Annotated in this window: 51 protein-coding genes and 2 pseudogenes (1 of these 53 cut by a window edge); 32 read left to right on the top strand and 21 right to left on the bottom strand. The window is 62.4% G+C overall.

The genetic code is table 11. The features are described from left to right. From QN224_RS10945 to QN224_RS10920, 6 genes are all read right to left on the bottom strand, one after another. Positions 1-24, bottom strand: part of the annotated coding region (locus tag QN224_RS10945) for a hydroxymethylglutaryl-CoA lyase (RefSeq protein ID WP_283976665.1) (this coding region is incomplete at its 3' end). Its footprint begins 568 nt before the window's first position; 24 of its 592 annotated nt are in view. Continuing rightward, positions 21-2006: an acetyl/propionyl/methylcrotonyl-CoA carboxylase subunit alpha gene (locus QN224_RS10940; protein WP_283976664.1), complete on the bottom strand. Its 1986-nt coding sequence runs from the start codon at positions 2004-2006 to the stop codon at positions 21-23. The genes QN224_RS10940 and QN224_RS10945, both read right to left, overlap by 4 nt. A gap of 17 nt (positions 2007-2023) precedes the next feature. Next, positions 2024-2407: a RidA family protein gene (locus QN224_RS10935; RefSeq protein WP_269285960.1), complete on the bottom strand. Its 384-nt coding sequence runs from the start codon at positions 2405-2407 to the stop codon at positions 2024-2026. A gap of 10 nt (positions 2408-2417) precedes the next feature. Further along, the gene (locus QN224_RS10930; protein ID WP_283976663.1) at positions 2418-4025 is read right to left on the bottom strand and encodes a carboxyl transferase domain-containing protein; all 1608 of its coding nucleotides are present in this window, start codon (positions 4023-4025) and stop codon (positions 2418-2420) included. 56 nt (positions 4026-4081) lie between these two features. Beyond that, a complete protein-coding gene (locus tag QN224_RS10925; protein WP_283976662.1) occupies positions 4082-5245 on the bottom strand; it encodes an isovaleryl-CoA dehydrogenase in 1164 nt (387 codons plus the stop codon). A gap of 377 nt (positions 5246-5622) precedes the next feature. After that, entirely contained in the window at positions 5623-6162 is a 540-nt protein-coding gene (locus QN224_RS10920; RefSeq protein ID WP_283976927.1) for a gluconokinase, read from the bottom strand. Between the two features lie 187 nt (positions 6163-6349). Here QN224_RS10920 and QN224_RS10915 point away from each other — a divergent pair, with 187 nt between their 5' ends. The 9 genes from QN224_RS10915 (at position 6350) to QN224_RS10875 (ending at position 13644) form a co-directional block, all read left to right on the top strand. Further along, entirely contained in the window at positions 6350-6802 is a 453-nt protein-coding gene (locus QN224_RS10915) for an Lrp/AsnC family transcriptional regulator (RefSeq protein ID WP_283976661.1), read from the top strand. A gap of 1 nt (position 6803) precedes the next feature. Beyond that, positions 6804-7427, top strand: a complete 624-nt coding sequence (locus QN224_RS10910) for a LysE family transporter (protein ID WP_283976660.1) — start codon at positions 6804-6806, stop codon at positions 7425-7427. Between the two features lie 150 nt (positions 7428-7577). Then, positions 7578-8543, top strand: coding sequence for a hypothetical protein (locus tag QN224_RS10905; RefSeq protein ID WP_173512189.1), 966 nt, complete (start codon positions 7578-7580; stop codon positions 8541-8543). Positions 8544-8702: 159 nt separating this feature from the next. Then, on the top strand, positions 8703-9161 hold the full coding sequence (locus QN224_RS10900; RefSeq protein ID WP_173512188.1) for a helix-turn-helix domain-containing protein: 459 nt from the start codon (positions 8703-8705) through the stop codon (positions 9159-9161). Between the two features lie 30 nt (positions 9162-9191). Next, positions 9192-11057 (top strand): SARP family transcriptional regulator, encoded by a 1866-nt coding sequence (locus QN224_RS10895; RefSeq protein ID WP_283976659.1) that lies wholly within the window; start codon positions 9192-9194, stop codon positions 11055-11057. Positions 11058-11092: 35 nt separating this feature from the next. Further along, positions 11093-11311 (top strand): hypothetical protein, encoded by a 219-nt coding sequence (locus QN224_RS10890; protein ID WP_173512186.1) that lies wholly within the window; start codon positions 11093-11095, stop codon positions 11309-11311. 66 nt (positions 11312-11377) lie between these two features. Continuing rightward, entirely contained in the window at positions 11378-12571 is a 1194-nt protein-coding gene (locus QN224_RS10885) for a YcaO-like family protein (RefSeq protein WP_283976658.1), read from the top strand. After that, on the top strand, positions 12568-13287 hold the full coding sequence (locus tag QN224_RS10880) for a TfuA-like protein (protein WP_283976657.1): 720 nt from the start codon (positions 12568-12570) through the stop codon (positions 13285-13287). The genes QN224_RS10885 and QN224_RS10880 overlap by 4 nt, the downstream gene beginning before the upstream one ends. Before the next feature lie 120 nt (positions 13288-13407). Next, the gene (locus tag QN224_RS10875) at positions 13408-13644 is read left to right on the top strand and encodes a hypothetical protein (protein WP_173512183.1); all 237 of its coding nucleotides are present in this window, start codon (positions 13408-13410) and stop codon (positions 13642-13644) included. Between the two features lie 203 nt (positions 13645-13847). Here QN224_RS10875 and QN224_RS10870 read toward each other — a convergent pair whose 3' ends face one another. Continuing rightward, on the bottom strand, positions 13848-14804 hold the full coding sequence (locus tag QN224_RS10870; protein WP_283976656.1) for a S1C family serine protease: 957 nt from the start codon (positions 14802-14804) through the stop codon (positions 13848-13850). A 223-nt stretch (positions 14805-15027) separates the two neighbouring features. On the opposite strand from QN224_RS10870, the gene QN224_RS10865 reads away from it, so the two are divergent. The 11 genes from QN224_RS10865 (at position 15028) to QN224_RS10815 (ending at position 31193) form a co-directional block, all read left to right on the top strand. Next, positions 15028-15621, top strand: coding sequence for an ANTAR domain-containing response regulator (locus QN224_RS10865; protein ID WP_283976655.1), 594 nt, complete (start codon positions 15028-15030; stop codon positions 15619-15621). Continuing rightward, complete coding sequence (locus QN224_RS10860; RefSeq protein WP_283976654.1) at positions 15622-16842, top strand: CmpA/NrtA family ABC transporter substrate-binding protein; 1221 nt, start codon at positions 15622-15624, stop codon at positions 16840-16842. Positions 16843-17192: 350 nt separating this feature from the next. Continuing rightward, positions 17193-18593, top strand: a complete 1401-nt coding sequence (locus tag QN224_RS10855) for a CmpA/NrtA family ABC transporter substrate-binding protein (RefSeq protein ID WP_173512179.1) — start codon at positions 17193-17195, stop codon at positions 18591-18593. A 72-nt stretch (positions 18594-18665) separates the two neighbouring features. After that, a complete protein-coding gene (locus QN224_RS10850) occupies positions 18666-19739 on the top strand; it encodes an ABC transporter permease (protein WP_283976653.1) in 1074 nt (357 codons plus the stop codon). Positions 19740-19748: 9 nt separating this feature from the next. Further along, positions 19749-21512 carry a nitrate ABC transporter ATP-binding protein gene (locus QN224_RS10845; RefSeq protein WP_283976652.1) on the top strand — a complete coding sequence of 588 codons (1764 nt, stop codon included), beginning with the start codon at positions 19749-19751 and terminating at the stop codon, positions 21510-21512. Positions 21513-21516: 4 nt separating this feature from the next. Then, positions 21517-23964, top strand: coding sequence for a nitrite reductase large subunit NirB (nirB, locus tag QN224_RS10840; protein WP_283976651.1), 2448 nt, complete (start codon positions 21517-21519; stop codon positions 23962-23964). Beyond that, the gene (gene nirD / locus QN224_RS10835; RefSeq protein ID WP_269285980.1) at positions 23961-24314 is read left to right on the top strand and encodes a nitrite reductase small subunit NirD; all 354 of its coding nucleotides are present in this window, start codon (positions 23961-23963) and stop codon (positions 24312-24314) included. Before nirB ends, nirD begins: the two co-directional genes overlap by 4 nt. Positions 24315-24343: 29 nt before the next feature. Beyond that, positions 24344-25189, top strand: a complete 846-nt coding sequence (locus QN224_RS10830) for a formate/nitrite transporter family protein (protein WP_283976650.1) — start codon at positions 24344-24346, stop codon at positions 25187-25189. Between the two features lie 65 nt (positions 25190-25254). Continuing rightward, on the top strand, positions 25255-26988 hold the full coding sequence (locus QN224_RS10825; protein ID WP_283976649.1) for a bifunctional protein-serine/threonine kinase/phosphatase: 1734 nt from the start codon (positions 25255-25257) through the stop codon (positions 26986-26988). A gap of 349 nt (positions 26989-27337) precedes the next feature. Continuing rightward, on the top strand, positions 27338-30010 hold the full coding sequence (locus QN224_RS10820) for a nitrate reductase (RefSeq protein WP_283976648.1): 2673 nt from the start codon (positions 27338-27340) through the stop codon (positions 30008-30010). After that, positions 29982-31193, top strand: a complete 1212-nt coding sequence (locus QN224_RS10815; protein ID WP_283976647.1) for a siroheme synthase — start codon at positions 29982-29984, stop codon at positions 31191-31193. The genes QN224_RS10820 and QN224_RS10815 overlap by 29 nt, the downstream gene beginning before the upstream one ends. Positions 31194-31297: 104 nt before the next feature. Here the strand turns inward: QN224_RS10815 and QN224_RS10810 are convergent, their stop codons facing one another. The 4 genes from QN224_RS10810 to QN224_RS10795 form a co-directional block, all read right to left on the bottom strand. Beyond that, positions 31298-32560, bottom strand: coding sequence for a HAMP domain-containing sensor histidine kinase (locus QN224_RS10810; RefSeq protein WP_283976646.1), 1263 nt, complete (start codon positions 32558-32560; stop codon positions 31298-31300). 226 nt (positions 32561-32786) lie between these two features. Further along, a complete protein-coding gene (locus QN224_RS10805; protein WP_283976645.1) occupies positions 32787-33485 on the bottom strand; it encodes a response regulator transcription factor in 699 nt (232 codons plus the stop codon). Between the two features lie 119 nt (positions 33486-33604). Continuing rightward, positions 33605-34153: a Spy/CpxP family protein refolding chaperone gene (locus QN224_RS10800; protein WP_283976644.1), complete on the bottom strand. Its 549-nt coding sequence runs from the start codon at positions 34151-34153 to the stop codon at positions 33605-33607. Between the two features lie 313 nt (positions 34154-34466). Then, the gene (locus QN224_RS10795; protein ID WP_283976643.1) at positions 34467-35420 is read right to left on the bottom strand and encodes a GlxA family transcriptional regulator; all 954 of its coding nucleotides are present in this window, start codon (positions 35418-35420) and stop codon (positions 34467-34469) included. A gap of 96 nt (positions 35421-35516) precedes the next feature. Here QN224_RS10795 and QN224_RS10790 point away from each other — a divergent pair, with 96 nt between their 5' ends. From QN224_RS10790 to QN224_RS10775, 4 genes are read left to right on the top strand one after another with little or no spacing between them, the layout of a single operon-like run. Further along, entirely contained in the window at positions 35517-36767 is a 1251-nt protein-coding gene (locus tag QN224_RS10790; RefSeq protein ID WP_283976642.1) for a sarcosine oxidase subunit beta family protein, read from the top strand. A 27-nt stretch (positions 36768-36794) separates the two neighbouring features. After that, positions 36795-37073, top strand: a complete 279-nt coding sequence (locus QN224_RS10785) for a sarcosine oxidase subunit delta (protein ID WP_283976641.1) — start codon at positions 36795-36797, stop codon at positions 37071-37073. Next, positions 37070-40033, top strand: coding sequence for a sarcosine oxidase subunit alpha family protein (locus tag QN224_RS10780; protein WP_283976640.1), 2964 nt, complete (start codon positions 37070-37072; stop codon positions 40031-40033). Before QN224_RS10785 ends, QN224_RS10780 begins: the two co-directional genes overlap by 4 nt. After that, positions 40026-40562 (top strand): sarcosine oxidase subunit gamma family protein, encoded by a 537-nt coding sequence (locus QN224_RS10775; protein ID WP_173512163.1) that lies wholly within the window; start codon positions 40026-40028, stop codon positions 40560-40562. Before QN224_RS10780 ends, QN224_RS10775 begins: the two co-directional genes overlap by 8 nt. Before the next feature lie 101 nt (positions 40563-40663). Here the strand turns inward: QN224_RS10775 and QN224_RS10770 are convergent. Next, positions 40664-42728: pseudogene (locus QN224_RS10770) on the bottom strand (NAD-binding protein). A gap of 281 nt (positions 42729-43009) precedes the next feature. Here QN224_RS10770 and QN224_RS10765 point away from each other — a divergent pair. After that, positions 43010-43627, top strand: a complete 618-nt coding sequence (locus QN224_RS10765) for a TetR family transcriptional regulator C-terminal domain-containing protein (protein ID WP_173512161.1) — start codon at positions 43010-43012, stop codon at positions 43625-43627. Between the two features lie 47 nt (positions 43628-43674). Here QN224_RS10765 and QN224_RS10760 read toward each other — a convergent pair whose 3' ends face one another. Continuing rightward, positions 43675-45585: an adenylate/guanylate cyclase domain-containing protein gene (locus QN224_RS10760; protein WP_283976639.1), complete on the bottom strand. Its 1911-nt coding sequence runs from the start codon at positions 45583-45585 to the stop codon at positions 43675-43677. 432 nt (positions 45586-46017) lie between these two features. Between QN224_RS10760 and QN224_RS10755 the strand changes: the two genes are divergently transcribed. After that, entirely contained in the window at positions 46018-46212 is a 195-nt protein-coding gene (locus tag QN224_RS10755) for a hypothetical protein (protein WP_283976638.1), read from the top strand. A 339-nt stretch (positions 46213-46551) separates the two neighbouring features. On the opposite strand, the gene QN224_RS10750 is transcribed toward QN224_RS10755, so the two are convergent. Both QN224_RS10750 and QN224_RS10745 read right to left on the bottom strand, forming a co-directional pair. Beyond that, positions 46552-46992 (bottom strand): DUF421 domain-containing protein, encoded by a 441-nt coding sequence (locus QN224_RS10750; RefSeq protein WP_173512158.1) that lies wholly within the window; start codon positions 46990-46992, stop codon positions 46552-46554. Positions 46993-47105: 113 nt separating this feature from the next. Then, positions 47106-47612 carry a hypothetical protein gene (locus QN224_RS10745; protein ID WP_283976637.1) on the bottom strand — a complete coding sequence of 169 codons (507 nt, stop codon included), beginning with the start codon at positions 47610-47612 and terminating at the stop codon, positions 47106-47108. Between the two features lie 266 nt (positions 47613-47878). Here QN224_RS10745 and QN224_RS10740 point away from each other — a divergent pair, with 266 nt between their 5' ends. Both QN224_RS10740 and QN224_RS10735 read left to right on the top strand, forming a co-directional pair. Continuing rightward, positions 47879-48040, top strand: a complete 162-nt coding sequence (locus QN224_RS10740) for a Thivi_2564 family membrane protein (protein WP_173512156.1) — start codon at positions 47879-47881, stop codon at positions 48038-48040. Between the two features lie 121 nt (positions 48041-48161). After that, entirely contained in the window at positions 48162-48425 is a 264-nt protein-coding gene (locus QN224_RS10735; RefSeq protein WP_173512503.1) for a hypothetical protein, read from the top strand. Positions 48426-48446: 21 nt separating this feature from the next. Here the strand turns inward: QN224_RS10735 and QN224_RS10730 are convergent, their stop codons facing one another. Next, on the bottom strand, positions 48447-48725 hold the full coding sequence (locus QN224_RS10730; protein WP_173512155.1) for a hypothetical protein: 279 nt from the start codon (positions 48723-48725) through the stop codon (positions 48447-48449). A 560-nt stretch (positions 48726-49285) separates the two neighbouring features. Continuing rightward, on the bottom strand, positions 49286-49525 hold the full coding sequence (locus QN224_RS10725; RefSeq protein ID WP_173512154.1) for a DUF982 domain-containing protein: 240 nt from the start codon (positions 49523-49525) through the stop codon (positions 49286-49288). Between the two features lie 500 nt (positions 49526-50025). Between QN224_RS10725 and QN224_RS10720 the strand changes: the two genes are divergently transcribed. Next, positions 50026-51126, top strand: a complete 1101-nt coding sequence (locus QN224_RS10720; protein ID WP_283976636.1) for a glycosyltransferase family 4 protein — start codon at positions 50026-50028, stop codon at positions 51124-51126. Positions 51127-51151: 25 nt separating this feature from the next. Beyond that, complete coding sequence (locus QN224_RS10715; protein ID WP_283976635.1) at positions 51152-53356, top strand: amylo-alpha-1,6-glucosidase; 2205 nt, start codon at positions 51152-51154, stop codon at positions 53354-53356. 66 nt (positions 53357-53422) lie between these two features. Here QN224_RS10715 and QN224_RS10710 read toward each other — a convergent pair whose 3' ends face one another. From QN224_RS10710 to QN224_RS10700, 3 genes and pseudogenes are all read right to left on the bottom strand, one after another. Beyond that, entirely contained in the window at positions 53423-54202 is a 780-nt protein-coding gene (locus tag QN224_RS10710) for an ATP-dependent Clp protease proteolytic subunit (protein ID WP_283976634.1), read from the bottom strand. Further along, positions 54189-55496 carry a hypothetical protein gene (locus tag QN224_RS10705; protein ID WP_283976633.1) on the bottom strand — a complete coding sequence of 436 codons (1308 nt, stop codon included), beginning with the start codon at positions 55494-55496 and terminating at the stop codon, positions 54189-54191. The genes QN224_RS10710 and QN224_RS10705 overlap by 14 nt, the downstream gene beginning before the upstream one ends. A 139-nt stretch (positions 55497-55635) precedes the next feature. Continuing rightward, positions 55636-55782, bottom strand: a pseudogene (locus tag QN224_RS10700) (IMP dehydrogenase); the annotation flags it as partial. Between the two features lie 91 nt (positions 55783-55873). On the opposite strand from QN224_RS10700, the gene QN224_RS10695 reads away from it, so the two are divergent. Then, entirely contained in the window at positions 55874-56770 is an 897-nt protein-coding gene (locus QN224_RS10695) for a LysR family transcriptional regulator (protein ID WP_283976632.1), read from the top strand. Positions 56771-56844: 74 nt separating this feature from the next. On the opposite strand, the gene QN224_RS10690 is transcribed toward QN224_RS10695, so the two are convergent. Then, the gene (locus QN224_RS10690; protein ID WP_173512148.1) at positions 56845-57321 is read right to left on the bottom strand and encodes an NUDIX domain-containing protein; all 477 of its coding nucleotides are present in this window, start codon (positions 57319-57321) and stop codon (positions 56845-56847) included. A 166-nt stretch (positions 57322-57487) separates the two neighbouring features. On the opposite strand from QN224_RS10690, the gene QN224_RS10685 reads away from it, so the two are divergent. Further along, positions 57488-57671: alcohol dehydrogenase catalytic domain-containing protein (locus QN224_RS10685; protein WP_283976926.1), on the top strand; the 184-nt coding region annotated here is incomplete at its 3' end.

Below are 57671 nucleotides of genomic sequence, written 5' to 3'. Positions count from 1 at the left end.
GTGTTCGCTTGCGGGCGTTGTCACTCTGCGGCCTCCTCACTGAGCGTCACAAGGACAGTTCCTTCGCTGACCTGCGTGCCCTCGGCCACATGCACGCTCGCGACTGTCCCCTGCCGCGAGGCCGAAAGCGTGAGTTCCATCTTCATGGCCTCCATCACCACCAGCGGCTGGCCCTTGGCGACCGCCTCGCCGGCGCCGACACGGACCATCTTGACGAGGCCCGGCATCGGCGCGACGAGTTCGTCATCCGCGATTTCCCCGCTGTGTCCACCGGACAACGCGTCGGGCAGATGGAACACCAAGTTCCGGCCGTTGAGAAACAATGTGAGCGTCTCGCCCTGCCGCAGGAAACGAAGCGTTTGCCTCTGTCCGGCCACTTCGAGGCGCGCACCGTTTTCGAAGCGCTCGAGGACAAGGACCGGCAAGGTGCTCTTGCCGGCACGTACAGCGAACTGATCACGGCCGCGCAATGCGAGCGTCACGGCCGCACGCCCGTTCGCATGATCGATGGAAACCGTCCGGTGCGCGTCGCCCCAGATCTGCCAATAGCCGAGCGACGTCCAGGGATCGTTGGACGAAATCGGCTGGAGCACGCCGGTCGAGACAATTGCCGCAAGCGCCAGCGCTTCATCGTCGGGATCGCTCGGCGCCGCCAGCCGCTCGACCGCCCGGTCGATCAGTCCCGTGTCCGGCCGGCCGGCGCGGAAATCCGGTTCGTCCGTCAGCCTGATCAGAAAATCGAGATTGGTAACCGTTCCGCCGATCCGGACCTCTTTCAGCGCCGCCTGCAGCCGGGCGAGCGCTGCGGACCGTGTCCCGCCATGCACGATCAGCTTGGCGATCAGCGGATCGTAGAAGGGCGTTATCGCGTCCCCCTGCGTGACGCCGGAGTCGATGCGCGCATTGTCCGGAAAGCTTAGCTGCGCCAGCCGGCCGGTCGCCGGCAGGAAGCCGCGGGCCGGATCCTCGGCATAGATGCGCGCCTCGAAAGACCAACCGTCTATGCTGATGTCTCCCTGCTTTTTCGGCAGCCGCTCGCCGGCCGCGACACGCAGTTGCCATTCGACGAGATCGAGCCCCGTAACCGCCTCAGTGACCGGATGCTCGACCTGCAGCCGCGTGTTCATTTCCATGAAATAGAAATGATCCGGCCACAGGCCGTTCGTCACGTCGGCGATGAACTCGACTGTTCCGGCGCCGACATAGCCGATCGCGTGCGCAGCCTTGACGGCGGCGTCTCCCATGGCGCGGCGCACTTCCGCGGTCATGCCCGGTGCCGGCGCCTCCTCGATTACCTTCTGGTGCCGTCGCTGCAACGAGCAGTCGCGTTCGAAGAGGTGAACGACATTGCCGTGCCGATCCCCGAAAATCTGGACCTCGATGTGACGGGGCCTCGTCAGATATTTCTCAATCAGGACCCCGCCGTCACCGAAGGAGGCGTGCGCTTCTCGCTGCGCGGATTCCAGTGCCGAAGCGAAATCCTCCCGCCGCTCGACGCGGCGCATGCCCTTTCCGCCGCCGCCGGCGCGCGCCTTGATCAGCACCGGATAGCCGATTTCCGCGGCCTGGGCCGCCAGGAATTCGGGATCCTGCCGGTCGCCGTGATAGCCCGGCACGACGGGCACGCCTGACTGCTCCATCAGCGCCTTGGCCGCGTCTTTCAGCCCCATGGCCCGGATCGCTTCCGGTGGCGGCCCCACGAAAACGATGTCTGCGGCATCAACCGCCTCGGCGAAATCGGCGTTCTCCGACAGGAAGCCATAGCCCGGATGGATAGCGTCAGCCCCGACGGCCCTCGCGGCCTCGATGACGCGATCGATCGCGAGATAGCTTTCGGCGGCGTTCGCCGGGCCGATCCGTATGGCCTCGTCGGCGAGCGTCACATGAAGCGCGTCGCCGTCCGCATCGGAATAGACGGCAACGGTGCGTATGCCGAGCCGCCGGGCGGTGCGAATGATGCGGCAGGCGATCTCGCCGCGATTGGCAATCAGGAGTTTGGTAAACATGCCCCTCGGTTCCGCTTCTATTGCGCCGCCACCACTTCGACTTCCAGGAGCCAGGCGGAATCGAAGATTCCGGCAATCACGACCGTCATCGCCGGCGCCAGCGAGCCTAGATAGTCATTGCGGATCTCACGGTTCGCCAGGACATGGTTTCTGTCGGCGAGATAGGTCGTCACCTTGACGATATTGGTCTTGGTCATGCCGGCCGCCTTGAGCTGGGCATCGACATTCAGCCAGACCTGGCGTGCCTGCGCCTCGAAGCCTTCCGGCAGTACGTCATCGGAGGTCATGGGAATCTGGCCGCTGACGAAGAGCAGCCGTTGAAAATTCTCGAGGCTGACGGCTTGCGAATAGCCGCCACGCGGCTGCGGTGCGTTGATCGCGTTGATATTGTCGCGTTTCATGGCGGGCCTCCTACATCCTGAACAATCCGAAACGTGTGTCCTCGATCGGGGCGTTGAGCGCGGCCGACAGCGACAGCCCGAGCACGTCGCGGCTTTTTCGCGGATCGACCACGCCGTCGTCCCAGAGCCGGGCCGAGGCATAGAGCGGATGGCTTTGCCGCTCGAAAAGATCGAGCACCGGCTGCCGGAAGCGCGCTTCCTCCTCCTCGCTCCAAGGCGTCCCGGCTCGACGCATGGCTTCGCCGCGCACGGTCGAGAGCACGCCGGCCGCCTGTTCGCCGCCCATTACCGATATGCGGCTGTTCGGCCAGGTCCAGAGGAAGCGCGGTGAAAAGGCCCGCCCGCACATGCCGTAGTTGCCGGCGCCGAACGATCCGCCGACCAACATAGTGACCTTCGGCACCTTCACCGTCGCCACTGCCGTCACGAGCTTGGCGCCGTGCTTGGCGATGCCCTCGGTTTCATATTTGCGGCCGACCATGAAGCCGGTGATGTTCTGTAGAAAAACCAGCGGGATCTTGCGCTGGGCGCAGAGCTCGACGAAATGGCTCCCTTTCAGCGCCGACTCCGAAAACAGCACCCCGTTGTTGGCGACGATGCCGACCGGTATGCCATGAATGTGGGCGAAGCCGCAGATGAGCGTGGTTCCGAAGCGGGCCTTGAATTCGTCGAAACGCGACCCGTCGACGATCCGAGCGATCACCTCGCGAATTTCATAGGGCGTCCTGAGATCGGCGGGCACGATGCCGGCGATTTCCTCCGGATCGTAGAGCGGTGGCTCAGGCGTACGAAGCTCCACCGACGACGGTTTCTCGCGGTTCAATGCCGATACCGCGCGTCGCGCTAGCGCCAGCGCATGGGCGTCGTCACGCGCTAGGTGATCGGCGACGCCCGACAGCCGTGTGTGCACGTCGGCGCCGCCGAGATCCTCGGCCGAGACCACTTCACCGGTCGCCGCGCGCACGAGCGGAGGACCGGCCAGAAAGATCGTGCCCTGCCCCTCGACGATGATCGCCTCGTCGGACATGGCCGGCACATAGGCGCCGCCCGCCGTGCAGGATCCCATAACGACGGCGATCTGCGGGATGCCGGCAGCCGACATGTTCGCCTGGTTGTAGAAGATGCGACCGAAATGCTCGCGGTCGGGAAAAACCTCGTCCTGGTTCGGCAGGTTGGCGCCGCCGGAATCGACCAGATAGACACAGGGAAGCCGGTTTTCGGCGGCAATTTCCTGCGCTCTCAGATGCTTCTTGACCGTAATCGGGTAATATGTGCCGCCTTTGACCGTCGGGTCGTTGCAGACGATCATGCATTCGCGCCCGGCAACCCGGCCGATGCCGGCGATCAGGCCTGCACCCGGCGCGTCGCCATTGTACATGCCGTGCGCAGCGGTGGCGCCGACCTCCAGAAAGGGCGTGCCCGGATCGATGAGGGACGCGACCCGGTCGCGCGGCAGCAGCTTTCCGCGGCCGACATGCCGTTCCCGCGCCGCCTCGCCGCCACCGTTGACGGCGAGCCGCACCGCCTCTTCGATCGGCGCGATGGCGTCCGTCATGGCTGCACGGTTGGTCTTATAAACGTCGGAGGATGTCGAGATATGCGATCTCAGGATTGTCATGAAGCCCTCAAGGACGGGGTTTGACCTGCACGCGAAAGACGGCTGCCGCCGTTCGGCTATTTCGTTTCCGCAAACAGTTCGCGCCCGATCAGCATGCGGCGGATCTCGCTGGTGCCGGCGCCGATCTCGTAGAGCTTGGCGTCGCGCAACAGGCGGCCGGCCGGATAGTCGTTGGTGTAGCCGTTGCCGCCAAGCGCCTGGATCGCCTCAAGCGCCAATGCGGTCGCCTTTTCCGCCGCATAGAGGATACAGCCGGCAGCATCCTTGCGCGCGGTTTCGCCCCGATCGCACGCTGCCGCCACCGCATACACATAAGCGCGCGCCGCGTTCATCGTCACATACATGTCGGCAAGCTTTCCCTGCATCAACTGGAACTCGCCGATCGGCTGGCCGAACTGTTTGCGTTCATGGAGATAGGGGACGACAACATCGAGGCAAGCCGCCATGATCCCGAGCGGGCCTGCCGAAAGCACCACCCGCTCGTAGTCAAGGCCGGACATCAGCACGTTGACGCCGCTGCCGACCTCGCCGAGCACGTTTGCTTCCGGTACCTCGCAATCCCTGAAGATGAGCTCTGAGGTGTTGGAGCCGCGCATGCCGAGCTTGTCGAGCTTCTCGCCGGTCGAGAAGCCTGCGAACCCCCTTTCCACGAGAAAGGCGGTGATGCCGCGCGGGCCGGCGGCCGGATCGGTCTTGGCATAGACCACCAGCACATCAGCGTCCGGGCCATTGGTGATCCACATCTTGTTGCCGTTCAGCACGTAACGGTCGCCGCGCTTGTCGGCCCTGAGCGCCATCGAGACCACGTCGGAGCCGGCGCCCGGTTCGGACATGGCGAGCGCGCCGACATGTTCGCCGGAAATCAGCTTCGGCAGATATTTGGCTTTTTGGGCAGGCGTGCCGTTGCGGTTGATCTGGTTGACGCAAAGATTGGAGTGGGCGCCGTAGCTTAAGCCCACCGAGGCGGATGCGCGGCTGATTTCCTCCATGGCGACGCAGTGGGCGAGATAGCCCATGCCGGCACCGCCATAGGCCTCGTCGGCGGTGATGCCGAGCACACCGAGTTCTCCCATTTCCCGCCAGAGCTGCGCTGGAAAGGCATTGTTCCGGTCAGTCTCTTCCGCAAGCGGCGCGATCCGCTCGCTCGCAAATCGGCGTACGCTGTCGCGCAATGCGTCGATGTCATCGCCAAGGGCGAAACTCAGTCCACCTTGATACATGTCTTCCTCTCCTCCGCATGCCCCTGCCTACGATCTCCTCATCGCCAGCAGAAACAGACCTCGCAGGCACTTCCGAAGCACGACCACAACAGCGCCGCGCGTCGCTTCAGACGCGCAAAGGTCACTGTGCAATTCTCATCGCTGCATCGTAACGCCGCACGACCATTGCCGCGAACGATAACATCGCGCTTGGCTAATTTCCTTCCAAAGAGCCGGGCAGCCAAGCACGATTTGAAAAGGGGAAGGCTCACATACGGCAGATCGATGCTTCGTGGTCGGCGCGAGCCTCGCTCATCCGGCGGCCGCGATTTGAGGGTTCTTCTGCCTCGACGGACATCGACCGAAGTGGAACAGGCATCAACCTACGGCGCGCGCGATTACATCTTGCCGAGGGCGGCAAGCGCCTCCTCGACGATCGCATCCAGCGGTTGGTCGATGTTGATCGTCACCGTGTTCGCCTCTCCCGTCGGATCCTCCAGGGTCGCAAGCTGAGTCTTCAACAAGGACGTCGGCATGAAATGACCGGTGCGATGCTGCATCCGCTCCGCCAATACCGCCTCGGCTCCATGAAGATGAACGAAGGCCAGCCGCTTCGGCGTGCCCTCTCGCAGCTTCTCCCGGTAACTGAGTTTTAGCGCTGAGCAGGCAACGACGACCGGCCCGGGGGTTTCCGCCAGCAAACGGCCGATCGCCTCAAGCCATGGCCAGCGGTCATGGTCCGTCAGCGGAATGCCTTCGGACATCTTCCTGATGTTCTCGGGCGGATGCAGGGCGTCCCCCTCGATGAATGGATAGCCGTAGGCTTCCGCGATGCGTTCGCCCACGGACGATTTTCCGCTGCCCGACACGCCCATAACGACGATCGAGCTGGGAAATCGGCGCCCCGGCCTGCTGGGTCTGTGCCTGTTCTCGATCATGATCATGGACCTGATGCCCCTGTTCTGCCGGCGAGAGATTGTGCTCTCGGTCATAGCTCCCTCCCTCCCTGCGGACAAGCGGCGTAGCGCTCGGCGACAAACGCATGCCGCGCAGCCCATCTCCGCAGCTGCGCACTACACTGCAAGAACGCTTGAATTTCGCTTATTTTCCGTGTATTTTTCTCTTATGGACGATCTTGACAGAAAAATCATTGGAATCCTCGCCTCTGACGCGCGATCGTCGCTGACCGACATCGGCGCGGCGATCGACCTCTCCCCCTCGGCAGTCAACGAGCGCATCCGCCGCCTCGTCGCCAGTGGCACGATCCGCCGCTTTACGCTCGACGTGGATCATCGCGCCCTCGGTCTCGACGTTCTCGCCTTTGTCTGGATCGCCCTTTCGGCCGATGCCGATGAAACCGAATTCCGCGCATTCATGGTGGCGCACCCGGCTGTCGCGGAGTGCCATCACGTGACGGGCTCATGGTCCTATTGCGTCAAGATCCGCATGCCGACGCTCGGCGACATCGAACCGTTTCTCGCTGAACTTAAGGCACGGCGATATCTCGCCCGCAGCGAGACAGTCATCGCGCTTTCGACCGTCGCCGATAACCTCTTCACAGAACCGGAGGTCCGATAGCATGTCCGTGCTGCTTTTCGGAAAAGGCCTCCTGCTCGGCCTCGCAATTGCCGCGCCGCTCGGGCCGATCGGCGCGCTTTGCATCAGCCGCACGCTTCAGCGCGGCTTTTGGGCCGGCGTCGCCGGCGGCCTCGGGACAGCGCTCGCGGATGCGGCCTACGCGATGCTGGCGGCGGTGGGTTTCGCGGCATTCGCTGCCGCGTTGTCCGTAATCGCGACACCGCTCAGCCTCGTGGGTGGTCTGTTCATGATCTGGCTTGGCTGGCGCGGGCTTGCCCCGAAACCACTTGCCGCAGTCGCTGAAATCAATGCACGCGATCTCGTTCACACGACGACCGCTACCTTCTTCCTGACGATCGCCAACCCGGCGACGATCTTGTCCTTCGCCGCCATCTTCGCGGGGTTAGGGCTTTCGGCTGTCGGCGACGGAACAAAAGGTGCGATTGTCGTCGCGGGCGTCTTTCTCGGTTCGCTTGCTTGGTGGTTCTTCTTGAGCGGCGGCATCGCGCTTGCAAAGACGCGGCTGCCGGACGGTTTCGCGACGTGGGTGTCGCGCATTTCCGGGCTTGTGCTCATCGGATTTGGGGTCGTCGCGCTTGCCTCGACGGCAACGGGGCTTGTCTGATGGCTTCGCAAGCACAGCAATGAAAACCCCAGAACCCCTAAAATTGCTGCGTTGCAGCAATGCTCAACGCGCGCTAGCTTCCTTGCATTCCGGCGACCATGACGGCCTTCCCGCAAGGGAACGCCGTCGTCGCGTACGAGGGGACATGAAATGCTCGACTCACGCGCTTCGGGGTCAAAGGATCTCGAGACGATCGCGCGCAGCGGCGGCCGGCTCAGTCGCATGCTGGCGCGGGTGCCCACCTATTGGGCGGACGTGCGGGAGAACCCGGCCTGGCTGCCGATGTTTCTTCTCGCCCGTACGATGCCGGTGCGCAACGCTCATTGGCTGACAGCCAGGCCGGCTCCTTCGACAGTGGGTACGATACCTTCCATGTTCGACGGCATCGCCACCGGAGCGGTGGTGGCCGCCTTGCGCGAGAAAGGACTTTTCTCTGGCTTGATGCTGCCGCCGGCCGTATGCGACGAGATCGCGCGTTTCGCGAACGAAACGCCCTGCTTCGGCAATTTCGATCGGCGGCTTGAGTTTCTCGCGGGCGAACATTCCGCGGCGGAAAAACGCTTCGGTCGGGCGATCCTCAGCGGTCACCATTTCGAGCGAGTCCTGCAATGCGATGCCGCGGTCGCCGTGCAACGCGACCCGCTTCTTCTCGACGTGGCCAAGCACTATCTCGGCGGTGAAGCGCAATTGATCACCACTCGGGTCTGGTGGAGCTTCCCAACGAAATCCGCCTCCGATGCCGACATCAGCCTCGCGTCGTTCAAGTATCACTTCGATCTCGACGATTGGCGCATGCTGAAGTTCTTCTTCTATTTGTCCGATGTCGACGAAAATGCCGGCCCGCACATCTATGTGCTGGGCAGCCATCGCCGTCGCCGCCTGAAGCACCAACTGACGCTGCTCGTCGGCCATCCGGCAAACGAAGTTCTGGAATTCTACGGTGAGCAGAACGCGATCACGCTTACCGGCCAAGCCGGGCTCGGCTTTGTCGAGGATCCATTCGGGTTCCACATGGGCACGGTTGCAAAGCAGACACCGCGGCTGATGATGGAAGTCGGGTTCGGCGTATCGAAGCCTTCGCGGCGCCGGTTTCATGGCGAACCGGTCGTCCGGTGAGGCTATGGCGCCGGGCAGGCTGCAAACGAAGCCGGCGCGCAACACAATCACAAAATGTGTCTCCGCCGATGGAATCTGGCGCGCACTGATTGCATGGGAGCATTTATTCAAGCAAACTTATACGCATGAGGTTGAACCGTTCCGAGGAGAATCACTGAGATGAACAAGAAGGATCCAAACCCGATTGATACCTTCGTCGGTTCTCGCGTCAGAATGCGCAGATTGATGGTCGGTCTGAGCCAGGAGAAGCTGGCCGATGGCCTGGGCATCACCTTCCAGCAGGTACAGAAATACGAAAAAGGCACAAACCGCATCGGCGCCAGCCGGTTGCAGGCGATTGCTGACATCCTGGGAGTCCATCCAAGCTTTTTCTTCCAACGCGAGGATGACAAGGCGCCGGCACGAGACGGCGTCAGCGACGTCCAGGAATCGAACGAGATTTCTTCCTTCGTGGCCTCGAAGGAGGGTATCGCACTCAACAGGGCCTTCCTGAAGATTGCCGACCCCGTGTTGCGGAAGAAGATCATCTCGCTCGTCGCAGCCATGGCCCAGGCACCGGATACGGAGTCGTCAAGTGTCGCTTCGGGAGCTCGTCGCACGGAGCCCCTGCACGGCTAGACACTAAAATAGCGTCAGCGAGGGGGCCGCATGACCTACAGGTTGCAGACTCTGGGACGATTGCGCCTCCTTAACGAAGCGGGCCGCGAAGTCGCTTTCCCTGAGAAGGGACTGCTCATCCTGTGTCTTGCCATTGCCAACGGCTACCGCGAGCAGTCCCGGGCGGACATGGCGAAGCTGCTCTGGGACGATGTCGAACCCAGCCAGGCCTATGTCAACCTGCGCAAGACGATTTCCCGCATCGCCGCGCGACAGACGGAACTCGGGCGAACCCTCCTGACCTTTTCGCAATTATCGATCCTGCTCAACCCGGGAACGCTGACGAGCGATCTGGACGCAGTCACGGACGAGAGCGGCGATGCCGTCGCTTGCTTCTGTCGTATCGCCATGGCGCTTCGCGACGATTTCCTGAAGGATGTGAGATCGCACGGCAAGGCACTCGACGCCTGGGTCAGCCGGCAACGGGAGACACAGATGTCGCGGCTGCGGGAGAGCCTGCTTGCCGCAGCACCCGCTGCGGCGGGCAAACATCGCGAACTTCTCAAGTTAGCGGCAATGCGATTGCTCGAGCGCAGTCCCTCGGACGAGGACGTCCGCAAGGTCTTGAAGAGCGCGCTGGAGTCCGAGGGACGGCACCATGATGCGCAGTTGATCTTCGACAGCGTCAGCCAATCGGTGCCGATCGTCCGCCAGCCGTCGGGGCCCGTGGAGGTCCTCGTCCGGGACGACCCGCACCAGAAAAAGCCGCCGCGGCTCGTCCTGCTGCCGCCGAACGCGGACCGCATGCACGACGCCGCAGCAATCTTTGCGAGCTCCCTCATCGAAGACGTGACGATTGGCCTTTGCGCCCTTCGGTCCGTCAGCGTGATCGCGCCCTACACCGCGGCTCAGATCGGTCTGCAGGCCGACAAGGCGAACACCTACGAACGGCATACCATCAGCTATATCCTCGATACCCGCTTGACGGACGAAGGTGGCCGCCAGAGCCTGTTTGCCCAACTCATCTTCTTCGCAAGCGACGAGGTCATCTGGGCCGACCGGTTCAATCTCATCGGCGACGGGCTGATGCAGTCGCGCCGGGGCATTGCGCACCGGATCGCATCGGCCATCGCAAGCCAGGTCGAGCGGAACGAAGCCGCGCGCGACGCCTACGAGCGCAACGGAGACTCCTACCGCAGCTTTCTCCTCGGTCAGCGGTATCTCAAGCATCTGAACCTTCCCGAGGTCCGCCGTGCCCGCAAGAGCTTCCGCGAGGCGCTGAGCGGTCAAGGAGACTTTGCCCCCGCCATGAGCGGGCTTGCCCGAAGCTATTTCGTCGAATGGCTGCTGACGGCGCGTGGCGATCGGGAATTGCTGATGCTTGCCGAGAAACATGCGCGCGAAGCCGTAGCCGCAGACGAGACGCTCGCCTCCGGCTACCGGGAGCTCGGCGTCGTCAAGCTCTATCTGCGCGAATTCGACGAGAGCGCCGAATTCCACGACAGGGCGGAAGAGCTCAGCCCGCATTACGCCAATGTCATTGCCAGTTACGCCGATACGCTCGTGCAGGCCTCCCGTCCCGGCGAGGGATTGCAGAAGATCGGGGCGGCGATCGATCTCAATCCGATCGCCCCGGACGAATATTTCTGGACGGCCGCCGGGGCCAGCTACTCTCTTGGCCAATACGAACAGGCTCTCGCCTATATCGACCGGATGCGGGATCGCACCCCGGCCGACCGGCTATCGGCGGCAAGCTGGGGCATGCTCGGCGATCGCAGGAAAGCTCGCCAATTCGTGCGCAAGACTCTCGAAGTCCATCCGGATTTCGATCTCGACAGATGGATGGCGATCGTGCCCTTCCGCGAGGAATGGCAGAAGGAACATTACCGGGAAGGTTTGATGAAGGCGGGTTTTTGAGGCGCAATTCCGCGCGACAGCAAGAGGGGTAAGTAATGGCTGGAGTTGTTGTTTTCGGCATTGCCGGCGAGGATCATTTGTGGCTTGCGGATCTCAAGGCGGGGACCGTCACCAGGATCGATCCGCCCAAGCAGGGCGCGCTGGCCGACGCCGATGCCTTGCGTAAGTCCGGGTCCACGGTCGTCAAAACCGTCAATCTTGCAGCTGCGGCAAGCACCGCCGACGCCGTTTTCGGGGGCTTCATGGACGGCTGACCGCCGGCCATGCGCGCGACGGGCGGCAGACCAAAGGGACTGCCGCCCAGGCGTCTCTTCAAAGCCATGTCCGATTCAATCCGCTATTCCGATCGGATCTGCAGCGCCGAAACCACCTTCGGCCGGATCGAGCCTCTTTTGCCGGAGTTCGGCATCACGCGGCTTGCGCGCCTGACCCGACTGGATTGCATCGGCATACCGGTCTGGAATGCCGTTTGTCCGAATTCGAAGTCGCTGGTCATCAATCAGGGCAAGGGTATAACGGACATCGACGCCAAGGTCTCGGCCGCCATGGAGGCGCTCGAACGCGCCGTCGCATGTGCGCCGCATGTACCGGCAACAGTTGCAAGCCGTAGAGAACTGTTGACCAAAGGCGACGAGGCCCTGGCTCTGCCGGGGCTGATCGCCAGCGCACAGCCCGACCTTGGCGATGACGAGCCCATCCGCTGGATCCTCGGCCGCAACCTTGACGGAGGGGCCGCAACATGGGTTCCGCTGGAAGCGAGCCTGCTCGACAGAACGCTCGAGAACTGCCGCTACTGGCAATCGTCCGATGGACTTGCCTCCGGCAATACGGAAACGGAGGCGGTGCTGCACGGTGTCCTTGAACGGATCGAGCGTGATGCGGAGGTCCTTTGGCGCCTTTCGCCGTTGCCCGCGCGGCTTCGAGGTTGCGTCGCGCCGCAGTCGCTCGGCGATCCGGTGCTCGACGCCATGGCCGGGAAGATCGCCGCGGCCGATCTCGAGCTGCGCCTCTTCGACATCACCAGCGACATCGGCATACCGTGCTTCACCGCCGTGCTCGCCGGAAAAGACATCCTCACGGCGAAGGCGCCGCTTTTCCACAATGTCACTGTCGGGCATGGGGCGCATCCGAATGCACCGCGGGCGGCTATCCGCGCCGTGACCGAAGCGGCCCAATCGAGGCTTACCTATATCAGCGGCGCGCGTGACGACGTCTATCCGGAAACGTTCGTTCGGCCCCTGCCGGAGCAGACGCGAAGGCTGTTCGAGGCTGTGCCTCACGAAACGACGCCGGTATGGGCCTTTCAGGCAGGAGGGCCGGATGCGCTCTTGTCCTTCGTCTTGCAGCGGCTCCGGGAGGTTGGCGTCGGTCCGGTCGTCTCCGTGCCGCTGCTTGGCAATGGTCTGCCATTTTCCGTTGTCAAAGTCTTCGTTCCGGACCTGGAGAACCCGGAGGGCGACCGCAAGCGTCGCTTCGGTACCCGGGCGCTGTCCTGGGCACTGGCGGTTGCATGAAGGTCGTGTTTGTCGGTCCGACCGTCCCCGATGCGCGCGAACTCGCCGGTGCGGCTTTTGCGGTCCGGCCGCCGGCGATGCAGGGCGACATCTTGCGCGCCGTACGCGCCGGCGCAACGGTTATCGGCCTTGTCGACGGCAACTTCGAACATGTCGCACCGGTCTGGCACAAAGAGATACTGTTCGCCCTTTCGCAGGGTGTGCAGGTCCTTGGGGCAGCGAGCATGGGTGCCCTGCGCGCGGCCGAATGTGCGTCCTTCGGAATGATCGGGGTCGGAGAAATATATCGCCGGTATGCCGCAGGAGAGTTGGCGGACGACTCGGATGTGGCTCTGCTTCACGCCCCCGCCGAACTCGGCTACGCGCCCCTGACAGTTCCATTGGTCAACGTGCACGCGACGCTTGCCCGCCTGCGGCAGAACGGCTCGATTACCGCCGGAGATGCTGCGAGGATCGAGGCGGCAGCCGGGCAAATATTCTACAAGCGGCGCACATGGGCGGCCATCGTTGCCGACGCGGACCTTCAAACGGACGGCGATCGCGTCGCTCTAGCGGCCAGGTTGCATCAGGGATTGGTCGATCAGAAGCGTGCTGATGCGCTTGAGCTTTTCGAAATGGTCAGGGCTCAACCGGACGAACTCCGCGGCGGAAGGCCGGATTGGGAGTTCAACTCGACAAGTATGTGGAAGGTCTTGCTTAATCAACCTCAGACGTAGCAATGCCCGCATTTCCCATTCAGCGTGTGTCACGCTCGTGTCACGCCCACAGCGCCAAAGTCACGCTATATTTGCGCATGAGAGCGGGTCGCAGTGACCCGGAATGAACTGGGGGCAGTCATGCAGCAAGCCATTACGCTATCCATCGACGTGGAAGACAAGGAGAAGGAACTCCTCGCCCTTGCCCGGCTCGTCAGCTATGCACGAGACACCGCCAAGACGTTGAACGTCGAAGGCGTGCAATATTGCTTGGAATTGGCCTTGGCCTCCCTGCTCCAGGAAGTCGAATACATCGCCGACAAGAACGTCCTTCCAACGGTCGACCTGATGGCGCTGGGCAGCCTGGGCCGCTGCTAAGCCGTTTCGGGAAACGTGTGAAACGGTTTTCCGTTCGGAACAGCGTCGTTTTCAAGAGGGGTCACTGCGTGTGGAGCGGTTTCCGTCGGGATACCGCTCCACCGCTTCACGGTTGGCAAGTCGCCTGCAGCGCCGCGCGTCTAATTGGACGCGCAGGGTCGCTGTAAATCGATTCCGATTCAAAGAATCATGCAGTAGGCCGCTCACGAACGCGCGACCGGCACCAGCGTCCTCGTTTCGATCTTGCCCGCCACTGAGAAGATCAGGAATTCGGTCGCCTGACCGATCCTGCTGCCGTCCATCAGTCTCACGACGTCGTCAACGCCGCTGACGGGCTTGCCGTCGATCGCCAGGACGTAGTCGCCTTCCCGAAGGCCGCCGCGCTCGGCCGGCCCGCCGGGTTCCAGCCGTCTCAGCCGAACCGATGTCGTCTGATCGGTCCCCGCCGCCAGGGCGATCCTGCGCGGCAGTTCGATCGTATCGCCGGCGATGCCGATGAACGCCCGCCTGACATGGCCGTATCTGAGTATCTCGGAAATCACGAAATTTGCCGTGTTCGAGGCGATCGCGAAGGCAATGCTCTGCGCGCCCTGGATCACGGCCGTGTTCACCCCGATCACCTCGCCGCTCGAGGAGACCAACGGCCCTCCCGAATTTCCAGGGTTGAGGGCAGCGTCGGTCTGGATCACGTCGTCCATCAGCCGCCCGCTTGCCGCCCGCATCGTGCGCCCGAGCGCCGAAACGATGCCGGCGGTGACGGTCCATTCGAAACCTAGCGGATTGCCGATGGCAATTGCGATGTGCCCGCGCCGCAGCCGTTTCGAATCCCCGAGGCGCGCCCAGGCTCCGACGCCCGAGTTCGCCCGGATGAGCGCGATGTCGGTGTCGACGTCGCGGCCGAGCACGCGACCTTCCGTCACGAACTCGTCCGGCGTCGTGATGCGGACGGCCCTGGAATCCCCGACGACGTGATTGTTCGTCACGATCAGCCCGTCGGAAGAGATGGCGAAGCCCGAACCGTGACCGGCCCTGCCACCCACTCGCTCGATGCGGCTGACCGCAGGGCCGACCACGTCGACCGCCCCGGCAATCGCATGCGAATAGGCGTCCGTCAGCGCGCCGTCATCGACGGGCGCTATTTCCTTGTCCATGAAACCCATGATCTGATCCTCAAACAGCAGTGACCATCGCCGCTCACCAAGGACCGAAAGAATTGGCACGCTGTGTTCAAAATAGATGGAGGGGCGTGCAGATCAGTTCAAGTCTCAGCGGTTTTGAGCGATGCCGAGCTCCCCTCCGCCTTAAATTCATGCAACCTGCGGAAGCGCAAATTTTTTAGGCAGGTATGTTGCGAAATTTGCTGCACTGCATCATGATCGCCGCATGAATCACCGCGACCTGACCATTCTCGTGATTGACGAGAACGCCATCCGCGCCTCGATCATCGAGGCGGGACTGCGCGATGCCGGCCACAGCCGCGTAAGCGTCGTGCACGACGTCCATGGTGTCGGGCGCGTGATCGAACGGTTGCAGCCGGACGTGATCGTCATCGATCTCGAAAATCCCAATCGCGATTTGCTGGAGAGCATGTTCCAGCTCTCTCGCTCGGTTAAGCGCCCGATCGCCATGTTCGTCGATCGCTCCGACAGCAGCATGATCGAGGCGGCGATCGATGCCGGCGTTTCGGCTTATGTCGTGGACGGGCTGCGGCAGGAACGCGTGAAGCCGATCCTCGACATGGCGATCAGCCGCTTCAACGCCTTTTCACGCATGGAACGCGAACTGGCGGACGCTCGCAGCGAGCTTGCAGACCGCAAGGTGATCGATCGCGCCAAGGGCATCTTGATGAACTCGCGCGGCATCGGCGAAGAGGAGGCCTACAAACTCCTGCGCACGACCGCGATGAACCAGAACCGCAAAATAGCCGAAATCGCACAAAGCCTGGTACTGGCGGCGGGATTGCTGGAGGATCTGTGAATGGCTGCCACCGCCGATATCACCCTTGGTTTCATGCCCCTCTTCGACAGCGCAGTGCTGGTCGCGGCCATCGAGAAGGGTTTCGCCGGCGACGAGGGCCTGTCGGTGCATCTGGTCCGCGAAACCTCCTGGGCCAATATCCGCGATCGGATCGCCGTCGGCCATTTCCAGGCGGCCCACATGCTGGCGCCAATGCCGATTGCATCCAATCTCGGCCTGACGCCGCTGTCGCTGGAACTCGTGGCGCCCCTTGCACTCGGACTTGGCGGCAATGCGGTGACGGTCTCGCAGGACCTTTGGGGCCGCATGGCTGCCGAGGACGCCGGCCCCGGCACTGACCCGAGCGCCAATGGCGAAGCACTCAGGCGCGTCGTCGAACGCCGCCGCGCCTCGGGCGAGCCGCCGCTGCGTTTTGCCGTCGTGCACCCTTTCTCCGGCCATAACTACGAACTGCGTTACTGGCTCGCGGGCTGCGGCATCGACCCGGAAAGGCACGTCGAGATCGTGGTGGTCCCGCCGCCGCTGATGGCGGATGCGCTCTCGACCGGCGCGATAGACGGCTTCTGCGTCGGCGAACCGTGGAACAGCGTTGCGGTCGCAAGCAATGCCGGGCGCATTGTCACCACCAAAGCATCGATCTGGCGGCTGAGCCCGGAAAAGGTGCTCGGCGTTTCGGCCCGGTTCGCCTCGGAAAACCGCCCGGCGCTGGACGCCCTGCTGCGCGCGCTTTACCGAAGCTCGATGTGGTGCGGCGAAAGCGCCAACCATGAAGAACTCGCGGCACTGATGAGCACGCCTGCCTATCTTGATCTGCCACACGAGAGGCTCATGCCGATCCTTACGGGCCGACTGACGCTCGGCAGTGGCGCGACCGGCTATATTCCGGAGTTCTTCGTCCCGCACGCCAAGGGCGCAACCTTTCCCTGGCAGAGCCATGCCCTCTGGTTCTACAGCCAGATGGTGCGCTGGGGACACACGCCGCATTCGGCGGCGCTGGCCGAGCGCGCGCGTGACACCTACCGGCCCGACATCTACCGACAGGCGTTGAAGCCGATCGCCGCGCCGATGCCCGGCGCCAATATGAAGGTCGAAGGCGCCCTGACCGTCGCGGCGCCGGTCGGCGCTTCGGAAAAGGGACTTGTTCTAGGCCCCGACGGCTTCTTCGATGGCCGGATCTTCGACCCGGACCGGCTCGACGACTACGTCGCGAGCCAGCGCTGAACCCGCCTCCTGCCGTTGCTCGATTATTGTGCACTGCGCAAAATTTATTCAAGGAACAGCTTAAGAGCCGCTCACCAGTGAATCGGCGCTTTGGGTACATCCCTGAAAAACCGAAGAAATCGGCACAGTCCCGAACTGGCACGGATCCTGCATTGAGGAAAGCGTAGGGCCATAGAGGTCCGCTCGAAATAACCCGCGTCCAATGAAGGGCGCAGAAGGCAAGGCTGCCAAACCGGGAACGCGCTCTGAACGAGGCAGAGCGTCGGATTCGGTTTTGGCAGCCTTTTTCTTTTGTCCCGAACGTCGCAACCGCAGGCGAACCTCCCATCGCCGATAAACAGGAGAACAGCATGAGCAGGCCTTCCATTGGAAAAATCGCGAAGTGTTCGACCGTCGCCACCTGGGCGGCCGCGCTCTACGTCGGCGCCAGCTCTTTCGCGTCCGCCGAAATGCTGGAGCTCGAGAAGGACGAACTCAAGCTCGGCTTCATAAAGCTCACCGACATGGCGCCCCTCGCGATCGCCTATGAGAAGGGCTTCTTCGAGGAAGAGGGTCTGTTCGTCACGCTCGAACCGCAGGCCAACTGGAAGGTGCTGCTCGATCGCGTGATAACCGGCGAACTGGACGGCGCGCATATGCTCGCCGGTCAGCCGCTCGCCGCCACCATCGGCTTCGGCACCAAGGCGCATATCGTCACGCCCTTCTCCATGGACTTGAATGGCAACGGCATCACCGTCTCGAACGACGTCTGGGCGATGATGAAGGAGAACATTCCGCTCGGCGACGACGGCAAACCGGTCCATCCCATCAAGGCCGACGCACTGAAGCCCGTCGTGGAGGCTTTCAAGGCCGAGGGCAAGCCGTTCAATCTCGGCATGGTCTTTCCGGTTTCCACCCACAATTACGAGCTTCGCTACTGGCTGGCTGCCGGCGGCATCCATCCGGGGTTCTATTCACCGGAAAATGTCGCGGGACAGATCAGAGCGGATGCACTCCTTTCGGTGACGCCGCCGCCACAGATGCCCTCCACCCTCGAGGCCGGCACGATCGTCGGCTATAGCGTGGGCGAGCCCTGGAACCAGGCTGCAGTCTTCAAGGGCATCGGCGTACCGGTCGTGACCGACTACGAAATCTGGAAGAACAATCCGGAGAAGGTCTTCGGGCTGACCAAGGACTTCACCGAAAAATACCCGAACACGACGCTTGCGCTCACCAAGGCGCTCATTCGCGCAGCCAAATGGCTGGACGAAAACAACAATGCTAACAGGGCCGAGGCCGTCGAAATTCTGTCGCGCAGCGAATATGTCGGCGCCGACGCCGCCGTTATCGCGAACTCGATGACCGGCACTTTCGAATACGAGCGAGGCGACAAGCGCGACGTTCCGGACTTCAACGTGTTCTTCCGCCACAACGCGACCTATCCGTTCTACTCCGATGCCATCTGGTACCTGACGCAGATGCGCCGTTGGGGTCAGATCGCCGAGCACAAGGACGATGCCTGGTATGCGGAAACGGCCAAATCCGTCTACCTGCCGGACATCTACATGAAGGCAGCCGAGATGCTGGTTGAAGAGGGTACCGCCGACAAGGGCGACTTCCCCTTCGGCACCGACGGCTACAGGGCGCCGACCACCGACTTTATCGACGGTGTCGCCTTCGATGCGAAGGCGCCGAACGCATACATCGACTCCCTCAAGATCGGGCTGAAGAACGGACAGACGATATCCGGGTCGGACGTCGTCGGCGGCTGAACTTCGAGCCGGCGGCGCGAAATCCGTGGCCGCCGGTTCCGAGACCACAATTCCAACAGATGAGACAAATCCATGACTCAAGCGATCACCGTGGCTCAATCGAAACTAGCGCGACGCGAGCGTCTGTTTCAGGGGATCAATAAGGCCGCCGGTTGGCTCAACGTGCTCGGGCTTGGTTGGGTGACCCCGATCCTGCGCATGGCCGCCGGCGACAATGTCGCCGAGCAGATGTCAGAGATCCGCAAAGTGCTGCTGGTACCGCTTGCCGGCATCCTGTGTTTTCTGGCCCTCTGGGGCTTTCTTGCGCCCAAGGTTCAAACCTCGCTTGGTGCCATTCCGGGGCCTGCCGCCGTTTTCAGCCAGGCGAACGTGCTCCTCCAGGACCACTTTGCGGAACGGAGCAAGGCAGCCGCCTTCTATGCCCGGCAGGACGAACGCAACGCCAAGCTCGTCGCCGAGGGCAAGCCCGACCAGGTGAAGCATCGTGTGTTCACCGGCAAGCCAACCTATATCGATCAGATCGCGACGTCGCTGATGACGGTCGGACTCGGCTTCGTAATCGCGACCCTGGTCGCCGTACCGCTCGGAATCGCTTCGGGTCTCTCCAAGACGATCAGCGGCGCGATCAATCCGCTGATCCAGATCTTCAAGCCGGTCTCGCCGCTGGCATGGCTGCCGATCGTGACCATGGTCGTCTCGGCACTTTATGCGGATCCGTCGAGCCTGCTGCCGAAGTCCCTGGTGATCTCGGCGGTGACCGTGACCCTCTGTTCGCTGTGGCCGACGCTCATCAACACCGCGCTCGGCGTCGCCTCGATCGACAAGGACCTGGTCAACGTCGGCAAGGTCCTGCAGCTTTCGACCGCGACAACGATCCGCAAGCTGGTTCTGCCGTCCGCCCTTCCGTTGATCTTCACCGGCCTCAGGCTGTCGCTGGGCGTGGGCTGGATGGTGTTGATTGCGGCTGAGATGCTCGCCCAGAACCCAGGCCTCGGAAAGTTCGTATGGGACGAGTTCCAGAACGGCTCGTCCGACTCGCTCGCCCGCATCATGGTCGCGGTGCTGTCGATCGGCATCATCGGCTTCATTCTGGACCGGGTCATGTATGCCCTCCAGTCCGCCTTCACCTTCACGTCGAACCGGTAGGAGGCGCCCGTGACAATTCTTCAACTGAGCGACGTCTCGAAGTCCTTCGGCGAGGGCAAGTCGCGCAACGACGTCCTCTCGGGCGTGAACCTCAAGGTTCAGGAAGGCGAGTTCATTGCCATCGTCGGCTTTTCCGGCTCCGGCAAATCGACGCTGATTTCCCTCCTCGCCGGCCTGACGATGCCGGATCTGGGCGCGGTGCTCTTCCGCGACAAGGAAGTGTCGGGTCCCGGGCCAGAGCGCGGGGTCGTCTTCCAGTCCTATTCGCTGATGCCCTGGCTCTCGGTCCGCGCCAATGTCGCCCTTGCGGTCGACGCGGTGCACTCCGGCAAGAGCAAGGCCGAACGGACGAGGATCGTTCAGTACTATATCGAGATGGTCGGCCTGTCCCATGCGACGGAACGGCGGCCTGCGGAGCTCTCGGGCGGCATGCGCCAGCGCGTTGCCGTGGCAAGAGCTCTTGCGATGCAGCCCGACGTGCTCCTGCTCGACGAGCCGCTCTCGGCGCTCGACGCGCTCACCCGCTCGAAGCTTCAGGACGAACTCGCAGAGATTTCGTCAAAGGAAAAGAAGACCATCATCCTCATCACCAACGACGTCGACGAGGCGATCCTGCTTGCCGACCGGATCATTCCCTTGACGCCCGGCCCGATGGCATCGCTGGGGCCGAGCTTCGAGGTGAACCTGCCGCGCCCGCGCGAACGCGCGGAAATGAACTCGAACGCCGAGTTCATCCGCCTTCGCGGCGCCGTCACCGAATATCTGATGGATCTGGGCGCAGGGCGCAGCACGGCCGAAAGCGGCGCCGTGGCCTTGCCGAACGTCGTGCCGATCACGCAGAAGCTGGCCGGCGCCAAGCTGCCGGACGCCTATGCCCGAAAGGCGCGTTCCGCGATCGAGAAGAGCTATGTCGAGTTTTTCGAGGTGCGGAAGGTCTATCCGACGCCGAAAGGTCCCCTGACGGTGGTCGACGGCTTCAACCTCAAGATGAACAGGGGTGAATTCGTCTCGATCATCGGGCATTCCGGATGCGGCAAGTCGACCGTTCTGTCGATGATGGCCGGCCTCAACCCTATCTCGTCCGGCGGCATCATCCTTGACGGACGGGAAATTTCGGGCGCCGGCCCGGACCGGGCGGTGGTTTTCCAGGCTCCGTCCCTGCTTCCCTGGCTGACCGCCCGTGAAAACGTCGCGCTCGGCGTCGACCGGGTCTATCCCGATGCCACACCGGCCGAGCGGCGCGACGTCGTCGAATATTACCTGCAGCGCGTCGGCCTCGGCGATGCGACGCACCGGCTCGCGGCCGACCTGTCGAACGGCATGAAGCAGCGTGTCGGCATCGCGCGGGCGTTCGCTCTGTCGCCGAAACTGCTCCTCCTCGACGAACCCTTCGGCATGCTCGACAGCCTCACCCGCTGGGAGCTTCAGGAAGTGCTGATGGACGTGTGGAAGCGGACCCAGGTGACGGCAATCTGCGTCACGCACGACGTCGACGAAGCGATCCTGCTCGCAGACCGGGTGGTGATGATGTCGAACGGTCCGAACGCGCGGATCGGCAACATCATGGAAGTGAACCTGCCGCGGCCGCGCTCGCGCAAGGAGCTTCTGTCGCACCCCGACTACTACGCCTACCGCGAGGAACTCCTGGACTTCCTGGAAGCCTATGAAGGCGGCGCCAACCCCGATCCCGAACATCTCGAAGCGATCCGGAACAAGCGCGCCGCACGAACCATGTTGTCCGCCCAAACTCTCAAGAAACAAGCCGCGGAGTGAAATGATGACAGAGAAACTGGTGATCGTTGGCAACGGCATGGCGCCGGGCCGCATGCTGGAAGAACTCTTCGAAAAGGCGCCCGGGCGCTATGAAGTAACGATCTTCAACGCCGAACCGCGCGTCAATTACGACCGCATCATGCTGTCGCCGGTTCTTTCCGGGGAAAAGACCTACGAGCAGATCGTCATTCACGGCGACGGCTGGTACATCCAGCACGGCATCACCCTCTACAAGGGTCACAAGATCGTTGCGATCGATCGCAACGCCAAGACGGTCACCTCCGACCACGGCGTCACGGAAAGCTACGACAAGCTGGTGATCGCCACCGGTTCGGTGCCCTTCATCATTCCCGTTCCCGGCAAGGATCTACGCGGCGTCATCACCTATCGCGATCTCGACGACGTGCAGGCGATGCTGCTTGCCGCCCAGTCGCGCGAAAAGGCGATCGTCATCGGTGGCGGCCTGCTCGGCCTGGAGGCGGCAGCCGGTCTGAAGGCGCGCGGCATGGAGGTCACCGTGCTGCACGTCATGTCGACGCTGATGGAGCGCCAGCTGGATCCGGCCGCCGGTTATCTCTTGCAGAAGGCGGTCGAGGAGCGCGGCATCAAGGTCATCACCAAGGCAAATACCAAACGGATCGTTGGCGAGGGCAAGGTCGAGGGCATCGAGCTCGACGACGGGCGCATCATTCCGGCAACGCTGGTCGTGATGGCGGTCGGCATCAGGCCGAATGTCGGCCTTGCCAAGGAAGCTGGGCTCGCCGTCAACCGCGGCATAGTCGTCGACGCCGGCATGCAGACCTCGGACGGGGATATCATGGCGCTCGGCGAATGCGCCGAAGTCGGAGGCATGGTCTACGGTCTCGTCGCGCCGCTTTATGAAATGGCGCGGGTTGCCGCCGCCCATCTTGCCGGAGAACGCAGCGCCGCCTTCGTGCATTCCGATACGCCGACGAAGCTCAAGGTGACCGGCATCAATCTCTTTTCGGTTGGCGACTTTGCCGATGGCGACGGACGAGAGGAAATCGTGCTGCGCGATGCCACTGCCGGCATCTACAAGCGTCTGGTGCTCAAGGAGAACCGCATCATCGGCACGGTGCTCTACGGCGAGACCGCGGACGGTGCCTGGTTCAACGACCTCATGAAGCGCGGCACCGACATCACCGAGATGCGCGACACGCTGATCTTCGGCCAGGCCTACCAGGGAGGGTCCCCGCTGGACCCTATGGCGGCCGTTGCAGCCTTGCCGGATGATGCGGAGATCTGCGGCTGCAACGGCGTCTGCAAGGGCAAGATCGTCGGGGCGATCACCGGGAAGGGCCTGACGTCGCTGGACGACGTGCGCGCCCACACCAAGGCGTCCGCCTCCTGCGGCTCCTGCACCGGTCTTGTCGAGCAACTGATGTCGTTGACGCTCGGCGACAGCTACAACCCGGCCGCCGTCCAGCCGATGTGCAACTGCACAGAACTCGGGCACGACGACGTCCGCCGCCTGATCAAGGCGAAGAAGCTGAAGTCCATTCCCGCCGTCATGCAGGAGCTCGAATGGAAGACGTCCTGCGGCTGCGCCAAGTGCCGGCCGGCGCTCAACTACTATCTCGTCTGCGACTGGCCGGACGAATATGCCGACGACTACCAGTCACGCTTCATCAACGAGCGCGTCCACGCGAATATCCAGAAGGACGGCACCTATTCGGTGGTCCCGCGCATGTGGGGCGGGGTCACCAGTTCGAAGGAATTGCGCGCCATCGCCGACGTCGTCGACAAGTTCAACGTGCCGATGGTCAAGGTGACCGGCGGCCAGCGCATCGACCTGCTCGGCATCGAGAAAGAGGACCTGCCCGCCGTCTGGGCCGACCTCGGCAAGGCCGGCTTCGTCTCCGGCCAAGCCTATGCCAAAGGCCTCAGGACGGTGAAGACCTGCGTTGGCGAGCAATGGTGCCGCTTCGGCACCCAGGACTCGACCGGGCTCGGCATCCGCATCGAGAAGTTCATGTGGGGCTCGTGGACGCCGGCCAAGGTGAAGATGGCCGTCTCCGGCTGTCCAAGGAATTGCGCGGAAGCGACCTGCAAGGACGTCGGCGTCATCTGCGTCGACTCCGGCTTCGAGATCCATTTCGCCGGTGCGGCCGGACTCGACATCAAGGGCACGGAGGTCCTCGGGCTCGTCAAGACCGAGGACGAGGCGCTGGAGCACATCGTCGCGCTGACGCAGATGTACCGCGAGCAGGCCCGCTATCTCGAACGCATCTACAAATGGGCGAAACGCATCGGTCTCGACGAGATCCGTCGCCAGATCATGGACGACGCCGACAAGCGCAAGGCCTATTTCGACCGCTTCGTCTTCAGCCAGAAATTCGCTCAGGTCGATCCCTGGTCGGAGCGCGTCTCCGGCAAGGACAAGCATGAGTTCAGGCCGATGGCCGTCATCCAGAAGGAAGCAGCGGAATGAATGCTCACAATCTTAGAACTGAGGCCGCGTGGATTCTGGTCGGCACCGTCGACGATATCCCACGCCAGGGCTCACGGCGCGTCCACAAGGGCGAAACGAAGATTGCTGTCTTCAGGACCGTCGATGATCGCATCTTCGCATTGGAAGACAAATGCCCGCACAAGAACGGGCCGCTCAGCGAGGGGATCGTTCATGACGGCTGCGTCACATGTCCGCTCCACAACTGGGTGATTTCACTTGAAACGGGCGAAGCTCAAGGCGCGGACGATGGAAGGACATCAACCTTCCCGGTCCGGATCGAGGGTCGAGAAATCTATCTCGACCTTGCAAACAACCATGCGGCTCGCTGAGCCGTTCCTGAACGCGAAAAGGAAGCGCGATGTCCTACGTAGCACCCCAGGAATTCGCCACGAAGATGATCGATGCGGGCGAGTCCAAAGTCTTCATGTCCACAAAGGACACTCTGATCCGTGCCTATATGGCCGGTGCCATTCTGGCGCTCGCGGCGGCGTTCGCGGTCACCATCAACGTCAATACGGGAGAGCCGCTGATCGGAGCCCTGCTCTTTCCGGTCGGGTTCTGCATGCTTTACCTCATGGGCTTTGATCTGCTGACGGGCGTGTTTACGCTGGCGCCGCTGGCGCTGATCGCCAAACGTCCCGGCGTGACCATCGGTGGGGTGCTGCGCAACTGGGGCCTCGTCTTTGTCGGAAACTTCGCGGGCGCAATGACTACCGCCGTCTTCATGGCGATCATCTTCACCATGGGTTTTTCGCAGGAGCCCAACGCAATCGGGCAAAAGATAGGCACCATCGGCGAGTCGCGAACGCTCGGCTATGCGGCCGCCGGAGCCGCCGGCATGTTGACGCTCTTCGTGCGGGCCGTCATGTGCAACTGGATGGTCTCGACGGGCGTCATCGCGGCAATGATGTCGAACTCGGTCTCCGGCAAGGTGATTGCCATGTGGATGCCGATCCTGATCTTCTTCTATCTCGGCTTCGAGCACTCGATCGTCAACATGTACCTCTTCCCTTCGGGCATCATGCTCGGCGGTCAGTTCACGTGGATGGACTACTTTCTCTGGAACGAAATCCCGACCGTCATCGGAAACCTCGTCGGCGGCCTTACCTTCGTCGGTGGCATGATCTACGCCACCCATTACAAGACCTCGCCGAGCCGCAAGGGAACCGAACAGCCCGCCACGCGACTCGTCGCCGCCGAATGATGTGAAAACGTGACCTGCTGGTCCCGCCGGAAGACGGCGGGACCGCTTCCTGTTGGGAAGATTGGATGTTGAAGTCTCTCGAGTCGGGCAAGCTCAAGGTCTCACTCGGCCAGTATTCGGCAGCGGGCCGCAAGGCGATCAATCAGGATTTCCATGGCGCGATCGTCCCGGGCGGCGCCGGCCTCATGATGAAGGGTGTCGCCCTCGCGATTGCCGATGGCATTTCCTCGAGCCCGGTCAGTCATATTGCCGCGGAGACTGCGGTCAAGAGCTTCCTGACAGACTATTACTGTACTTCCGATGCCTGGACCGTAAAGACCGCCGCAAGCCGTGTTATCGACGCGACCAACTCCTGGCTCAACGCGCAGAACCGGGGCATCGAGGATCGCGACCACGCTCATGTGACAACGTTTTCGGCGCTCGTCTTGAAGGGTCGAAGAGCGCACCTCTTCCATGTCGGCGACAGCCGCATCTGGCGACTCTCCGACCGTAATCTCGAGCCATTGACCACCGACCACCGCCTGGCGCCGTCACAGAGCGAAAGCTATCTCGGTCGGGCGCTAGGGCTGCTGCCGTCTGTCGAAATCGATTACCGCCGGCTGGATGTCCAGCCCGGGGATGTTTTCGTGCTGACCACCGACGGAATCCACCACAGCATTTCGTCCCGCAAGATCGCCGCAATCATCGCATCGAGCACCGACCTTGCTGCGTCAGCGACAGATATTGCCGCGTCGGCATATGAGGCGGGAAGCAGCGATAACCTGACGATCCAGATCGTCCGGATCGAGGGCTTGCCTGACGACGATCTGGAGCCGGTTTTCGACAGGACGGATTCGTTGGCTCCGGCACCCTTGCCCCGAGTGCCTGGAGAGTTCGAAGGCTACCGGATTCATCGGCAAATCCATGCGAGTAACCGCAGCCATATCTTTCTCGCCACCGATCCGCATACCGGCGAGAGCGTGACATTGAAATTTACATCGGCTGACATGCGAGAGGACGAGAACTACCTTCGGCGCTTCGCAATGGAGGAATGGATCGCACGGCGCATTTCGAGCGTGCATGTGTTGAGGAGCCGGCATCCGCTGACGCCGCGCCAATCTCTCTACCTCGTTAATGAGTTCGTCGACGGCGAGACCCTTGCCCAATGGATGGCCGACCGCCCGCGAGCCGAGCTACGCGCTGTGCGCGACATCATTGGTCAGATTGCTGACGGGCTTCGCGCCCTTCATCGCAAGGAAATCATCCACCAGGACCTGCGGCCTGAGAACCTCATGATCGATCGGAACGGCACGGTGAAAATCATCGACTTCGGCTCGGCGCTGGTGGCCGGCGTCATTGAAGCGGCGCCGGATCTCGATCGCGGCGATATACTCGGTACTGTGCAGTATGCGGCGCCGGAGTATTTTGTCGGAGAGCGGGGCAGCGAGCTGTCGGACCTCTATTCGCTCGGCGTAATCGCCTACCAGATGCTGACCGGCCGTTTGCCCTACGGCGCCGCCGTCGCGCGAACAAGAAACCGGAAACAGCAGCAGAAACTGCGATTCGACAGCCTGTGCGAGATTCGGCTAGACGTGCCGGACTGGGTGGAGGCCGCGATCCGCAAGGCGATCCACCCCGACCCGGGCCAGCGATATCAGGCCTTGTCGGAGTTCGTGTACGACCTGTCGCATCCAAATTCAAAGCTGGTCGGGGCTCGTCCGCAGTCGCTGATGGAACGCAATCCTCTGCTGTTCTGGCAGTGCCTGACGATCCTCCTGAGCCTGATAATTCTCGGCATGCTTCTGAAAGACTTCGGCTGACCGTGCATTTGCTCATTTTTTATGCACTAGACGCGAATCATTAAATCTTGTGCAATCACCTGTCTTTTGCCAATATACGAATGAAGCAAGTCAGGCCGCGATAGTCGCGCTGACCACATTACAAACGGTGCATCCGCAACGGAGCGGAACCACCGCCAGCCTATAAATCCAGGCGCCAGCATCGACGCTGTGTAATTCGTCCTTGTCCTTTGTGACTTGGCTGATTGCATGGCGTTTTTGTTTTGCGCGCCTGCCTGATTTGCCGGGAAGGGTCCACGACAGGAATCACTTTCCCAGGCGATGCTACGGCCGCGACCCCGGGGTCCAAACGAGGAATTGGTAAGATCGAATGCCAGAACCGGTCCATGAGAAAAGCGTAAAGACCACCTGCCCCTATTGCGGCGTCGGCTGCGGCGTCATCGCCCGCGTGGGCGATGACGGTGCGGTCAGCGTCAAGGGCGATCCCGAGCATCCGGCCAATTTCGGCCGGCTCTGTTCCAAGGGTTCGGCGCTTGCCGAAACCATCGATCTCGACGGCCGCCTCCTTCATCCGGAGATCAGCGGCCGCCGCGCAGGCTGGGACGAAGCGCTGGATCTCGTCGCCAGCCGCTTCGCGGAAAGCATTGCCGAGCACGGCCCGGATTCGGTCGCCTTTTACGTCTCCGGGCAATTGCTGACGGAAGACTATTACCTCGCCAACAAGCTGATGAAGGGCTTTATCGGTTCGGCGAACATCGACACGAACTCACGCCTCTGCATGTCCTCCTCTGTTGCCGGTCACCGTCGCGCCTTTGGCTCCGACACGGTTCCCGGTGCTTACGAAGACCTGGAGCTTGCCGATCTCGTCGTGCTCACCGGGTCCAACCTCGCCTGGTGCCATCCGGTCCTTTATCAGCGCCTTGCCGCGGCCAAGGCGAACCGCCCGGAGATGAAGGTCGTCGTCATCGATCCGCGCCGCACGATGACCGCCGACATCGCCGACATGCATCTGGCGCTTGCGCCCGACAGCGACGTGGCGCTCTTCAATGGCCTGTTCGCCCATCTCGCTGCGAGCGGCGCCGTCGATCAGAACTATATCTCCGCGCACACAAGAGGCTTCGCCGAAGCCTTTGCGGTCGCTTCCGCGCTGGATGTCGCGGAACTCTCGGCCCTGACCGGGCTTTCGCAGACGCAGCTGCTCGATTTCTTCCGGCTGTTCGAGACAACCGAAAAGGTCGTCACCTGCTATAGCCAGGGCGTGAACCAGTCGGCCTCCGGCACCGATAAGGTGAATGCGATTATCAATTGCCATCTTGCAACAGGCCGGATCGGCCGGCCGGGCATGGGTCCGTTCTCGCTGACCGGCCAGCCCAATGCCATGGGCGGGCGCGAGGTGGGCGGACTCGCCAACATGCTCGCTGCCCATCTCGACATCGAAAAACCCCTTCACCGTGATCTCGTCCAGCGCTTCTGGGACGCACCGGCGGTCGCGAGCAAACCCGGCCTCAAGGCCGTCGACATGTTTCGCGCCGTCGCCGACGGGCGGATCAAGGCGCTCTGGATCATGGCGACAAACCCGGTCGTCTCGATGCCCGATGCGGATGCGGTCGAGGCCGCGATCAAGGCCTGTCCCTTCGTCGTCGTCTCCGATATCCTGCGGGAGACCGATACGAGCCGCCACGCCCACGTGCTTCTGCCTTCGCTTGGGTGGGGTGAGAAGGACGGCACGGTCACCAATTCCGAACGGCGCATTTCCCGCCAGCGCGCCTTCCTCGATGCGCCCGGCGAGGCACGCCCTGATTGGTGGCAACTGGCGGAGGTCGGGCGGCGCATGGGCTTCGCCAAGGCCTTCGCCCATGCCTCCGCCGCCGAGGTCTTCGCCGAACATGCCGCCCTTTCCGGCTTCGAGAACGACGGCCGCCGCGATTTCGACATCGGCGCGCACGCGGCGATCGACAAGGCGACTTACGACGATCTGAAGCCTTTCCAGTGGCCGCGGGCCCGGGGTACGCAGCCCCAAGGAAGACGTTTTTTCGCCGACGGCGGGTTCTACCATCCGGATCGGCGTGCCAGCTTCGTCGCGATCAGCGCGTCGGTCTCGAAACGGGCAAACGATGCCTATCCCTACACGCTCAACACCGGCCGCGTCCGCGACCATTGGCACACGATGACCCGGACCGGAAAGAGCGCCCGACTCTCCGCCCACATCGCCGAACCGTTTGCCGAAATCCACCCGCGCGACGCACAAAAGCTCGCCGTCGCTGATGCCGATCTGGTGATGATCGAGAGCCCGTTCGGACGAGCGATCGTCCGGGCGCTTCTCACGGAGCGGCAGGCAGAGGGAAGCCTCTTCGTGCCGATGCACTGGAACGACCAGTTCGCTTCGAGGGCCCGCATCGACGCGCTGGTGCCGCCGATTACCGACCCGTTGTCCGGGCAACCGGCGTCGAAAAACGTGGCCGTCAAGGCTGCCCGTTTCGCCGCCCGGGCCTATGGTTTCGCGGTCTCCGCCCGGAAACCCGGAGCAATGGATGCCGCCTATTGGGCACTCGCCAAGGCCGAGGGCGGCTGGCGCGTCGAGCTTGCCTTCGCCGAACCGGAATTGGACTGGATCGGCTGGTGCCGGCAAAGCTTTTCCATTCCTGCCGGAATCGAGCCGATCGGCTACACCGACCGTCAGTCCGGCGAGCTTCGCCTCGCATTCTTTGACGGCGATCGCCTGCTTGCGGCCCTGTTCCTCTCGTCGCGGCCGGTGGCGGTCGCCCGCAACTGGGCAGTCTCCCAGCTTTGCACCTCGCATGCCGACCTCAGCATGCGCTTTGCGGTCGCCGCGGGGCGCCCCGGCGCCGGCAGAGAGGACCCGGGCGCGACCGTCTGCTCCTGCTTCGGCGTCGGCGTCAACCACATCACGGGCGCAATTCGAGACGGCTGCCACAGTGTCGAGGCGATCGGCGAGAGGCTTAGCGCCGGCACCAACTGCGGCTCCTGCCGCGCAGAGATCAGGGGGATCATCGATGGATGTCTTGCCGCTGCCGCTGAATGACCGGACCGCACGACCCTCGTCGCAACGCGTCGCTCCGCTCGCCACCCTGCCGTTGTTTTGGAGCTTGAAGAAGAAGCGCGTCGTGATTGCCGGCGGCAGCGACGCCGCCGCCTGGAAGGCCGAACTCCTGGCAGCCTGTGGGGCGGAGGTTCATCTTCACGCGCCGCGCTCGCAATTGAGCGGCGTCTTTCTGGGTCTCCTGAAGCGCGGCGCCGCACACGAGGACGGCCGCCTCGTCCATCACGACCAAATCTGGCACGGCGGCGTTTTCTCCGGCGCCGCCCTGGCGATCGGCGATTGCGATGGCGATGCCGAAGCGGAGGCGTTCTTCAATGCCGCGCGTTCGGCGGGCGTTCCCGTCAATGTCATCGACAAGCCGGCCTTCTGCCAGTTCCAGTTCGGATCGATCGTCAATCGCTCGCCGGTCGTCGTCTCGATCTCGACCGACGGCGCGGCGCCAATCCTGGCGCAAGCCATCCGCCGCCGGATCGAAGCCCTGCTGCCGCCGGCGATCAAGGGCTGGGCGGCGATTGCGCAGGCGATCCGCGAACGGGTCAACGCTCGACTGAATCCCGGCGCTCCGCGCCGCGCCTTCTGGGAGCGGTTCGTCGATCGCGCGTTTCTGGAGACACCGGAGGAGGGTGTCGAGGCGCGGCTGATGGAGGAGGTGGATCGCTTGCACGCGACCTCCGTCTCCATCGGCTGCGTCACGATCGTCGGCATGGGACCGGGCGATGCCGAACTCCTGACGTTGAAGGCCGTTCGTACCTTGCAGGCGGCTGATGTCATTCTCTTCGACGAACCGATCTCGAACGAGGTGCTCGAACTCGCCCGCCGGGAAGCAAAGCGCTTTTTCGTCAATCGACAGAGCAGCCGCGCCCCGGGTGGCGACGAGGAGATTCACAATGCGATGACAGGGCTTGTCCGGGCAGGCAAGCGCGTGGTGCGCCTCAAATCCGGCGACCCCACCGCATCTGCCGGAATGCGCAAGGAAATCCGACGGCTGGACGGCGAAGGCATTCCCGTTGAGATCGTACCGGGCGTATCGGTCGAGCGTCATCGAGCTGGAGCGCACGAGCTTACCAGAATCGACGGCTTAGTCGGTATCGCGAGCCTTGCCGGTGCTGCTACATCGCCGCGCGCCCAATCGGACGCGCTAAGATCGCTACCGCAGGCCGGCTGAGTTCCGGAGGGCCTGCCATGCGGGCGCACAAGGAGAACATCTGACAATAGTGGCCGCAACCGGTGGGATCCGGAAATCGCAGCCAGAGTGAAAGGCAGCATCCTTCAGTGCATCGTTCGGGCGGCCCGATTCGCCGGAAGCGTCACGACGAAGCAGGCGCCGCCGTCCGAAGGAGATTCGTAACGGACCGCGCCGCCGTGGCGCTCGGCGATCTGGCGCACCAGCGCCAGCCCCAAGCCCCAGCCGCCCGTCGCCTCGCTGCGCCCCGAGGGTCGATAGAACGGCTCAAAAACGCGGGCGCTCTCGCTATCCGGTATGCCCGGCCCGTGATCGCGGACCCTGAGTTCCACCATGCTGCCTGCCTGCGCGACAGTGGCTGTGACCGGCGGGGCGCCGTGGCGCAGCGCGTTCTGCATGAGATTGCGAACCAGCCTTCCGAGCAGGCGCGCATCGCCTGTGACAGTCGCCGGCGTGCCGGAGACCTCGACGCCGTTGCGCGCCCCCTCTTCCGAGACCAGGGCCAGGAGGTCGACGGACTCGGGCGCATCGAGCTTCTCGACATGGTCGAGCCTGCTCGCCAGCAGGATCTCCTCGACCAGCGTGTCCAGTTCGGCGAGGTTGCGGACTATCTCCTCCTTGCGGCTCTTGTCCGGCGCCTGCTCATAGAGATCGATCGCCATGCGCAGGCGCGCAAGCGGCGAGCGCAATTCGTGGCTGGCATTGGCGAGCAGAGCGCGGTGTGACTTGATCAATCGCTCGACATGATCGGCCGCCCTGTTGAAACTTTTCGCCACCGCCGCGACCTCGTCGCTGCCGTCCTCCGGCACACGCGCCACGAAATCGCCCCTGCCCCAGGCATCCACGCCCCCGCGGAGCCGCTCCAGCCGGCGGGTCAGGTGACGCACCACGGGATAGGCGGCGAGCCCGATGACGCCGGCGATCAACGCCAGATAGGCGAGCGGATTGCGGCCGGCCGGGCGAAAAGGCCGCTCCATGCGCGCGGCTACCGCGCGACCGTCGGGCAACTCGGTCACCATGGTGTGAAAGTTGCCCCTGCCGTGGTGCCAGGGCCGGTCGACGATGTCGGGCGGCAGCGGACGGCCGGCGCTCGCGATCAGCTTGCCGCCCGGATCGTAGACCGCTATGTCGGCATCGAAGGCCCGAGAAAACCGCTCCAACGTCGCCTCGACCGACCGCCGGTCCATATCGGGCGGAATCAGCGCGGTGACAAACCGCGCGCGTTGGCTCTGCCAACTGGACTCCTCCTCGCCCTGCCCCAGCCACACGAAGGCGGCGCTGGCGACGGCGACCGCCGCAAGACTCGCCAGCAGCGTTAGGTATATTTTCAGAAACAGCCGACTGCGCATCACTCTAGGTCTCTGTTTTCATGCACGTCGTTGCACACTTTTGGGCGACATGCTTTGTCTTGATGCATGTCGTTGCCCCAAAACCGCTGCACACTTTTGGGCGACATGCTTTGTCTTGATGCATGTCGTTGCCCCAAAACCGCTGCACACTTTTGGGCGACATGCATCCCTGGTTTTACGCATGTCGTTGCCCTAAAAACCGCTGCATACTTTTGGGCGACATGCTTTACCTCTCGTCGTCCTGGAAACGGGCGAAGACATAGCCGGCGCCGCGCACGGTGATGATGCGCCTCGGATGCTTGGGATCGTTCTCGATGGCCGCCCTGATGCGTGAGATGTGGACATCGATGGAGCGGTCGAACGCATCCAGCTCCTCGCCTTTGACCGCGTCCATCAACTGCTCGCGCGACAGCGTGCGGCCGGCATTTTCGGCAAGCGCCACAAGCAGGTCGAACTGGTAACTGGTCAGCGCACATTCGCGGCCGTCGATCCGGACCGAGCGGGATCCCGGATCGATCTCCAGCCGTCCGAAGCGAAAAGTGCGCGAAACCGTCGCGCTGCCGTTGCGGCGGCGCAGGATCGCCTTCAGCCGCGCCAGCAGTTCGCGGGGATTGAACGGCTTCGGCAGATAGTCGTCGGCCCCGAGCTCCAGCCCGACGATGCGGTCTGTCTCTTCGCCCTTGGCCGTGAGCATCAGGATCGGCACGTCCGAGACGGCACGCATGCGCCGGCAGGTCTCGAAACCGTCGAGATCGGGAAGCATGACGTCGAGGATCACGGCGTCCGGCCCATGGCGACCGAGATCAGCGAGTCCCGCCGTAGCCGTCGCCGCGGTGTGGACGATGTATCCGTTTCCGGAGAGATAGTCGGCAAGCATGGCGGAGAGGCGCGTGTCGTCGTCAACGATCAAGACCCGTTCCGCCATTTCTTGCGCTCCGTTTGAGTTGCCTACAGCGCGCCCGTCCTATCAGACGCGCAAAGGTCGCTGTAGCGCTTTTGAATTGTTGCATGTTCTTAAGGAAACATGCAGTAGCCGGGCAAGTCTTACCACCGACCGTGACCCCTGCGCTCCTTCAGATGCTCGACGAGCTTGGCGCGCTGCTCCGGCGTCAGCACTTCCGCGGCGTCGAGGAGCGCGGTCGTCATCTTGCGCGAGGCCTCGTCGATGGCCGCAATGCGCTCACTGCGCAGTTTCTCGGCGGCGGTGCGGTCGATGGTCGACGCGCCGAGGAGTTCGATAACCTCCTCACGCGTCTCGCGGAAGTCCCGGAATGTCGGCCTGATCTCAGAGCGCGCCTTGTCGATGATGTCCCAAAGCTTGTCTTCCTGCTCGGGTGTCGCATCGAGTTCGTCGAGCACGGAGCCGATCCGGTGTTCCATAAAGCCGCCTCCCATATGCGCGTGCATCATCTGGCCGCCCATGCCGAAACGACCCATGCCGAAGCCGAAATCGTCGCTGCGCGCGGCTGCATAACCGATCCCGCCGACAACCGTGACGGCTGCGAGACCGCCGATCGCGGCGCGCCGACCCCAGCCCTTCGAAGCGGGTTCGCTGGCGTTCGGGCTCGACAGGTTCTTGTCATCGTTTTCCATCGTTAGTCTCCTTTGCTCCGCAGCGCCTGCTGCAATGGAGGAAAGCTAGCTGAGCGATGTTTCGAGCGTTCTGGGCGAATGTAAAGAAATGTAAAGCCGGAGTGGCCCGCGAAATCACGGGCGGTTCTCGCGCATCAGATCGAAAGCGGTCTTTATCGGCGACGTCCTTCGGCGGCTTCTGTCCACCGTCCCGGTTCAATTCGCATGCGTCAGCGCGGCCACCGCGTCTGCGCCGAACAACGCTTTGACCGCCTCGTTCGGCGTCGCGCCGGCGCGTGCCGCAAAGGAAATTTTCTTCAGCTCACAAGAAAATTCAGCGGCGACACTCTCCCGGCGTCCGATCGAAAAGTGCCTTGAACGCGCGTGAGAAATGGGCCGGGCTGGAGAAACCGGTGGCAAACGCGATCTCCGAGATCGAGAGAGGGCTCTGTTCGAGAAGGCGCCTGGCGTGGCGCAACCGCGTCTGCCGGTAGGTTTCGAGGAACCCCGATCGGAGATGCTGCGCAAAAAGCCTGTCCAGATGCCGCGGGCTGATACCGGCAAAGCGCGCCATGGCGGCGCGCTCAAGAGGCTGCTCGATCGTTGCCTCCATCTTTTCGAGTATCGCGAGAAGCGCAGGATGCGTGGTGCCGAAGCGCTCCGCCGACGACGCCCTCTGCGGATCCGCCGGTTCCGCGATGGCGGTATGAAGATACCAGTCGCTGACGCGGCGGGCGAAGTGCGAACCCATCCGTTCCGAGATCAGCGCATGCATCATGTCGAGCGGCGCAACGCCGCCGCCGCAGGTGATGCGATCGCCGTCGAGCACATAGCGCGCCTGGCGAGGGCTGAGATCCGGGAATGCCTCTCGCAACACCGGCGCATGTTCCCAGTGGATGGTGAAATCACGATTGTTGAGGAGACCGGCCGCCGCAAGAATGAAAGCGCCGCTGGAAATGCCGCCGATCCGCACGCCTTCGCGCGAGAGCCTGCGGAGTGCTGGATAGAGGGGGGCGGCTTCTTCCCAGTCTGCCCGCCCACCGCCGGCGCAAACGAAGACCGTGTGAAAATGTTTCGCGTTTGCGGCGGCGTCTTCGCAATCGACGGCGACTCCGGAGGAACTGACGACCGATCTGCCGGCGAAGGACAAGGGCTTCACCTGATAGAGATCGCGGCCGGCGATCAGATTTGCCGCGCGCAACGGCTCGATCGCGGAGGCATAGGACATCAGCGCAAAATTCCGGATCAGGACAAAGCCCATTTTCTGGATATTTTTCGCCTCGGTCATCGCAGTGGCCCATTTGTGCAGGAAATCGTCTCGTTTCTGCAGTTCATTCCATTCCGACCGCGTTATCAAGAGGGCAGATGCTCAGGGATTCCCGCGATGCGCTACTCAGCTCTCTCCATTCTGTTAAACGGCCTTACCGGTAACCGCGGTTGGCGCGCCGCATGGCGGGACCCTCAGCCCAAGGCGCATTACGACGTGGTGATCGTCGGCGGCGGCGGTCACGGGCTGGCGACAGCCTATTATCTCGCCAGGGAATTCGGAATTGCCAATGTCGCGGTGCTCGAGAAGAACTATGTCGGCTCGGGCAATGTCGGCCGCAACACGACGATCATCCGCTCCAACTATCTGCTACCTGGAAACAACCCGTTTTACGAGCTCTCCATGAAGCTCTGGGAGGGGTTGGAGCGGGACTTCAATTTCAATGCGATGGTCTCGCAGCGCGGCGTGCTCAATCTCTATCATTCCGATGCGCAGCGCGATGCCTATACCCGCCGCGGTAACGCAATGCGGCTGCATGCCGTCGACGCCGAACTCCTCGACCAGGCCGCCGTGCGCGAGATGCTGCCTTTCCTGGATTTCGACAATGCCCGCTTTCCAATCCAGGGCGGCCTTCTGCAACGGCGCGGCGGCACGGTGCGCCACGACGCCGTCGCCTGGGGCTACGCGCGCGGAGCCGACAGCCGCGGCGTCGACATCATTCAGAACTGCGAGGTCACCGCGATCAGGCGCGAAAGCGGCCGCGTCACCGGCGTCGAAACGACGAGGGGCTTCATCGGCTGCGGCAAGCTGGCGCTTGCGGCGGCCGGCAATTCCTCGCAGGTGGCGGCGATGGCGGATCTGCGCCTGCCGATCGAAAGCCATGTGCTTCAGGCCTTCGTCTCGGAAGGCCTGAAGCCCTTCATCGATTGCGTCGTCACCTTCGGCGCCGGCCATTTTTACGTGTCGCAATCGGACAAGGGCGGGCTCGTCTTCGGCGGCGACCTCGACGGCTATAATTCCTACGCCCAGCGCGGCAATCTCGCGACGGTCGAGCATGTCGCGGAAGCCGGCAAGGCTATGATCCCGGCGTTGTCGCGCGTGCGTGTCCTACGCTCCTGGGGCGGCATCATGGACATGAGCATGGACGGCTCGCCGATAATCGACCGCACCCATCTCGACAATCTCTATCTGAATGCCGGCTGGTGCTATGGCGGCTTCAAGGCGACGCCCGCCTCCGGCTATTGCTTCGCCCATCTGATCGCCCGCGATCAGGCGCAGAAGACCGCAAGAGCATTTCGCCTCGACCGGTTCGAGAGGGGCTTCCTTATCGACGAAAAGGGTATGGGGGCGCAGCCCAACCTTCACTGAGCAACCCGCAAAAGAGGATAGACAAGCGTGGCAAGTCTCATTTCGTGCCCTCATTGCGGCGCACGGCCCAAGGAAGAGTTCGCGATCAAGGGTGCGGTTCTATCCCGCCCAGCGCCCGACGCCGGCCATCAGGCGTGGACGGAGTATGTCTATCTGCGCGACAATCCGAGGGGCATCCATCGGGAATACTGGCATCATACCTCCGGTTGCCGCCGCTGGCTGGTGGTGACCCGGGACACGGCAAGCCATGAGGTCGAACTCTGTCTGGATGCCGCCGCCGCAAAACTGGCGGGGGTCCGGCCATGACCTCCTATCGCCTCGCCAAGGGTGGTCTTGTCGATCGCGGCGCGCCGCTCGCCTTCAGCTTCGATGGCAAGCCTATGCAGGGTTTTGAAGGCGACACGCTTGCCTCCGCCCTGCTTGCCAATGGACAGATGCTCGTCGGCCGGAGCTTTAAATATCATCGCCCACGCGGCATTCTGACAGCGGGCGCGTCCGAGCCGAATGCGCTCGTCACCATCGGCCGCCGCGGACGCACCGAGCCAAACACGCGTGCCACCGTCCAGGAACTTTATGAGGGACTTGAAGCCAGGAGCCAGAACCGTTGGCCGTCGCTCGATTTCGACGTCGGCGCCCTGAATGGACTCCTGTCGCCATTCCTTGGCGCCGGTTTCTACTACAAGACATTCATGTGGCCGGCGCCGCTTTGGGAGAAACTCTACGAACCCTTCATCCGAAGGGCCGCCGGCCTCGGCACGGCAACTTATGAAGCGGACCCCGACAGTTACGAGAAGAGTTGGGCGCATTGCGACCTGCTCGTCGTCGGCGCCGGTCCGGCCGGGCTCGCCGCGGCGCTGACTGCCGGGCGCGCCGGCGCCAGGGTCATTCTCATCGATGAAGGCTCGATGCCGGGCGGATCGCTCCTTTTCGACACCTCCATGATCGATGGCAAGACGGCAAGCGACTTTGCAGGCGGGGCGAGCGCCGAACTGCAGTCGATGCCCAACGTCCGGCTGATGACGCGAACGACCGTCTTCGGCTGGTACGACGGCAACGTCTTCGGTGCGGTGGAACGCGTGCAGAAGCATGTGCGCGACCCGGCGAGCCATCTGCCGGTCGAGCGGCTGTGGCGCATCGTCGCGAAACAGGCTCTGCTTGCGACCGGCGCCGAAGAGCGCCCGCTGGTCTTCGGCGGCAACGACCGCCCCGGCGTGATGATGGCGAGCGCAATGCGCGCCTATCTCAACCGATATGGGGTCGCACCAGGCAAGGCGACCGCCATCTTCACCTCCAACGACAGCGGCTATCTTCTCGCGCGCGATCTCGAAGCGGCCGGCGTCGACGTCACTGCCATCGTCGATAGCCGACCGACGGCGGCCCCCAGCTATCGCGGAAAGGCGCGGGTTATCGCAAACGCGGTCGTGTCCCGAACAAAGGGCAGCAAATCGGTGTCGGCCATCGAGGTCCTGCGCGACGGCCGGTCGGAAACGATAGCGGTGGATGCCCTCGCCATGGCGGGGGGCTTCAGCCCGATCATCCATCTCGCCTGTCATCGCGGCAGCAAGCCGTGCTGGTCGGAAGAAAAGGCCGCCTTTCTCGCGCCTAAAGACCTGAAGGGCCTCAGGATCGCCGGCGCCGCGGCTGCGACGGCCGGCATTGCCGCGTGCATGCAGGAGGGTTCCGCGCAAGCCACGGCAATCCTCTGCGAGCTCGGTTTCTCCTGCCGGCCGGCGACATTGCCGAACGTCGAGGCGGAAGAGGAAAACCGCCCGGCAAAACCTCTCTGGTCGATCCCCGGCATCAAGGGCAAGGCCTTCGTCGACTTTCAGAACGACGTGCATCTCAAGGATATCGGCCTTGCGGTCCGCGAGGGCTACGGCCATGTGGAACTCGCCAAGCGCTATACGACCAGCGGCATGGCGACCGATCAGGGCAAGCTCTCGAACGTAAACGCGATGGGGCTTCTCGCCGAAGCACGCGGCGTTTCTCCTGCCGAGGTCGGAACGACGACATTCCGCCCCTTCTATACCCCGGTGTCGTTCGGTGCGCTGACCGGCGCACATTCCGGGTACCATTTCCAGCCGGTCCGCAAGTCGCCGCTGCATGACTGGGCCGCCAAGAACGGCGCGATCTTCGTCGAGACCGGCCTCTGGTATCGGTCGGCCTGGTTTCCGCGCGGCGGCGAAAAGACCTGGCGCGAAAGTGTCGATCGCGAGGTCGTCAACGTCCGGCAGAACGTCGGGCTCTGCGACGTCTCGACGCTCGGCAAGATCGAGATCTTCGGGGCGGACGCCGCGGAATTCCTGAACCGGATCTATTGCAACGCTTTCTTGAAGCTGCCGGTCGGCAAGGCGCGCTACGGGCTCATGCTTCGCGAGGACGGCTTCATCTACGACGACGGCACGACGAGCCGGCTCGGCGAAGAGCATTTCTTCATGACGTCGACGACCGCCTATGCGGCGGGTGTCATGAACCATCTCGAATTTTGCGCCCAGGCACTTTGGCCCGAGCTCGATGTCCGTCTCGCCTCGGCCACCGATCAATGGGCGCAGATGGCGATCGCCGGACCGAAGGCTCGGCTGGTCCTGGAGAAGATCGTCGACGACGACATCTCCAGTGCGGCTTTCCCGTTCCTTGCTGCGAAGGAAGTCTCGCTTTGCGGCGGCAAATTGCACGCACGCCTCTTCCGCATCTCCTTCTCGGGCGAGCTTGCCTATGAACTGGCCGTACCCGCCGGCTATGCGGAAAGCGTCGCCGATATCTTGATGGATGCGGGCGCCGAATACGGTCTCCAGCCGTACGGGACGGAAGCGCTCGGTGTCTTGCGCATCGAGAAGGGCCATGTCACCCATTCGGAAATAAACGGCACCGTCATCCCGGATGATCTCGGCTTCGGCAAGCTGGTCTCCGCGACAAAGGCTGATTTCATCGGCAAGGCTATGCTGGAGCGGGAAGGCTTGAAGGCCTCCGACCGGCTCCGTCTCGTCGGTGTGCGCCCTCTTGACCCAACCGCATCGTTCAAGACGGGCTCGCACATCCTGGAGAAAAACGCAGCGGCGACGCTCGAGAACGATCAAGGCCATGTCACCTCGAGCGCCTTCTCGCCGCATGTCGGCTGCACGATCGGCCTCGCGCTCGTCAAACGCGGACCGGAGCGCCTCGGCGAGGAAGTCGTGGTCTGGAATGGGCTGAAAAGCGAATACACGCCCGCCATCCTCTGCGATCCGACCTTCGTCGATCCCACGAACGAGAGGCTCCATGTCTGATTTCCGAATTGCACTTCGCCCGGCGCTCGGTTCGGCGACCGGACCGGCTTCACGCGGCGTCTCATTAACCGCCATGCCGGAAGGCCACGTCGTTCAGGTTCTCGGCCGGCGGCCCCATGCTCCCGACCTCTCCGGCGTGCTGGAAAAAGCCGCCGGGCCCGCGCACCGTGCCGTGCATGCCGCCGGCCCCGGGCAATGGTTCATCGTCGGCGACGCGCCGCTCTCTCGGGACGAGTTCGCTGCGCTCTCGGCAGCGCTTCAGCCGCATGCGACGGCCGTCGACCAGAGCCACGGGCGCATTCGCATCCGCGTCGAAGGCACTATGGTGGAGCGAATGCTCGCCAAGGGCACGGCGGTTGATCTCGATCCCGGCGCATTCCCCGTCGGCACTTCCGCCATGACCCTGCTCGGGCATGTCTCCGTGCATCTCACGCGCATCGAGATTGCCGTTTTCGAGATCATGGTCCTGCGCGGCTTTGCCGAAAGTCTGTGGGAAGACCTCGTGCGTATGAGCGCGGAATTCGCCTGAACTGCGTCTTTTCAAAACGACGCGATCACTCCCCGGCTTTCGCCGACTGCGCTTTGCCTTGCGGATTCCTTTAGCCTGAGCGGTAAGGAGCCGAGTTAACGTCAGCGATAGGCATCGTAATCGTCGACGATCGCCCGCGCCAATTTCCTGGCGTAGAAATGCCCAGCATAGTTGGCAGCGGCGATGATCCCGGGGGCGAGACAGTCCCCGATCCTTTCGACGGTTTCGATGCCGTGGTCAGCCCAGCCGTCCGATACCGCGGCGAGTTCATGCCAGAGCCGATCGGAAGGAAGTCTTGCCGTGACGGGGACGACTGCCGCGCAGGCAATCTCCCGCTTCCTGCCGGAATAGATGCATTCGATCGTCAAGACGCTTTGCGTCAGTCCGCTCAACTGATGCAGCGGGATGATGTCGATGCCGAGGTCGATCAGCCGGGTTTGGACCCGCCGCTGCTCCAGCGTATGCTCCGTCCAGGGCGCAACGATCGACGCAGGGGTGACGAAGGTGACCTTCCGCCCTGATAGCGCGATCATTTCTGCCAGGACGCTCACCATGTAGTAGCGGTCGTCATCGAAGACGACGACCGGACCATCATTGACCAAAGCCGATGCCCCTTCGCTGAGGAGCGCATCGACGCCGACGACCGCGTCGCCGTTGAGAAACGGTAACGGCGAACGATGGGTGCGCCCGACCCCGTCGGTCCGCCACCGGGCGCCGGTCGCGATCGCGACGTGCTGGATCCCGTAAGACAGCACGTCGTCCGCCGTGAGTGGGCTATCGAGATAGAGCTCCACATTGGGGGCCTGGCGAAGCTGGTTCATTCGCCAGTCCCGAACGCGGGCCCAGGTTGCAAGACCCGGCAGCCTGGCTTCCTTGGTGACGCGTCCCCCCATTCGCGGGATGCCTCCGCAACCGTCACGTCGGCCCCCCGCTGGGCGAGCGCCCGCGCGGCTTCGAGACCGGCCGGGCCTCCGCCGATGACGAGCACCGATTGGGGCCGGGCCAGCGGCGGAATGATTTCCGGATGCCATCCCTTGCGCCACTCTTCCCCAACCGTGGGGTTCTGGGTGCAACGAAGCGGAACGACGGTGTTGTCGCTTGCGGTGCAGATGTTGCAACCGATGCATTCGCGAATGTCGTCGATCCGGCCTTCTTCGATCTTCTTCGGCAGGAAGGGATCGGAGATCGAGGGGCGCGCGGCACCGATGAGATCAAGTACGCCCGTCTTGATTGCCCGGACCATGGCATCGGGCGACGTGTAGCGGCCGACGCCGACGACGGGCTTCGTCGTGAGCTTCTTGACGAAGGAGACATACTCTTCCTGAAAGCCCTCCTGGGAGAAACGGGCGGTCTGGCTGTCGTTGGACCAGTTCGAGAGGTTGACGTCCCATAGATCGGGTTCGTCGGCGAGGGCTGCGACGACGTCATGCCCTTCGCCATCATGCTGCAATCCGTCGGCGCCGAGCAGTTCCTCGACGGCGAAACGGACAGCGACGGCGCAGCGGTCGCCGACCGCGTCGCGGGTGTCGGCAAGCACCTCCCGGAACAGTCTCAGACGATTTTCGAAGCTGCCGCCATACTCGTCAGTGCGCGAATTGTGCCGTTTCAGCAGGAAATGCTGGAGCAGCGTCATGTCGTGCCGGCATAGACATATATGATGTCGAAGCCGGCACGTTTGGCCCTGAGCGCCGCATCGCGATGCCATTGACGGAAGGCCGCGATGTCGCTCTTGTCCATCGCGCGGGCCTGCACCGGGTCCTCGACATCCACCACCATATCCGAAGGGCCGTAGGGCGCGATGCGGGTCAGCCGATTGGCGGTATGGATGCCGTTATGGACGAGCTGGATCGCTGCGAGGCTGCCGCGCTCGTGAACCGCCTCCGTCAGTTCTTTCAGTCTATCAGCATCGCGGTCGTCCCAGATCCGTCCCTGGTTGGACGGGGAAATGTCGGAAGAGGGATGTATTTCCGTTTCCTGCGTCGAGACCACTCCCCAGCCGCCCTCGGCCTTCATCCGCCGCATGTACAGATCGGCCTCTGGATAGCGATGCCCCATGCCGCTGCAGTGCGGTACCTGGTAGAAACGGTTGCGCGTCGTGACAGGGCCGATTTTCACGGGTTCGAAGAGAATGTCGTAACGTCTGTTGGCAGTCTCGTTCGCTGTCATTCGCCTCATCCCGATAGAGCCGGCGAGCACAGCCTGCCGGCGGACTTCTTCAGGCACGACGGAACCTTTCGCGTCGCGATCGTAGCGACGCGGGCAATGCCCGATCCAGCCATGAAGAAGAATGCTGTTCCCGTGTTCCCTTTTCAGGCGCGCCTTCCCCGGCTGCCCTTGATTGACAGCGACACTATACACTTGCATAGCGCTATGCAAGTGTATAGTCGAAGGAATGTATTCTCTCTGCCAATCGGGTATATAAGGCCGAGCAGGGGGAGCGTACGGATATGCAGAGTTCCGACAACGGGTTGCCAGACAGCGGACGGCAGCGTGACCTTATCGAGGCGACGCTCGAGTGCATTGCCGAGCTTGGCATCCAGGCGACGTCCGTTCGTGCCGTCGCCGCGCGCGCTGGGGTGTCGAACGGTTTGATCCGGCATCATTTCGACGCCAAGGCGAACCTGATTGTGGCCGCCTACCGCAGGACGATCGAGCTCATAACTGCTGCATCGATGCGGGAGCTGACCTCAACCGAAGGCACACCGCATGAGCGCCTTCGCCGCTTCATCGTCGCGACCCTGGATGCTCCCGCCTCGGACTACAGGATGCTTTCTCTCTGGGCCACGTTCGTGAGCCAAAGCAGGGTCGATCCGCTGATCGCGGCCGTGCGTGACCAGAGCTATCTAGACCTGCGACGCGCCACCGAACCTCTGATAGCAGCCGTCTTCGAAGCAGAAGGCCGGCCGCTTTCCGCCGCGGAAGTAGAAAACACGACCGTCATCGTCCACGCCGTCCTCGATGGCTTGTGGATTGAGGCGTGCTTGAATGAAGCTCCGAGCGGTGTCGAGAAGCTGATTCAGTTGGGAATCGACTCGATTGCAAAGCTCTTGGATGTCCGGCTGTAAGTCCGTCACTGAATGCGTGAACGCCAACAACACACGGCGTTCCGCCCCTACAGCAATGGTCCAAGGCCCGGGTAAACGAAGCCACTCGTTACGTCCGGAGCCCTCGCCTCTGCCAGTTGCGAGAGAAACTGGTCCATGAGCGGAGAGGCGCCGAAGCGACGATTGGCGCGCTCATCCGCAAGTGAAAACTCAGGTTTCACGTCCGTCAGCCGCGCCATCGTGCGCTGCGCTTCTTGCACGTCTCCGCGCTGGCTCTGGACCGCCGTGTGTATCAGCAGGCAGTCTGCCTCGCGCGGCGCACGGATCAGGCATTCCCGCAAGACCTGGTCGGCTTCGTCCAGACGACCGGCAGCATAGAGCGCCTGGCCGTAGACATAGGTATAGTACTCTGGTGCCATGGGATGCAGCCGGCGCGCCCGCTCGGCGTTGCGCACCGCCTCGTCATAGCTGCCAAATCGCACCTGCGCCTTCGCCAGCGCCATCAGGCTGTCCGGATCGTTCGGATTGAGCTCGACCGAGCGTTGTGCAGCCTGCATGGCACCGGCGTAGTCGCCGGTAACGGAGAGGCCGAAACTGAGGACCTGATAGCCGACAGCGAGATTTGGATCTAGCCGAACGGCCTGGCGCGTCTCGCTGAGACCCGTTTCCACATCGGTCATGGTCGCTCTGCCGCTGATTTTCTGCGCGAAGTCGACGATATATGTCATTCCGAGATTGGCGCGCGCAGCGGCGTAGCCGGGATCAAGCTCGAGGGCCCGATGAAGCAGCGCACGGGCGGCAATCAGCGCCCCGGCATCCTTCGAGCCGTGTTTGTAACGGTCACGCGCCTGCAGGACGAGGTCGTAGGCCTGAAGGTTTTCGGTCGGGCGTTCAGCCGCATTCGAGACCTCCGATTCACGAACATAGGACACAAGATGCGACACGATCTCGGCCGTCAGGTCGGTCTGGACCGAGAAGATGTCCTCGACGCGGCGGTCATAACTGCGAGACCAAAGATGCGCGCCGCTGCGCGCGTCGATCAACTGTGCCACCACACGAAGCTGGTCGCCGGAGCGTCGAGCACTGCCTTCCACCACATAGCCCGCGCCCAGTCTTTCCCCAATCCTGCGGATGTCCTCCGCCTGACCGCGCAGGGCGAACGTCGAATTGCGTGCGATCACCTGAAGTTCGGGATTGCGCGCAAGATTGGCGATGATGTCCTCGGTCAGCCCGTCGGCGAAATAGTCCTGGTCGGCTTCGCCACTCATATTGTCAAAGGGCAGCACCGCGACAGACGGCCGGGCATCTGCAGGCTCGCCGCCTGACAGGCGCAGAAGACTGTCGCTGATATCCGCGCCGATTGCTCTCAATGCGGGCATTTGGGGCAAGGCGACGACAAGGACAAGCGCTGCCACCCCCGCCGCGTAAGGCAAAGAGGCTCGCCCCCGGCCAATCCGCCGTATCCAATTCCGGCCGCTGCCTTGGCCGGGTTCGATCCGAACGGCATACACGGCAAGCGGCTCGCGTATGTTCTTGGCCTGCCTTCTGCCGACACTGTAGAAAAGCTTGCTGCGGCTCCGGTCGGCGCTACGGACCACCGCCTCGCTGACAAAAATGCTGGCTGGCTCGGCCATGGCCTCCAGCCGGGAAGCGACGTTCACGCCATCACCGAACATGTCGCCATTGTCTTCTATGACGTCGCCGAGGTTGATGCCGAGACGCATGTCAAACGGCCGCTCGAGGAATCCGTTCTGGATTTCGATCGCCGCATCGAGGGCCTCGTTGACGCTCGGGAATGTCGCGAGAAAGCCGTCCCCGGTCGTCTTGAAGGTTCGACCACCGTGTTTCTCAACGGTAGGGATGATCAGTCCGCTAAAGGCCGCGCGCAATGCGGCGTAGGTCGAGGACTCGTCCTCAGACATCAGGCGCGTGTAGCCGACGATGTCGCCTGCTACGATTGCTGCGAGTTTGCGTTCCATCACGAGCCTCGGCAGTCCTCACAAGCATCTATAGTGAGCAGCGCTTGCCCGTCCACTCAAAACTCTGTGTGGAAGCGCCCCTGATCCAATTAAGCGCCTCTGCCACGCGACGTTCGCAGCTCCTCACGGGCTCGCGTCCGCAGCCAGAACATCGCGAAGCCTGACCAGGAACGGGCACATATTCCCTTAGGCGGCCGCTGATCACCTCAGGAACATTTCTAGAGTCCTCGGGTTCTATCCTGCAAGGAACAAAGGACGAAGGGAAGCGAGGATGGGTTACGCCGACCGAAGTCATCCTGCAGCAGGACCTGTCGATGGCACAATGGCTCGATGAACATACCGCCGCGATCACCCGCAAGTGCCTCGAACCCGACCAGCAAGATCGGACCGCCAAGGATTAGCGGAGCCGTTTCGGGACAGGAAGGAACATCCATGGAAGCCGCTTTGCTCATTGTTGTCATGGTATCACCGCTCGAGTTGGTATTGACGCTGTTGTGGTTCGGGCCACTGCGCGGAGAGCAAACAAGGCCCCCGAAACATTCAGCGATTTGGGGCCATACGCCGCAAGCCTCCGGCCTTGATGATGGACAGCAGATGCCTCATCGCGTCGCATTCCACAAACGCTGACATGCTCGGGCGCGCGAATGATCCGGCGTCATTGGAGCAGCAGGAAACCTGACGCTACCTTACGCCTGAAGTCGCCACTCTTTTTGCAGTTGCAAAGGTAGCGCCACTTTGGCGAGGACGTTGCCTTGCCGCTGAACGGCTTGGGCCGGATGTCGGCACCCTCGAATGCGGTGGCAAGCAGGACGAAGTCATCGGCGTAATTATCGACCGGCTCGCGCTTCAAAGGCCCTCGGAGCGCCGCCCGCGATGGCCTGTAAAGGTTTCAAATGTGGGTTGTGTCCGAAATGCAACTCCATTCCGCCATATACTGCTGCTTGGTGGTTCGCTTCCGACACCTGGCTATTGGGGTACGATGCTGATGCCCCCATCGGCCTCGAGAATAGCGAACCTTATCTGGTCGAGCCGAGCCAGGCCGTGCTGCTCCCGTGCGGCAGCCAGCACCTCCTCCAGGTCCACCCTCGCTCGTTTCAATGCATGCGTGTCGATCTTACCTTCCGCAATGAGGACAGTGGGCGTACCGTCCAGAAGCAGCGCCACCTTGGGCATCGACCGCTTTACATAGGACAAGAGAATGTCGAGGCCGAAGAGAGTAAGTATGAGAACCGTCGCGTTCGTGATGGAGAAGTCTTCTCCCAACAGCGCCTGTTGAGTCGTCTCGGCAATGATCAGTAGCAGCACAAAATCGAAGGTCGTCATCTGCGCAACGGTGCGTCGGCCGGAAAGGCGCAGCACGATGAGCAAGATGAAGTAGATAGCCGCGCCGCGGGCAACAGATTCCATGCGATCACTCCTAGAGCAATTCCAGGAAAAGTGCGTGACGGCTTCCCGTCATGAACTGCTTCATTTCAAAGGGTTAGATCATTTCGCTGTTTCGATGAAAACAATGAGATGATCTAGGGCCAAACGATCGTCCGAACGTCTTGAACAGGCTCCCGGTTTATTCCCACCCGATAACTGGCGATGCCGGGCCGGTACGGTCGAACGTGGAGGGTGAGCAAGACGTCCTGCCCCGGTACCGAGTGGAAGTGATAGGTCATGCCATGGTCGCCCGCTTCGGCGGAGATCGGCGCTGGATGGATCGTCTCCACTCGGAAGCTCCGGAAGAATTCCCGGCTGAACGTGACCTTCGCACCCTGTTCTCGAGCTGACAGCAATGCTGTTATGGCCTCAGGCGCTTCCCAGCGGCTGAAACGAGGAAACTCCGCGGTGCCTTCCTGGAAACGGATAGCTTGTTTCGAGAATATCCCACCGGAGCCGCTGAGGCCGAGGATGACGAGAACGAGAACGCTAGCAAATCCTAACCATGCGAGCCTTTCGGCACTCCAGAATGCTTCCTGGAACTGCCGATGCTCTTCAACCTGCAGCCCATCGCTGCGAACTTGCGGCTCGTTCAACGGCATAACTCCTCAAGAGCGCAAAACGTTGAGACAAGGATGAATGTTCCCTTAGCCGGTCGCGGCCGGCATCGTTGAATTGTGGAGGGTCGGCCGCGGCCGCCCCGTACCCGCGCAGCCGCGCTCGAGGCATCATCGGCGCGACCGTGAGATACGCGTGTCGCGCAGGAAACAGTGACGAGCGACATGTGTTGTTATGTGTGCTGCCACTTGCTTTTTGTTCCACCTCTCATAGTTGAAGCTTCATGCAGCAAGCACTCGAGGCGGTTAGCATGTCGATACTGATCAGCATCCTGATTACCTTTCTCGTCGTCATTCTCGTGCTCTATCTCGTGAACCGCCTCCCGATCGAGGGGCGCACCAAGCAGCTCGTTCAGGCCATCGTGATCATCATCGGCATCTTGTCCCTGCTGAGATACCTGGCGGTGTTCTGACCAGCCAAGCGGTGGAAGAGGGCAGGCGGGTTCGTCCGCCATCGGTCTTCAGGGTGCAGGGCACCTTCCTGCGCTCGCAAGCCAGCAATCGCGTTTGCCCAGGAACATGTTATAAATGGCAATGGCTGAAAACGAACAGCAGTACGAGTTTTCTGAATTCTCCGGCGAATTTGTCGACGACGGCGTGATGGTCATTATCGGTATATATCGCCCGGCGGGCACGAATGGGGATTGGACGCTCGAGGTCGTCGATCAAGAAGGATACTCGACCGTCTGGGACGATCTGTTCGCCACCGATCGTGAAGCGTTTGAAGAATTCCTGGCGACCATCCAGCGGGACGGCATCCGCAGCTTTCTCGACCAATCCATTCACACGGTGCATTGACGCTTCGTGACGCCAGCGATCCTATCCAGCCCCGTCCGCGCCAACGTCGAGGTACCGGCCAATTGACCGCAGGTAGCTGACGATCTCGAGCTTGAGGAAATCGCGATCGCCATAGATCTCGTCAATCTTCGCCAGCTTCCGCCCCACTCTTTCCTGTTCAAGCGCCGGCAGGTCGGCCTCCCCGATGAGGTACTTGTCATGACCGACAGCGCAGATATTGCAGCCGGTCTTGATGACGTCGTCAACGAAGTCGGGAATCTCACTCGCCTTCATCAGCTTATGCTTGATATGCTCCGCCATGGAGATTACTCCCGTTCACAATCGATACCGGCCTCTGGGCCGCGCCGTCGCCACGTTTGCCGCAAGTCCACGCAAGGACAGCCTGCAGCCTAAACTCGCCAAAACGCGTAGCCGCCGTACCGTGACGTTAAAATCTTGAACAGCCCGGATCGGTTCCGCGCTCCTACCGGCGCCGCTCATCCACGCCCTGAAGGAGGAGAAGTGCAAGCGCTCCTGATTGGGTCCCTTAAGAGTGGAACGATTCAATCGAGGGCAAGTTTGGAAAGTGTCGCGATCCCAAGCGACAACCAAGCCGGCTCCGAAGCTGCCCTCGAGATTGGAGCCCGCAACGAGCAATGCCCGCGCATTTACCTCCCTAATCCGCGGGCATCGCTCAACACATTGCTTGCAACTGACGGCTTCTGATCAAGGCCGCGAAAGCGCCAAGGGCTTCACTTACGCAGCGCTGGCCCATCTATGGGTTTTCTCGCTACTGACTAGGTCGAGCGCCCAATGGACGAAGCTCCAAGGCATTCGCCTTCTCGCGGGAGTTGCTGGGCCAAACGTCGGTTCGATGGACCTCAGTCGCACTGGAATGAGGCTTCAATCGCCGCGGCAATAAAGGCTTGGCGGGAGAGTGCCAGGTCTCCCCTCATCTCCAAGGCAGCGTAGCAACGGTTCTTCGCGCGTTCATAGAACCAGCCGCCGCCTTCCGGCCACTCCGAAAGGCACTGCAGCGCCTCGTGAGGACCGTTAATGCAGCGCTCGCGGCCCCCGAAATTGCCTACCTTTACGGGCTTGTCCCACAGGAACTCCTGCATGGCTCCCTCCATGGTTTGCGCAAGAACGTTTTCGGAGCTTCGTTGTTCCTGAAGCTGGCGACATCTCCATTGCGGAACATTGCCTCGTCGGGGCTGTTTGACGTCTGCACATTCAGACGAAGGGCGGAAATGCCGTCCGGGACAAGGGCCGAGCCGAAGCTCCCACGAAAGCTTGGCGGCGCCTCCGACAAGGTCAGGAATGTGCGCAAGACGGTGCTATCATTACGGTAGCCCCCAAAATGCGAGATTCACGCGATGGCAGATGCCGCAAACGACCGCCCGCATTTTCCGACAGCAACAAGCCCCCTGTTCGGGCTTGAGTTCGCCGACTTCCTTGATGGGGTCGCACTGCATCAATTGCTTCACGGCTGCCGTCTGCTGACCAGTGGCGGTTACCCGCTGGCTGCCGGGACACCCAAGTCCCGGCTGCTCCAGCAGCGGCAATCCCGGCCGGCGCGTGATTCATCGTCTGAACCTCGCTTGATGACGGATGTTTGCCCATGAAGATCGCGCAGATTGCACCCCTATTCGAACGCATCCCACCGAAGCTCTACGGCGGAACGGAACGGGTCGTCTACAACCTCACGGAAGAGCTCGTTGCGCAAGGCCATGAGGTCACGCTCTTCGCGAGCGGAGATTCGACGACGTCAGCAAAGCTCGTCCCTTGCTCGAACATGGCGCTGCGATTGAACCCTGCCGTTCAGGATCCGATCCCCTATCACATGATAATGCTCGAAGAAGTGCGCAGGCAAGCGGAGAGCTTTGATGTCCTGCACTTCCATATTGACCTCCTCCACTTCCCCCTTATTCGGAGCCTCGCAAGGAAAACGGTGACGACGCTGCACGGTCGGCTCGATCTGCCCGACCTCAAGCCGTTCTACGCTTCCTTCCCGGATATTCCCCTGGTTTCGATTTCGGACGACCAGCGAAAGCCAATGCCCCCCGTCAATTGGGTCGCCACGGTGCATCACGGGCTGGCGCCTGAAGTGCTGCCGTTCACCAGCGCTCCGAAGGGCGATTATCTCGCCTTCCTTGGGCGCATCTCGCCGGAAAAGCGGCCCGATCGCGCCATCGAAATTGCTGCTCGGGTTGATATGCCGCTCAAGATCGCCGCCAAGGTCGACAAGGTCGACGAGCCCTATTGGCGCAGCGAGATCGAACCGCTTGTCCAGCTGCATGCGAACGTCGAGTTCATCGGAGAAATCAATGAGCAGCAGAAGGCCGAATTCCTCGGAAATGCGCGCGCCCTGCTATTTCCGATCGACTGGCCGGAACCCTTCGGACTGGTGATGATCGAGGCGATGGCCTGCGGTACGCCGGTGGTCGCCTTCCGCTGCGGCTCGGTGCCCGAAGTCATCGACCACGGCGTCTCGGGCTTCCTCGTCGACAGCATGGAGGAGGCGGTGAAGGCGGTCCAGGATCTCGACCGCATCAATCGTCGCACTGTCCGGGCGACGTTCGAGGAGCGGTTCACGGCGCGGCGCATGGCGAACGACTATCTCGATATCTATCGCGGCCTCACGGGCGGACGTCAAAAGGTCATGCCGATCAATGCGACCGACGAAAGCGGCGTCCACACTGCCTTCACCAGGGTCGCCTGAGCCTGATGTAACGGAGATCGAACCTATGGGAGCCGATATCTACGGGGGACCGGCCGAAGCCCTCCCCGACGAAGCGAATACGGGCAACCTGGTGCCTGCAGCAGTTTCGCGCTACGAGCGGACCTCGAGATCCTTGAAGCACGGCGACACCTTCGCCGTGTTCGACCACAATGGCGATGCGCTCTCCTCTCCGTCCAATCCGGAGGGGATCTTCCACCGCGACACCCGCCATCTATCGCAGTTCGTGCTGACGTTGAACGGCGTTCGGCCGCTGTTGCTGAGTTCCACGCTGCGAGACGACAATGCCACACTCGAGTGCGATCTCACCAATCCGGCGCTCGTGCTCGATACGGGTGGCGAGGTGCTGAAGCACGACCTCATTCACGTGCGGCGCACCCGTTTCCTTTGGAAAGAGGCCTGCTACGAGCGCCTCGTGCTCCGCAACTATGATGAAATGCCGAGAACGGTGAACGTCGAGCTAGACTTCGCCGCCGACTTCGCCGATCTTTTCGAAGTACGCGGCACCTCAAGGTCACGCCGCGGTAGCTATCATAGCCCGCTTGTCGGCAACGATCGGGTCTTGTTGGCCTATGACGGTCTCGACCGCCGGACCCGCAGCACAGCCCTGCGCTTCGACCCAGTGCCACAGACACTTTCTGGCGCAAAGGCACGCTTCGTCGTCGCTCTCGCACCTCATCAGGCGCAATCGATCTTCATCGAGATCATCTGCCATGACCGTCAGGAGAACCGGAATGCTTCCTCCTTCAACTTCTTTCTGGCGCTTCGCGACGCCAGGAGGGCGCTGCGCTACTCGTCCTCGCGCGCCGCCGCGATCGTCTCCTCCAACGCAGTGTTCAACGAGGCTGTGAGACGCAGCGCCGCCGATCTCTACGTGCTGCTCACCGAAACTCCTGAAGGCCCCTACCCTTACGCGGGCATTCCCTGGTTCAGCACCGTCTTCGGCCGCGACGCGCTCATCACCGCACTCGAGACCCTGTGGCTGGACCCGGAGATCGCAAAAGGCGTGCTCAGGCATCTCGCAGCGAACCAGGCTACCCACTTCGATCCTGTCGCCGATGCGGAACCGGGCAAGATCCTGCATGAGATGCGCTACGGCGAAATGGCGGAACTCGGCGAAGTGCCTTTCCGGCGTTACTACGGCAGCATCGATTCGACACCTCTCTTCATCATCCTTGCCGGCGCCTATCTCGATCGCACCGGCGATCTGCAGACGGTGCGAAGCCTCTGGCCACACGTGGTGGCAGCGCTCGACTGGATCGACCGTTTCGGTGACCGCGACGCCGACGGCTTCGTCGAATATGGAAGCCGGACCGCAAAGGGCCTCGTGAACCAGGGCTGGAAGGACAGCCACGATTCGATCTTTCATGCAGATGGGAGATTGGCCGCTGGGCCGATCGCGCTTGCCGAAGTACAGGCCTATGTCTTCGGCGCCTGGCAGGCGGCCGCTGGCCTGTCGCGGAAGCTCGGCCATGTCGACGACGCGCTGAGGTTCGAGCAACGGGCGGAAGATCTGCGCATCCGCTTCGACAAGGCGTTCTTCGACGAGGAACTCGCGACCTATGTGCTGGCCCTCGACGGCGAGAAGAATCCTTGCCGCGTCCGTTCCTCCAACGCGGGCCATGCGCTCTTCACCGGCATCGCCCTCCCCGAGCGCGCCGGAAAGGTCGTGTCGACCTTGATGGCGCAATCCTCCTTCTGCGGCTGGGGCGTGCGCACGATCGCTGCCTCGGAGGCCCGCTACAATCCGATGAGCTACCACAACGGCTCAGTCTGGCCGCATGACAACGCGCTGATTGCATCAGGCTTCGTGCGCTATGGATTCCGTATCGAAGCGGCCAGCATCTTCGAAGGGCTGTTCGCGGCGTCGACCTATATAGACCTCAGACGCCTGCCAGAACTCTTCTGCGGCTTCGCGCGCAAGCGCGCCCGCGGTCCGACTTTCTACCCGGTTTCCTGTGTTCCGCAGGCTTGGGCGGCAGCAGCACCGCTCTATCTGCTTCAATCGATGATCGGCCTCGGTTTCGATCCCGACAGGGGACATGTGACCCTGAACGAGCCGACGCTCCCACCCTTCCTGGACGAGGTCGTGCTAACACGCCTGCGGACCAGTTCGGGCCTCGTCGACGTAGCGCTGAGACGCGCGAGATCCCAGGTCGTTGTCGATGTCCTGGAACGGAAGGGACAAGTGAAGGTAACGACGACGCACTGAGGTCACACAAGGAGCCGGGATAGTTTCAAGGAAATGATCTAAGCCGCGACGGATTGCGACAATGGCCTAACTCTTCTTCTTGGCAGTTGCGAGCGGCTCGGTGGTCAGCTTGAAATCGGCCATCTCCTTCGCCGTCAGGTAATAGAGTCGGTCCGGCGGCGTTTCGAGAGCATTGATCCAGAGCCCTGCGCCGATACCCATTGCATCGAAATGGCGGGCGACCCGGGCGGTGGTGGACTGCGCGGTCGACATGGCCTGTTCTGCTGTCGACCGGTCCTTGCTGCCATTGAAAAACTGGTGCACGCCGACCACCGCATCCTTTTCAGCCAGGCGCCCCACGCCGCCGGCAAAGACGATCGGGCAGGAGGAGGCGCAGAGCGCTTTTGACGCCACTTTGGTATCGAGCTTCTTTTCGCGGATCAGCTTCGAAATGGCCAGAGCGTCTTCCACGGAGCCCCCAGGAGAATTGAGCGCCACCGTCTTTACGTATTCGCCGCGTACCTCGATCTCCCGGGCGAAGCGCGCTCCTGCCCCAAGGTCGATGGTGCCTTCGGCGAGCAATACGCCGCCGGATGTGAGCTCAAACTTCATCGGCTGGCGCAGCACTTCATGGGAGCTTGCCGGTTGTACCGAGGGAGGGTTGGGCATGCCCTCCGTCAGGGCCGGAGGCAGAATGGGTTCATGCAGCGGATCGAAACCCGGCACTTCGGCATTCATTGCCGCGATGTCGCGCATGTCAATCAGCAGGAAGACCGCCGCAGCCGACAGCAAGATGAAAAAGGCGCCGCGCATCAGCACACCGTCGTCGAGCCGCATCAGCGCCTTGAACGGCTCATCGATCCTCATGCGGCCGATCCTTGACACGCGTTCTCGGGTCGAGACTGGTGATATTGCTCGGCTCCTCGACGTTGCTCTCTGTTTTCGCCTGGGCACCCATCTCCTCAAGGTTTATCCCGTTTGCCGTTACCGCTCGCTGCACTTGCAGCGCTTGCAGAAGTTCCGCAGCCGTGATGCGCTCGGCAAAGGGCAGCCTCTCCTCCTGTTTGCGGATGGCGCCATGCACGGCGGCGAGAATGAAGACCAACACGCCCGGCAGCAGGTCGATGGAAATGGCACCGGCCCAAGCGGGAATGAAATCAGTCGCATAGCGCAACACGGCTTCGGCCGAAGACAGCGGGACGAAACGCCGCTCCGACACCGGCGCCCGGGTAAGGATTTCGTCGGCCGCCTCAGAGAGCACCTTGGACTGGGCTGCAACCGAAGTCCGCACCGTCTCCATCACCCTGTCCTGCCGGTTGATGAGATCGGCATCACCGCCATCAGCCACCGGTGCGATAAAGCCGAGGGACAGGTCATCTGCCGCGCGACGGATCGAGGGCGCGATGGAAGTCTGTCCCAGCGAGGCTATTACGCCTGTGAGCGCCACCACTTCGGAGGAAAACTGGTCGGCTCGCGGTTCGATAGCACCGGGCGCCGAGACCAGCGTGCGCATGGTTTCGAGCCGCTTCTGCCCTTCGTTGAACAGCATCGTGAGCTGTTCGCGGGAGGCGTTGATGCCATTTTCGAGCTCCTTCATCTGCGCCGACATTTGCGACAGAAGCTGCACCACGCTTCCCGATCCGGTCGTGCCGGTGAGCGCTCCCGATTGCCGCTCCGAGGCGGCAAGCTGCGCGAAGCGTTCGGATGCCCGCTGGATATCGGGCAGCAGGCTTTGGGCCGCAAGCGCATTCTGGTGCGCCTGGTCGAGGTCGGCGGTATAGTCCTCCACCGTTTCGGCGAGGTGCTGTTCGAGCGCCGCCGAACCCGCCAGCGCCGCCGCATTGAGCCAGCTCGACATCGCAATGATCATGGCAGCGCCCAATGCCATCACACCCAACATGGCAGCCCTGCCCGTATGGGTGGTCACATGCGGATAGAAGCGGGCCATGTAGGACCAGAAGGCATAGATGCCGACGGAGACCGAGGCCGAGTAGATGATCGCCGCGAAGAAGATCGCGGTCGGCGAGCCGTCGAGAATGCTGCGTACGCCGAGATAGGTATAGACTCCCGAGGCAAGCGCCAGCACTGCAAGCGCAAAACGCGTCATGGTTTCGACGGCCGCAACGCCGTCGTGCAAACGTTGGGATGCGCCGAGCGCCATGGACAAGATCTCCGCAAAGGAATGTATTCCTTAACAGAAGATGAAGAAGCGGGCGGAATAAAGGCCGCCTCTTGGCGTATTGGACCGTGCATCCGTGTTCGAGCTGCTGTGTTGAGACGCGCGGCGCTGTAGAGCGGCGTCAAACACGCAGTAGCGTTTTAATCGCGCGGCGCTCGTCCATGGCACGATACCCTTCGGCCACATCGACAAGCGGCACTTCAAGGTCGAATACCTTGCCGGGATTGATGATGCGGTTCAGCACCAAATCCATGAGATATGGAAGATAACAGAGGTAATGCCTATGGATTAGTGGCCATAGTTCGCTTAGATTTATCGACGTGAAGCATAAATCGAAGACGCGCATCCGGACGTAAGCGATGGCCAGGGAAGACTTCAATGATCTGTTATGGTTCCTGGCAGTGGCCGAGGAACGCAGCTTCACGAAAGCGGCTGCCAAGCTCGGCATAACCCAGTCGACACTCAGTCACACGATCAAGCGCCTGGAAACGCGCATGGGCCTCAGGCTGTTGGCCCGGACCACCCGGAGCGTTGCATTGACGGAAGCTGGCGAGCGCCTGCTGCATTCGCTGGCGCCGCGGGTATCCGCCATACGCGACGATCTAGCGGCGCTCATGGCCCTGCGCGACACGCCGTCCGGCACGATCAGGATCACGCTGTCGGACCACGCTTTGGAGAGCCTGGTCTGGCCCAAACTGGAGCCGATCCTCTCGCAGTATCCCGACATCAAGCTTGAACTGGGCAGGGACAACGGCTTGCGTAATATCGTGGAAGATGGGTTTGACGCAGGCATTCGCCTTGGCGAGAGCATCGAAAAGGACATGATCGCGGTCCGGATCGGGCCGGACTGGCGCCTTCTGGCCGTCGCGTCGCCCGAATATCTGGCAAATCGCCCGCTACCGCGGCATCCCCAGGAACTGATCCAGCACAACTGCATCAACCAGCGCCAGACAACGAGCGGTGGGCTTTATGTCTGGGAGTTCGAGAAGGACGGGCAAGAGCTCCGCGTCAGGGTCGACGGACAATTAACCTTCAATAGCTCCTACGCTATAGTCGATGCCGCCCTGCAAGGTCACGGCATAGGTTATGTGCCGGACGACCTTGTCAGGGAACACATCATGGCGGGACGCTTGGTACCCCTGCTCGAGTCCTGGTCGCCCCCGTTCGCCGGGTACTACATCTATTATCCCAGCCGACATCAGAACTCCCCGGCATTCAAGGTCGTGGTCGATGCGTTGCGTTACCGCGAGGATTGAAGCTCGGAAGAGCGGTCTTCCGGAGAGTCGAAAATCATTGATGCCTGCAGTATCGCCCCTCCATTTGCTGAAGGTCATTCGGGGGGCGGCGTCTTGCCGTGCAACGTTTCAAGGCGATCTATAAACGGCAGCTGCGACGCGTTTATCTTCTCCCGCGCTTCCGGCACGCTGAACCATCCGGCACGATCGACTTCCGGAAAGGCCTGCGTCTTTCCGCTGTGCGGCGGCCATTCCATCTCGAACATATTGCTGCGGATATCGGTGATGTCGAGGTCGCTCTCGCCGGCATAGGCGGTGACGAGCTTGCCGCTTTTCTGGCGCAGTTCCCCAAGGAGCTCCAACGCCCCATTCATCGCGATGCCGGTTTCCTCGAGGAATTCGCGCCGCGCGGCTGCCTCCGGCTGCTCATCCGGGTCGTATTCCCCCTTGGGGATCGACCATGCACCAAGATCCCTGTTGCTCCAGAAGGGACCGCCGGGATGGACGAGCAGGACACGGAGCGCCCCATTCTCATGTTTATAAAGCAGGATGCCCGCGCTTCTTTTCGGCATTTGCGATCCTTCCGAAGCCGATGGCTGTCTTGATGAAACCGGTGAAACTGCGATGCGATGGAAACAGGCTATCCGCCACCCATCACGAAAGGATATCATTGCCGAGCAGCGTTTCGAACAGCACGAACTGCGACGAGATTTTGCAACTCCAGGGAGGCCGAAGCGGATGCGCGCGATGGTCCTCGAGAGGATCGGTGAACCCTTGCAAGCGGTGGAGCGGCCGCTTCCAGAGCCGCTTGCCGGTGAGATCCGGTTGCGCGTCGAAGCCTGTGCCGTCTGCCGCACCGATCTGCATGTGGTCGATGGCGACCTGCCGCAGCCGAAGCTGCCGCTCGTTCCGGGTCATGAGA

It is taken from the genome of Sinorhizobium sp. 7-81 (assembly GCF_030124405.1).
Taxonomy (GTDB): domain Bacteria; phylum Pseudomonadota; class Alphaproteobacteria; order Rhizobiales; family Rhizobiaceae; genus Sinorhizobium; species Sinorhizobium psoraleae.
The sequence above is the reverse complement of the archived record's forward strand: the minus strand, read 5'-3'. Positions and strand labels throughout refer to the sequence as shown.

Bases quoted from the DNA above. Each gene is read 5' to 3' on its own strand.
- QN224_RS10940 (WP_283976664.1), bottom strand. From the start codon at position 2,006: ATGTTTACCAAACTCCTGATTGCCAATCGCGGCGAGATCGCCTGCCGC.
- QN224_RS10935 (WP_269285960.1), bottom strand. From the start codon at position 2,407: ATGAAACGCGACAATATCAACGCGATCAACGCACCGCAGCCGCGTGGC.
- QN224_RS10930 (WP_283976663.1), bottom strand. From the start codon at position 4,025: ATGACAATCCTGAGATCGCATATCTCGACATCCTCCGACGTTTATAAG.
- QN224_RS10925 (WP_283976662.1), bottom strand. From the start codon at position 5,245: ATGTATCAAGGTGGACTGAGTTTCGCCCTTGGCGATGACATCGACGCA.
- QN224_RS10920 (WP_283976927.1), bottom strand. From the start codon at position 6,162: ATGATCGAGAACAGGCACAGACCCAGCAGGCCGGGGCGCCGATTTCCC.
- QN224_RS10915 (WP_283976661.1), top strand. From the start codon at position 6,350: ATGGACGATCTTGACAGAAAAATCATTGGAATCCTCGCCTCTGACGCG.
- QN224_RS10910 (WP_283976660.1), top strand. From the start codon at position 6,804: ATGTCCGTGCTGCTTTTCGGAAAAGGCCTCCTGCTCGGCCTCGCAATT.
- QN224_RS10905 (WP_173512189.1), top strand. From the start codon at position 7,578: ATGCTCGACTCACGCGCTTCGGGGTCAAAGGATCTCGAGACGATCGCG.
- QN224_RS10900 (WP_173512188.1), top strand. From the start codon at position 8,703: ATGAACAAGAAGGATCCAAACCCGATTGATACCTTCGTCGGTTCTCGC.
- QN224_RS10895 (WP_283976659.1), top strand. From the start codon at position 9,192: ATGACCTACAGGTTGCAGACTCTGGGACGATTGCGCCTCCTTAACGAA.
- QN224_RS10890 (WP_173512186.1), top strand. From the start codon at position 11,093: ATGGCTGGAGTTGTTGTTTTCGGCATTGCCGGCGAGGATCATTTGTGG.
- QN224_RS10885 (WP_283976658.1), top strand. From the start codon at position 11,378: ATGTCCGATTCAATCCGCTATTCCGATCGGATCTGCAGCGCCGAAACC.
- QN224_RS10880 (WP_283976657.1), top strand. From the start codon at position 12,568: ATGAAGGTCGTGTTTGTCGGTCCGACCGTCCCCGATGCGCGCGAACTC.
- QN224_RS10875 (WP_173512183.1), top strand. From the start codon at position 13,408: ATGCAGCAAGCCATTACGCTATCCATCGACGTGGAAGACAAGGAGAAG.
- QN224_RS10870 (WP_283976656.1), bottom strand. From the start codon at position 14,804: ATGGGTTTCATGGACAAGGAAATAGCGCCCGTCGATGACGGCGCGCTG.
- QN224_RS10865 (WP_283976655.1), top strand. From the start codon at position 15,028: ATGAATCACCGCGACCTGACCATTCTCGTGATTGACGAGAACGCCATC.
- QN224_RS10860 (WP_283976654.1), top strand. From the start codon at position 15,622: ATGGCTGCCACCGCCGATATCACCCTTGGTTTCATGCCCCTCTTCGAC.
- QN224_RS10855 (WP_173512179.1), top strand. From the start codon at position 17,193: ATGAGCAGGCCTTCCATTGGAAAAATCGCGAAGTGTTCGACCGTCGCC.
- QN224_RS10850 (WP_283976653.1), top strand. From the start codon at position 18,666: ATGACTCAAGCGATCACCGTGGCTCAATCGAAACTAGCGCGACGCGAG.
- nirB (WP_283976651.1), top strand. From the start codon at position 21,517: ATGACAGAGAAACTGGTGATCGTTGGCAACGGCATGGCGCCGGGCCGC.
- nirD (WP_269285980.1), top strand. From the start codon at position 23,961: ATGAATGCTCACAATCTTAGAACTGAGGCCGCGTGGATTCTGGTCGGC.
- QN224_RS10830 (WP_283976650.1), top strand. From the start codon at position 24,344: ATGTCCTACGTAGCACCCCAGGAATTCGCCACGAAGATGATCGATGCG.
- QN224_RS10825 (WP_283976649.1), top strand. From the start codon at position 25,255: ATGTTGAAGTCTCTCGAGTCGGGCAAGCTCAAGGTCTCACTCGGCCAG.
- QN224_RS10820 (WP_283976648.1), top strand. From the start codon at position 27,338: ATGCCAGAACCGGTCCATGAGAAAAGCGTAAAGACCACCTGCCCCTAT.
- QN224_RS10815 (WP_283976647.1), top strand. From the start codon at position 29,982: ATGGATGTCTTGCCGCTGCCGCTGAATGACCGGACCGCACGACCCTCG.
- QN224_RS10810 (WP_283976646.1), bottom strand. From the start codon at position 32,560: ATGCGCAGTCGGCTGTTTCTGAAAATATACCTAACGCTGCTGGCGAGT.
- QN224_RS10805 (WP_283976645.1), bottom strand. From the start codon at position 33,485: ATGGCGGAACGGGTCTTGATCGTTGACGACGACACGCGCCTCTCCGCC.
- QN224_RS10800 (WP_283976644.1), bottom strand. From the start codon at position 34,153: ATGGAAAACGATGACAAGAACCTGTCGAGCCCGAACGCCAGCGAACCC.
- QN224_RS10795 (WP_283976643.1), bottom strand. From the start codon at position 35,420: ATGACCGAGGCGAAAAATATCCAGAAAATGGGCTTTGTCCTGATCCGG.
- QN224_RS10790 (WP_283976642.1), top strand. From the start codon at position 35,517: ATGCGCTACTCAGCTCTCTCCATTCTGTTAAACGGCCTTACCGGTAAC.
- QN224_RS10780 (WP_283976640.1), top strand. From the start codon at position 37,070: ATGACCTCCTATCGCCTCGCCAAGGGTGGTCTTGTCGATCGCGGCGCG.
- QN224_RS10775 (WP_173512163.1), top strand. From the start codon at position 40,026: ATGTCTGATTTCCGAATTGCACTTCGCCCGGCGCTCGGTTCGGCGACC.
- QN224_RS10765 (WP_173512161.1), top strand. From the start codon at position 43,010: ATGCAGAGTTCCGACAACGGGTTGCCAGACAGCGGACGGCAGCGTGAC.
- QN224_RS10760 (WP_283976639.1), bottom strand. From the start codon at position 45,585: ATGGAACGCAAACTCGCAGCAATCGTAGCAGGCGACATCGTCGGCTAC.
- QN224_RS10755 (WP_283976638.1), top strand. From the start codon at position 46,018: ATGGAAGCCGCTTTGCTCATTGTTGTCATGGTATCACCGCTCGAGTTG.
- QN224_RS10750 (WP_173512158.1), bottom strand. From the start codon at position 46,992: ATGGAATCTGTTGCCCGCGGCGCGGCTATCTACTTCATCTTGCTCATC.
- QN224_RS10745 (WP_283976637.1), bottom strand. From the start codon at position 47,612: ATGCCGTTGAACGAGCCGCAAGTTCGCAGCGATGGGCTGCAGGTTGAA.
- QN224_RS10740 (WP_173512156.1), top strand. From the start codon at position 47,879: ATGTCGATACTGATCAGCATCCTGATTACCTTTCTCGTCGTCATTCTC.
- QN224_RS10735 (WP_173512503.1), top strand. From the start codon at position 48,162: ATGGCTGAAAACGAACAGCAGTACGAGTTTTCTGAATTCTCCGGCGAA.
- QN224_RS10730 (WP_173512155.1), bottom strand. From the start codon at position 48,725: ATGGCGGAGCATATCAAGCATAAGCTGATGAAGGCGAGTGAGATTCCC.
- QN224_RS10725 (WP_173512154.1), bottom strand. From the start codon at position 49,525: ATGCAGGAGTTCCTGTGGGACAAGCCCGTAAAGGTAGGCAATTTCGGG.
- QN224_RS10720 (WP_283976636.1), top strand. From the start codon at position 50,026: ATGAAGATCGCGCAGATTGCACCCCTATTCGAACGCATCCCACCGAAG.
- QN224_RS10715 (WP_283976635.1), top strand. From the start codon at position 51,152: ATGGGAGCCGATATCTACGGGGGACCGGCCGAAGCCCTCCCCGACGAA.
- QN224_RS10710 (WP_283976634.1), bottom strand. From the start codon at position 54,202: ATGAGGATCGATGAGCCGTTCAAGGCGCTGATGCGGCTCGACGACGGT.
- QN224_RS10705 (WP_283976633.1), bottom strand. From the start codon at position 55,496: ATGGCGCTCGGCGCATCCCAACGTTTGCACGACGGCGTTGCGGCCGTC.
- QN224_RS10695 (WP_283976632.1), top strand. From the start codon at position 55,874: ATGGCCAGGGAAGACTTCAATGATCTGTTATGGTTCCTGGCAGTGGCC.
- QN224_RS10690 (WP_173512148.1), bottom strand. From the start codon at position 57,321: ATGCCGAAAAGAAGCGCGGGCATCCTGCTTTATAAACATGAGAATGGG.